The sequence below is a fragment of the Corallincola platygyrae genome, from assembly GCF_039544265.1.
GTDB lineage: Bacteria > Pseudomonadota > Gammaproteobacteria > Enterobacterales > Neiellaceae > Corallincola > Corallincola platygyrae.
This window is the reverse complement of record NZ_BAABLI010000017.1, coordinates 172,560-230,230: the sequence shown is the minus strand read 5'-3', so window position 1 is coordinate 230,230 and position 57,671 is coordinate 172,560. Positions and strand designations below refer to the sequence as shown.

Sequence of the window (57,671 nt, the reverse complement as noted above, 5' to 3'; positions counted from 1 at the left end):
GCCATCTCAGGAGGCGGCCAGGCGCGAACAGGTCGAACGGATAGCCGAACTGGAAGAGCAAAGACGTGCAGCGGGAAATCCCGAAATACAGGATGCGCTCGAAGAGCCGCAGGCCACACAAGCGTCTGATCAGTCCCGTTTGGAAGCTCAAGCCATCGAGCAAACTGAGTCAGTTGACAGGGCAGACCCGAGCGACATCACCGACAGTCGACGAGCAGCAGGCGCTGACTCGGAACAAGCGAATGTGGCGGCTCAGCCACGGATAGATGTCTTCGTCTAGCCTTGCCGTACCTACACCCCTTTAAATTGAAAGGCCACTTGTGTGGCCTTTCGCTCGTTTATGCCCACGACTTATCCTGAAACTAAAACTCGCCTGCCCCTTCTAATGCCAGCAAGAATCGTTTTCTGGGTAACCCGCCACCGTATCCGGTAAGCGAACCATCTGCGCCAATCACTCGGTGGCAAGGCACCACTATCGCCAGCATATTATCGCCATTTGCCTTAGCGACTGCGCGGGTGGCGGTGGGCTGGCCGATGGCTGCAGCCTGTTCACTGTAACTGCGAGTGGTGCCACTGGGTATGGTCATTAATTGTTGCCAAACCCGTTGTTGAAAAGGAGTGCCATTCATTACCAGTGGCAGTTCGAAGGTTTTTCTATCACCTGCAAAGTATTGGTCCAGCTGCAGTTTTAGTTGGTCAAAGTGAGGATGTTGGCCGGGCGCAAACAGCGCATTCATTCGTTTGGTCAGACGTTTGAGTTGGGTTGCCAGCATCCAGCGGTCAATAAACTCCAGTAAGCAGATCCCCTGATCACAGGCGCCAGCCAGGAGTGGTCCTATCGGTGTTGAGATGCGGGTTAAGGTGATCAGTGTTTTTTCACCACTTTTGGTCGGTGGCAAGTCGAACTGCTGTTTGAATGCATGCTGAAAACCGCTCAGAGATTCGTACCCCAGAGAGAACGCTGTGTCGATGACAGAAGCGGCTTTGTTGTCATCATAATTCAGCTGTCCCAGCGCCTGGCCCATCTTGGTTGCCCGTTGATACGCCTGAAAGCTCATCTGGTGATGTTTTTGAAACCAGCGGCGCACACGCTCAGGCGCTAGCCCCATCTCTCGCAGATCCTGATCTTTAATCCGCTCACCAGGCTCTCGCTCTAATCTGGTTAACAGCGGTTGGATCCAATTCGGTGGTGTATCAGACGGCACTAAAGGCTGGCAGATCTTACAGGGGCGAAACCCACTTTTTGCAGCAGTGGCTGCGTCAGGAAAGAAAGAGATGTTTTCCTTTTTTGGTGTTTTAGCCCGGCAGCCGGGGCGACAGAAGATACCCGTGGTTTTTACGCCGATAATGAACTGGCCTTCATAGCGAGTATCGCGATCGCAGATCGCTTGGTACATCTCCTGTTCCGACAGGTTGAGCGAGGGTAAGGCGTCCATTGTTGATTCTCTTGCCGGGTAGCTTTGAAGGCACTCTAGTGTAATGGGAAGTGATCCGATACCGAAAACTGAACAACTAATTTTCGCCTCTGTTTAATTCAGTGTAAAACCAGCTGATTAATCGGAAGTTCAACTGACAGAAACCCTATGCAGGCAAAAACCAAAGCTTTTATTCGCAGACTCCATAAATGGTTGGGCCTTGCTGTCGGCGTGCAGGTGATGCTTTGGATGCTGAGCGGCGTGTATATGAGCCTGGTGCCTATCGAAACGGTCAGGGGGAGAGATATGGCGTCGGCTGGTGTACCCCACTTATCAGAGTTGCCTAATACTTTGTTTCATGTGGAACAATTGTTGAAAAAGCATGCGCTTTCAACACCAAATAAAGTCGAGTTGGTGAAGTGGCAACATAGTTGGGTGTATCGCTGGTTTGGCGATGACCAGGCGCTGATGTTTGATGCACAAAACGGCGAGCTGCTTTCGCCGCTTACCTCGGAATCAATTAAGGCGATTGCGTTGGCTGACTACGCGGGTGAGGGGCAATTGATACATACCGTGTTGTTAACCGAGTTACCATGGGAGGTGGCTAGTCGAGCAAAGCCGTTATGGCAGGCGACCTTCGATGATCTGCGTGGTACGCGCCTCTATATCGACCCTGACTTGGGTACCGTGGTTGCAAGGCGAAATACCCAATGGCGTATCTTTGATCTGCTGTGGCGGCTCCATATCATGGATTACACCGAGGGAGAGGATTTCAATAACCCTCTACTTATCAGTTTTGCACTCACCTCATTGTTGTTCGCCTTCAGTGGATTAATGCTGGTGGTGATCAGCTTCCATCGCCGAAATTTTGGTTTGAAACCCCGTGTTCGTTGAGTTCGGCGTCTGGTTCGAGAAAATCTCAGAAATGCTGGGTTTATTAATACAGACCAAGTTACTCAGGTACTACACTGGGAGTGTATTAGACATTCATGGGGAGTCGAGTGTCTGAAAATGACGCCCGCTTGGCGACGGAAAAAGTACGTCAGCTTTACACCTATTATCGTTACTCTATCCCGGTCAATGTCGCCATTGGCATTGCCTGGGTAATAGTCTTGTATGGCTATATTCCGCTGGAGCAACTGATCAGCTGGTTTTTACTGGTGGTCGGTGTGGTTGTTGCGCGTGTTCTCCACGGCCGTCGGCGTTTTTTGCAGGAGTTTCGGCTTTCCTCACAGCGATTGGAATATGAGTTTTCAGTTGGCGCCTGTGCGATGGGCATTCTCTGGGGGGTGGCTGGTTACCTGTTTGTGCCTGCCGTGCCCGAGTTTTATCAGGCGTTTTTAGTCGTGACAGCCTTCGGTTTGGTCAGTGGTGGATTTGTTTCCATGATCACCTCCCGCCTGGCCTACTACTGTTTTGGCTTCCCCCTCGTTATCCCCCCTTTAGTCGCGTTGGGAGCCGGACGACCAGAGATGGTCACACCCGCCGTTGCATTGGCTACGTTTGTCTGTTTCTTTATGTTTTCCACCTATCCTAGACTGGCACGTAATGTTGAAGATGGCATTCGCAGCAATATTCAGAATGAATTGCTTGTTGAAGAGTTAAGCCGCGCCAACGAACAGATTATCGCCCTCTCCTTGCTCGATCCGCTGACCAATATTGGCAATCGCCGGGCTTTTGATAATCACCTGGATGAACAGTGGCGTATCGCCGCTCGCCATCAGGATCTGCTGGGTATGGTGATTATCGATATCGATTTCTTTAAGGACTATAACGATAACCTTGGCCATCCCCAGGGTGACACTTGCTTGCAGAAGGTCGCTGGTGGCATCGCGCGTTTCAGCCGTCGCCCAGCAGATCTGGCTGCACGCTATGGTGGTGAAGAGTTTGCGTTGCTTTTGCCGGATACATCGATGGAAGGTGCAGCATTGGTCGCGGAAGAGTTACGACAACATATCGAGTCGATGGCTGAGCCTCATCCAACATCTAAAATCGTCACGGTCAGTGTGGGGGTTGCTGTCGCCAAGGTGAATAATCAGCTTGCACCAGAGAAATTGATTCAAGCTGCTGACGATGCGCTATATCGGGCAAAAGCCAATGGCAGAAATAGGGTAGAATCTGCATCAACACTCGTTGAATTGGATAATCAAGATGAACGATCACCGCATCAGTGAACTGCTGGAACTACTTGAACCCTATTGGAAGAAACAGGGCAATCTGAATCTGACAGAGTTGCTGGCACAGATTGGTGAAGCTTCGGGTCATCAGGGTGGGTTGGAAACGCTGACCGATGACGTTGTCTTCTACCACCTGAAGATGAAAGCCTCGGGTGAACGCGAAATGATTCCTGGCATTGCCAAAGACTGTGAAGATGACTTCAAAACTGCCCTGCTCAAGGCGCGCGGTATCATCAAAGACTAACCGCTAAGCTCTTCACTTAAGTCAGCCTCTGAGTGCACTTTTGTCCAGGGGCTGTCATCTGACATTACCCGATTTCTTCCCAAGGTTTTTGCTTGATATAACGCAGTATCGGCACGTCGATATAGCTCGGTCTCAGGCATGCCGTGTTGGTAAGCAGTGACACCAATACTGACTGTGACCTGAGGCTCATCCATCATATGCGCGATTGCCTGACGCAGTCGCTCACTGACGGTAATGGCTGCCGACAGATCGGTATGCGGCATTAATATTGCGAACTCTTCGCCACCCAAGCGCGCCAACATATCGGTTTCTCTAAGTAGTGGAGTCACTGCTTTGGTAAAGCTTTGCAGTACCCGATCACCGACGTCATGGCCATAGCGGTCGTTAATGGCTTTGAAGTGATCCAGGTCGGCGATAGCCAGGCAGAATCCTCCTTCATGATAACGACCAGCGATCTTGGTGAGTCGATTTAACTCCTCATCGAAGCGGCGGCGATTACTAATGCCTGTCAGGGGATCTGTGCTTGATAGGCGGAGCAGCTCCTTTTCCATCTTTTTGCGTTCGGTTATGTCGATAAAGTTGGCGACATAAAAGTCGACGTTGTTTTTATTCTTGCGACAGACTGAGCTGACTTCCATCCACACACTCAAGGTCTGGCCATTTAGGCTGAGGCATTGCATTTCGCCCTGCCACTGCCCGTATAGCTGTACGCTTTCCTTAATCTTTTGTTCTACCTGTTCGATAGGCTGATCTTTCGCACTGAAAAAGTCGACCTTGCGACCAGTCAGACGGTTGCCCTGATAGCCGGTCAGTCGTTCGAACGCACGATTAACACCCACTATCTTGCCCTTGTTATCTGTCAGCACCACCGCTGACATACGGCTAACCGCCGACAGCATTAGTTTTTGTAGCTGAAACTGCGCCAGCCAGCGTTGTAATACCAGGCCAATCAGTATGCTGATAAGCAGGATCAGTGCGGCCCTAACCTGCCATGCCATTTCGAGGGAGCGCATCTGTTCCTGGGTCGCTGAAAGTATCTCATCGTTATTGATATGGGTGATCACCAACAGGTGATCCGTTTCTTTATTCAGCACCCGTGTTGGGCTATCCAGCTTTATCCAGCGGTAACTGACCACACCGTGGTCGCGATTCACCACGCCTTCACTTTTATCTATGGTCGTAGCCCAAAGCCCGGGCTGAAGCACTTTGAGGGTTTTGGATTCTCTGTGACTGAGTACATGGCCAAAATTCAGGTTGGGGTCGTTGGCACGAATGTAATGACCCATATGTGTGGTCAGTTCAATAGAGAAGTGATTGAGTTGCTCCTGCTGATCAATCAGCGACATAATTTCGGCCATATCCAGATTAAACAGTACGTAGCCCTGACGCTCTCCGCCAACGACCACTGGCGTAAGTACGCGACCTGCCAATGTCAGCGGCTCGATCAGTTCACCATGCTCCTGCTCCAGGTCAAATGCGATGACCGCGACCTCATGATCAGCCGTGGTTTTTGCCAGCTTCATATAGGAACGATGCCCTTTAAACTGGAGCTGTTCTGCGGTGCTGGCTTGTTTGGTTCGGGTCGAGTAGTTAACGCGGATCTGCTCATGCCCCTCGAGATCGATAAAACGGATCTGTGTATACAGGCCGGAGTTCTCAGCCAATAGCGACCACTGGTGTTCAACGATATGCCGGCTGCGTGGATCCCGAGCCATCGCATATTGAACCAGAGGGTCGCTCTCTGCGAGCAGGCGAATACTGTCTTCAATATGTTGAAATTTTTGTTGCAGGATCTTTTCCAGTAACAGCTGCCCCTTAAGGGCTGTCTGAGTCATGATTTGGGTGCGGTGTTCCAGAATACGGTCGCGTTGGGCGTGGTAGTTATAAAGAGAGATGCATGACAATACGCCCAGAATGACCAATACCAAGGGCCATAGATAGGGGGCAAAGGCTTTGCTTTGCGTGGTTAACCAGGGGTTTTTGTTCTTGCGCATCTTCTCGCCAGCAGCAATAAAAAGGGTATTTTGGATACAGATTTTAGTGGCTGGTAGTTGGTCGCAAAATAGCCATTACTGAATGTGTTTATTCAATAATTGAATGACTAAGGGTGAGTTACTTTAAAGTGTTTTACGATCGCCTCAATAAAAACGCGCTCTTTTTGCGGTTGATATTGGCGGCCGCGGTAGATGATATAGAGCGTTTGATGTGGTGCAAAATCCTGTTCAAACAGGCGTACAAGCTTGCCAGACTCTATCTCCTCAACAACTTGCGTCTCCCCAAGCCATATTGCGCCCAGACCGTTAATGCCACCCAAAATCGCCAGATACCCCATATCGACCGTAATGGCGCCAGCAACTTCCAGTGGAAAGGTCTGGTCCCCCTCAACAAAAAACCAGGACTCAGGCTGACCTTGCGCAAAGGCGAGTTGAATACAGGGAACACCCAGCAGGTCGCGAGGGTGATTGAATGGGCCATATTGTTGAACAAACTCAGGGGAAGCAAAAAAGTTTCTGGCGATCTGACATAGCGGTCTTGCCACCAGGCTCTCATCCTTGGGTAGCGACAGATGGATGCGCACATCTGCCGTCAGCTCTTTATCCCCCTCGCTGGGCCTAATGGTATTAATACCCAGCGATATTTCCGGGTACTTGGCTGAAAACTCGGTTTCAAATTTCGACAGAACTGTTGAGGCAATGCCAGGTAAGGTTTCCAATTGAAGATGACCGCTGGGTTTGCTTCGGCTGCCTTCTGCAAACAGCATCGCATTCTGGTGAGCGGCTTGAATACGTTTGGCGTGATCAAGAAAGGAGTGGCCGAACTCCGTCAGTTTTACCTGCCTTTGTTTTCTATCCAGCAGACGTAACCCCAGCTCGTCTTCCAGCAGTTTAATCTGTCGGCTGACGGTGGGCTGTGGTCTCTCGAGCTTGTCTGCCACGGCAGTGAAACTGCCCATTTCCGAAAGTGCGAGAAACAACTCAATCTGTTCTATGCGAATTGGCATAACTTATTGGATATACGACCAATTTGTTAAGCCTAGTTTATTCCTACAACATATCCATTTTTTGAATGGAAAATAAAAGCTCGGGGGTTACCCGAGCCTAATACTTACTCCGTTTATGGTTCAGGCAAAAGCTAGTTCAGAGGATGACGTCTTGTACAGCGCATCTATCCACTGGTCAGTGACAACCTGATTGCGGCCGAGAGCTTTGGCATGGTAAAGAGCTCTGTCTGCTCGATCGAAAAGTGTTTTGGTTGAGTCCTTTAACTGGTGACAGGCAAGACCGACACTCACTGTAATTTTTGGATCCAGTGTCATCGATTTGGTAGAGGAACGTATTCGATCACAGACGATTTCTGCCTCATCAATCGAAGTGAACGGCATGATCAGGGCAAACTCTTCTCCGCCGATACGGGCAAACAGATCTTGCTCCCTTAGTTGAGATGAAACCAATTTAGCGAAATTCTTTAGTATGTTATCGCCAGTTGCATGGCCATAAACATCATTCACCTGCTTGAAGTAATCCAAATCTAACAGTGCCAGGCAGAACGAAGCGCTCGGGTAGCGGCTGGCTGTCTTGTTCAACTCGCAAAGCGTGTTATCAAATGTTCTGCGATTATCGATGCCTGTTAATGGATCCTTAGTAGCCAACAATTTCAGGCCCTCCTCGCGTTCAATACGTTCTGTCATATCAATAAAACTGGCAACAAAGTAATTGGCCTGCCGGTTTGACGTTTCGATGGCGCTTATTTCCATCCACAGGGTCAGGTTGGTTTCATCGGCGATTTGGCACTTAACTTCCCCTTGCCAGGCTCCTGCGCTTTCCAGCATATCCGTTACCTTTTTCTTCCAAGCTGCCCGGCTCATGTTTTCTTGCATCAGCATTCGAGGTTTTTGTCCGCAGATATCGTCAGCACTGAATCCTGATAAGCTTTCAAATGCACGGTTGATTCCTATCACTGTGCCTTTTTCGTCCAGGATCATGACTGCCGACATTTGACACATGGCCGTTAACATAAGGTTTTGCACTTTTAGTCTGGTGATGACATATCTGGCGAGTAGCGCCAATCCGAGGCTGAGCAAAAGGATGAATGTGGCACGGGCTATCCAGGCCCTGTTCATGGCCTCTATTTGTGGTTTTGTGGCCTGTGCGACGATCTCTTCAGGCAGATGAGATAATAGTAGAACCCTTTGAGATGCTGGGGTCATCATCTCAACGCTGGCACCTAGCTCTATCCAGCGAAAAGCAAATAGATCTCCATCCAGCAGCATCGTGCCCTGATTATGGTTGCTAACCTCTTGCCAGAGCTGGGGGCTGAGTTCAGCCAGGTTGTACTGTTGACGATCTGCAAAGATGTGGCCATAACGGTAATCAGGATTCTCAGAGCGAATAAAGTGGCCGCTGCTGGTCAGCAGTTTCAAAGGTAACCGCTGAGAGTCCAGTTGACTGCTGAATAATTGGTTTAACTTGTCCATTTGCAGGCTCAGTACCGCAAAGCCTTTTTGAGTACCCTTTTGGTAGACTGGCGCCAGGGTTGTGCCGGCAAGTTTGTATGGCGACTTTAGCTGTCCTTCTTTACGCTCAAGATCAAAAATAGTTATCGGACTATCGCTTTTTGCTACTCGCTTAACCGCTGAGTCTGTCACGGCGGGGAGTGAGTTCTCGGCAATATCGGCGACCGACGCTATGCCTTTGTGGCTGTCGTAATCTATTTTTATGATTTCCAGCCCGTTGAGATCGAGAAGCTGCAGCCTTTTGTAATGGCCAGAGGCTTTTGCCAGTTGTGCCCACTCCCGGCCTAGTTCAAATCGATTAAGGCTATCGGGAGCTTCCAGATAGTCAGTGAGTTGTTCGCTTTTAACCAGAAGCTCGGCACTTTCCTCGATATTCTGAAGCGCCTTGAGAAGTTCAAGCTCGGTATGACGCAGACTTTTTGCTATGGAATCCGCGAACGCATCAATCCTTTGCTCCGTTATTTGGGTTCGCTGTGAAAAATAGTTGTAGGCAGATGCACTGGAAAAGACCACAAGAACAACCAGTAAGATAGGCCAAAAATAGGGAGCCAAAATCTTTCGTAGCGTTGGCTGTAAAGGATCTTTTTTGAAGGGCATCGACAACTCTCTTGTACCGAACTGTATAAAGTTTGCGCAATTATATGAGGGATTATGTGGGCGAAAAACGCGCAACATTGAATGTCGGTATTCAGAAAATGAATTGGCGAAACAGAAAGTGGTGACTAGTCGAGAAAGGAGTTTTGGATAGTGAAGGCACGGGATGAACTTCCCGAACCTTCTTATTTGTTTTGGTTATCAGGAGTGAGAAAATTCTGTATCTGGTAACCTTGAACTAGCCATAATCTTCTCTTCGCTAACAACCCTGTTTCGGCCAAGAGCCTTCGCTTGATACAAAGCTTTGTCCGCGCGGTCGTAAAGATCCTGATGTGTTTCAATCACGCAGTAACATGCCACGCCAATACTCACAGTAATTTTGGGGTCTAACGTCAATTGTTGTGTTGATGAACGTAACCTGTGACATACCAAATTAGCCTCTTCCAGAGAGGTAAATGGCATAATCAATGCGAACTCATCCCCCCCAAGGCGAGCAAATAGATCTTGTTCTCTGAGTTGAGATAAAACCAGCTTTGAGAAACTTTGTAGAATTCGGTCGCCGGTTGTGTGGCCATATATGTCATTGACCTGTTTAAAGTAATCTAAGTCAAACAGTGCCAGGCAGAAAGAAGCCCTTGGATAGCGTCGAGCGGCTTTTTCGAGCTGATTCATCGTATGATCAAACTGTCTGCGGTTGTTGATACCGGTGAGTGGATCTTTTGTTGTTAAAGACTCCAACTCCTCTTCTCGTTTAATACGCTCTGTAATATCCACAAAGCTAGCAACGAAGCACTTGGGGTGGTTGCTTCTTGACTGGATCGCGTTTACTTCCATCCATAGTGTCAAATTCGACTTGTCAGGTAGCTCGCATTTCACTTCACCATGCCAGTTACCGTTTGACTCTAATGCGCGGTACATTTTTGCTTCCCAATTGGGATGATTTTTATCGCCTTTAAGCATGCGCGGTTTTTGGCCTGCCAGCTCAGTGGCGTTGTAACCAGACAGCGATTCAAATGCCCGGTTGATACCGATTATCCTGCCTTTGTCATTTAAAAGCATTACAGCTGACATTTCGCTCATAGCCGTCAGCATTAGTTGCTGAACTTTTAGTTTGGTCAGTATGTAACGAGTCACCAGCGCCAGCCCCATGCTCAGCAGCAGTATTAACAGTGCGCGAGTTGCCCACGATTTTTTCATCGAGCTAATCTGTGGTTGGGTTGCTTCTGTTATCACTGCTTTGGGCACATGAGATAAGAGCAATATCTTTTCAGAAGCTGGTGTCATCAACCTGACGTTTGTACCCAGCTTTATCCATTTATATACATAAAGGTCACCACCAATGCGTATAGCTCCTTGATTGTGACTGGTGACTTCGCGCCACAGTGCAGGATTTAGATTGGCCAGATTGTAGTTAGCACGTTCAGCTACTTCGTGGCCATAGAGATGATCTGGATTCTCAGAGCGGATAAAGTGACCCCCCGCTGTTAGCACCTGCATGGGTATTTTCAGGGCGCTTATCTTGTTGTCGAAAACTTGGGTCAGAGCCTCCATCTCTAATTCCATTACGGTATATCCCCGCTTGGATCCAAGATGGGAAACCGCCGCAATGGTTTTCCCCGACAGTTGATAGGGAACTGAAATCTGATCTTTTTGAGCTTCTAAATTGAAGATAATCAGTGCTGTCTCATCGCTATCCAATTTGCTTGCTAATGACATTGCCTCAGCATCATTGCTTCTACCCAGGGTATCTGTCGCAGCGGACAAATCTTTGCTTGGATCATATTCAATACCAATTTGCTTCTGCCCGTGGATATCAACAAACCCCAGGTGGGTGTACTTACCTGAGGCTTGAGCGAGCAGCGACCACTCTTGTTCCAGCGCGTATTTGTTGATTTGGTCTGGTTGTTCGATGTACGAGAATAGTTTTTTACTCTTTACTAAGAGGCGTGTCGTGTCTTCTATATGCTGCAGTGTTCCCAATAACCCTTGTTCGACATAAGTCAGGTTTTTCTCCATCGTGTCAGCAAAGGCGTCAGTTCGCTGTTCCCTGATGCTGTCGCGGTGAGAAAAGTAGTTGTATGTAGAGATGCTGGAAAAGATTACCAATATGATCACAAGGATTGGCCAAAAGTAGGGCGCTAATATCCGCTGTAACTCTGGCTGTAATGGGTCTTTTCGAAGTGGCATTAATCAGTCTCCCATGAAACGTCGGCTAATTTGTGTGCTGATTATAGGGAGCTGAAATTGTACGAAAAATATCCAAAAGCGAATGCTTACATTCAAAAGTTGGACTATTTGGAGCGAGTTAACCCCTCAAACATAGATATGAGTGAATCAATAAACACTCTTTCTTTTGGGGGGCGATAATCCTTTTTTTTATATATCAGGTAGATGGGATGACTGTGCTGAAACTTTGCGTCAAACAATGGGATAAGTTCTCCAGATGATAACTCCTTCTCTATGACTGTTTGGCTGAGCCAAACAACGCCTCGATGATTCAGTGCCGCAGATAACGCCAGGTAGCCCATATCTAAAACCAGAACTGGGGATATATCCAAAAACTGTGTTTTGCCATGCTGGCGGTAAATCCAGGGTCTATCTCCCTCAACCTGTATGCAGGGGACTTTTTCGAGGTCGGATGGATGCAAAAAGGGGCCGTATTGTTCGACAAAGTTTGGGCTGGCAAAAAAGTCACGCTCAAAGCTTATGAAAGACCTTGCAATCAAATTTTCATTTTCAGGTAAACTGGCTTGCAGCCTGATATCTCCAAGAAAAGGTTGTTCAACCTCCCCGCCTTTTAGTGTTTTAAAGGTTAATGTGATATCGGGATAGTCTTTAGAAAATCTGTGCTCGAAGTGAGTAATGAGTAGCTGAGTAATCACAGGTAAAGATTCGATCACCAGATTTCCGCTGGGTTTGGCTCGACAGCCTTCTGCGAACTGCTGAATGCTGGTTGAGGCTTCAACCAGCTTTCTTGCATATAGCGTAAATTCTTGCCCGAACTCATTCAAAGTTACTTTGCGCCGTGAGCGGTCAAACAATGGTTGGCCAAGGGTTTCTTCAAGTTGTTTAATGTGTCTGCTGACGGTGGGATGAGGTAGGTTCAGTCGGTCACCTGCAGCAGCAAAGCTGCCAAGCTCTACAGTGGCAAGAAACAGTTCGATCTGTTCAATTCGAAACGACATAACTAAGCCGGGACTTGGCTGATATTCGACTGATATCAGAAGCTTAGTTCAGATAAAGGACTTATCCATTTTTTGAATTTTGGATAAAAAAAAGCTCGGGGATCACCCGAGCTTATTAAAAAGGCTTTTGGCCCATCTCCAGGGTGGTTACTTTGATGAAGCATCCACAATCTGTTTCATGTCGGTCATATAACCGCGCAGTTCCTGACCAATCCACTCCACTGGGTGGTTCTGGATCTCGTCGTTGATTTCGTTCAGGCGTACGTTGTCGACACTGGTTGAGCTCAGGTCGAGGCCGCGGCCAATCACGTCAGTACCGATGTTTGGCATGAACTTCTCGCGCAGCAGAGGTACGGCAACGTGAGAGAACAGGTAGCAACCATATTCAGCGGTATCTGAGATAACCACGTTCATTTCGTACAGACGCTTACGGGCGATGGTGTTCGCGATCAGCGGTGTTTCGTGCAGAGACTCGTAGTAAGCAGACTCTTCGATGATGCCTGCCGCAGTCATCGCTTCAAACGCCAGTTCTACGCCTGCTTTCACCATGGCTACCAGCATGATGCCGTGGTCGAAGTATTCCTGCTCGTCGATCTGAACGTCGCTAACAGGTGCGTTTTCGAAGCCGGTTTCACCGGTTTCTGCACGCCACTTCAGCAAGTTAGCATCGTCGTTGGCCCAATCTTCCATCATGGTGCGAGAGAACTCGCCAGTGATGATATCGTCCATATGTTTTTCGAACAGTGGACGCAGCAGAACTTTCAGCTCTTCAGACAGATCGTAAGCTTTCAGTTTAGCCGGGTTGCTCAGGCGGTCCATCATCAGGGTGATACCACCGATCTTGAGCGCTTCAGTCACGGTTTCCCAACCGTACTGGATCAACTTGGCGGCGTAGCCTTCGTCGATACCGTCGGCAATCATCTTCTCATAACCCAGGATGGCGCCAGTCTGCAGCATGCCGCAAAGAATGGTCTGCTCGCCCATCAGGTCAGATTTAACTTCTGCAACGAATGAAGATTCCAGAACACCGGCACGGTCACCGCCAGTCGCTGACGCCCATGCTTTAGCAATTGCTTCACCTTCACCGTTTGGATCGTTTTCTGGGTGAACCGCCATCAGTGTAGGAACACCGAAACCACGCTTGTACTCTTCACGTACTTCAGAGCCTGGGCACTTAGGTGCAACCATCACAACGGTCAGGTCTTTACGAACTTCCATGCCCTCTTCAACAATGTTGAAGCCGTGGCTGTAGCCCAAGGTCGCGCCAGCTTTCATCAGTGGCATAACCGTGTTTACCACGTTACTGTGCTGCTTGTCCGGGGTCAGGTTACAAACCAGATCCGCTGTTGGGATCAGGTCTTCGTAGGTACCTACGTTGAAGCCGTTGTCGGTGGCGTTTTTCCAAGACTGACGCTTCTCTGTAATTGCTGCTTCACGCAGTGCGTAGCTAACATCCAGACCAGAGTCACGCATGTTAAGGCCCTGGTTCAAACCTTGTGCACCACAGCCGACGATGACGATCTTCTTGCCTTTCAGATATTCACAACCGTCCGCGAATTCTGAACGGTCCATGAAACGACATTTGCCCAGTTGGGCCAGCTGCTGACGCAGGTTCAGGGTGTTAAAATAGTTAGCCATCTTTTTGAATCCTGTATTTCTCGGGTCACTGTCGTAACCGATTTTGACGGTCACATATTAAGCGACGATTTCTATTTCTTAAAATGATATATTTGCAATTAAGTATTTCATATTGTGAAATGTTATGGATATCCGCTCACTTAAGCTCTTCAGCCATCTCGCCCGCTCTCTTCACTTTGGTCGCACCAGCGAGGCGATGCACGTCAGTGCACCTACGTTAAGTCGCGTAATTCAGCGCCTGGAAGAGGAAGTGGGGGAGCCTTTATTGGTGCGGGATAACCGTTCAGTAGGCCTGACCGCCGCCGGGGAAAGTTATCTGAGATTTGCTGAACGAGTACTGGATGACTGGCAACAGTTGTCTCAGGAGCTGAGTGTTGATAGTTCGCAACTCAGTGGCCGGATCTCTCTCTACTGTACTGTCACTGCCGCATACAGCTATCTCCGCCAATTGCTGGTGCCGTTTCGCCAGCGCTATCCGCTAATCGATATCGATCTGCAGACCGGGGATGCCGCCTTTGCGGTTGAGAAAGTACGGGAGGGAGAAGCTGACCTTGCGATCACAGGTATACCCGACAAACTCCCCCCCCATGTGATCGTACATATGCTGGCGGATGCACCACTCGTGCTGATCGCGCCAACCTTAAGCTGCCCGGTGCGCAGCGCCGTATTGCAGGACCCGATAGATTGGCAGCAACTGCCGATTATTCTTGCCGAGCGTGGACTCAGTCGTGAGCGCTTGTTGAGCTGGCTGAAGCGAAAACAGGTGAAACCCAATATCCATTCTGAGGTGTCTGGTCACGAAGCGATTGTCTCCATGGTCGCGCTGGGTTTCGGTGTGGGTGTGGTACCCGCGCCGGTACTTGCCCACAGCCCGCTGCGGGAAGAGGTGGTGGAGTTGCCGGTAACCCCCACGTTTGAACCTTTCCGTGTTGGCTTGTGCGCTGATAACCGCCGTTTGAAAGATCCTCGTCTGGCAGCGTTTTGGCGGTTAGCCGTTGGCTAATAAACAAAGGCAAAATCAGTACTCAATATACCTGTTTGCTGGCTCCTTTCTGTAAAGATTAAAACTTCCCCACCTCTAACTTACTGATCAAAAAACCGTCTTCTGTTGATCTAAATCATATTGCGATTGAAAACTATTCTTGTTTACATTTGTTTAAATATGGTGATAATGGCGCCCATAAAGATTACAAATTTGTTAAAGGGATCACGTCATGAAACTACGCGCACTTTCTCTGGCCGTTGCTCTCGCAGCATCGGGTCAGGCATTCGCCAACGAAACCGACACCAAAGCGCAGCTGGATGCGTTAAGCAAACAGCTCGAAGCGCTGCAAGCCAAAATCAAAGAACTGGAAACCAAAAACGAAGAGCAGGAAGAGGCCATTGAAGCCACTGCTGAAGCGGTAGAAAAAACCAGTGGTTTGGCTGAAGTGGTCAACAAGGTTCATATCGGCGGTTACGGTGAACTGCACTACAACAACCTCAATGGTAGTGGCGGCGCATCTGATAAAGATGAAATCGACTTCCACCGCTTTGTATTGATGTTTGGTTACGACTTCACTGACAGCATTCGCTTCTTCTCTGAGCTGGAGCTGGAACACGCGCTGTCTGGTGACGATAAGCCGGGTGAAGTAGAGCTGGAGCAGGCGTATGTTGATTTCGATATCAACGAGTCGCTGACCGCTCGTGGTGGTTTGTTCCTGTTGCCAATCGGCATCCTGAATGAAACACACGAACCTGCGACCTTCTATGGTGTTGAGCGTAACCCGGTAGAGAAGAACATTATCCCAACCACATGGTGGGAATCAGGTGGTGGTATCTACGGTGAAGTGGCTGAAGGCGTTCGTTACGACCTCTATATGCACTCTGGCCTGAAAACCAATGCTGGCAAAAACTACAACATCCGTAGCGGTCGCCAAAAGAGCGCCAACGCAGATGCCGATGATTTTGCATACACTGCATCACTGCGTTACACCGCTATTCCAGGCTTAGAGCTGGGTGGTTCATTCCAATACCAGGGCGATATGACCCAGAGCGAAGATCCTGCTGCTGGCAGCGCATACATGGTTGAAGCCCATGCTGCATATCAGAAAGGACAATTTGGTCTGCGTGCCTTAGGTGCATTCTGGGACCTGGACGGTGACGGCCCGGCCGATGTAGGTGCCGATGAGCAGTTTGGTTTCTACGTTGAACCGAGCTGGCGCTTCAACGAAGAGTTCGGTGTTTTCGCTCGCTACAACTTCTGGGATAACCAGGCGGGTGACAGCAGCATCGAGAGCGAGAAGAAGCAGTACGATCTGGGTGTGAACTACTGGCCACACGCACAGGTGGTGCTGAAAGCGGACTACCAGATCCAGGATAATGAAAATGGCAAAGACCAGGATGGTTTCAACCTAGGCATTGGTTACCATTTCTAATTTAGCGCGTTAAGCGTTTATAGTAAGGCGACCTGTTCAACGAACATGTCGCCTTTCGCCGTTTTATCAGGTGGTTATGAAAACACTACGATTCTCTCTTACTGTGCTGCTATTTGCTTTTGCGTCACTTGCTTCGCCAGTGATGGCGAAAGAGGAGATCTATAAAACAGCGGACCAGTTTTTGGCAGAAGCCTTTGATGGTGACGTGCCCAAGACCAAAGTGCTTTGGTTGAAAAGTGATGTCAAAGCACTGACCAAAGAGATCCTGGACCACGCCTACCCTGCACTGCGCATTCGTTATTGGATGCGTGATGACCAGTCCGCCTGGATTTTGGAAGAGATCGGCAAAGAGCGTCCTATCACCATGGGCATGGTGGTGAAGGGCAACCAGATCCGATATAGCGAGATCCTCGCTTACCGGGAAAGCCGGGGTTGGGAGGTGCGCTACCCGCAGTTTATGGTGCAGTATGCCGGCGCCACACTCACCGAAGACAAAAAACTCGACCGCCTGATTGATGGCATTACTGGTGCCACCCTCTCTGTGCAAGCGGTTACCCGTATCGCGAGATTAGCACTGGCACTGCATCAGCATGTGATGCCGGATGAAGTGGTGGCAAAGTCAGCCACGAGATCTGCCGATAATGGCTAGGCTGATGCGCGCCTTGCATTGGTGGCATCGCAAGCTGGGGTTGGCGGCGGCCATCTTCATCTTTGTATTAAGTCTGACCGGCATCGCGCTTAATCATACTGACGGTTTGAGATTAAGTGAGCGCACACTAACTTGGGGTTGGCTACTTAACTGGTATGGCATTGAAACTCCTCAGGTGGATGCGTTTGCTGTTGGTCCTGATTGGTTACTTTCCCGTGACCAGCAGCTTTATCTGAATACCCAGCGGGTGACGTCCTTTGATGGCGACGTTGTCGGTGCCGTTGTTTGGCAGCAGATGTTGGTGGTGGCGACCTCGAAACAGTTACTTCTTGTTACTGAAGAGGGGGAACTGGCTGAAAAGGTTAACCATGAGTTAGGCTGGCCTCGTGGTGTTAATGCCATTGGTGTTACTCCCTCTGAGGCGCTGATGGTTAAGCATGATGATCAGTGGTTACAGGCTGATGAAGCACTGCTTACCTGGTCTGCACCTGTATCGCTTGTACCAGCGAATTCGCTGACATGGAGTGTTGCTGGCGAGGCACCCGCTGCCTTGGTTGCTCAACTACCATCAGAACAACATATCGACTTGGAGCGCGTAGTCCTGGATCTGCACAGCGGGCGCTTGTTTGGTATCGCAGGTGTATGGATGATGGATCTTGCTGCCATCGCCATGATGCTGTTGGCTGCCAGTGGCATATGGATGTGGGCAAAACGTCGCCGAGGCAATCGAGCTATCAGAACCAAACGTAGTTGAGCATTTATATTAAAGGTTGTCCCTAAGTTGTCCTGTTTTTCTCGTTTCTATTCACCCATATTATTTTAGGTAAAGCTTCTACACTTAATTAATCAGTACGTTAAGTGGCCCGCCTTGATGGCATCGTCGACCGTTTCCAGCTTCACACATCGAACCCTCAACCTGATCTCTAAAGTGCATCGAGATGAACACCCAGTGTTGCTCTGGTTCAGTGTCAAAGCCTTTGTGTTGTTATTTGCTTACTACCATCTCAAACCACTGCGCGAAGCGTTGATGTTGAGTGAACATGACGCTGAGATCCGCAGTTATGCTACCGCGATACAAGCACTGATTTTGCTACTGGCGATGCCGGTTTATGGCTATATCGTCCGACATTTCGGCACTACACGCATGTTTACGCGTATCTTGTGGACCACGCTGCTTTGCCTGTTTGGTTTCTGGCTAGGCTACCGCACTGGTTGGTCTGTGGCGGGGGCTTTTTATGTTTGGCTCGGCATTTTTAACGTGCTGCTGGTGGCGCAATTCTGGGCAGAGTGCGCTGCTTTCTACCAACCCGAGTCTGGCAAACGATTGTTTCCGGTGATCGCTGCAGGGGCTACTTTGGGCGGATTGTTGGGGGCGCTTGTCAGTCGCCAACTGTTTGTTTTGGGTGGCGCAGATGCGGCATTCATTGTAGCCATACTCGGCTACCTGTTTCTAATCCTGGCGCCAAATCCTCAGGTAACAACTTCTGAGCAAAAAGCAGATGAAGACAAACCAAAATCCAGAATGCATTGGTTTCGCGGCTTTAATCAAATGCTGAAGTCGCACTACCTGATTGCCATTGCCCTGTTTGTTGTGTTGCTTAATCTTGGCAACAGCGTAGGTGAGTTTATTCTCGCAAAGTGGGTATATCTCGAGCTCGAAGGGGCATCGGCCATCGGGGCTTTTTATGGTTCATTTTTTAGTTGGGTGAATTTAGCAACGGTGCTTTGTCAGTTGTTTCTGGTTTCACGTCTGATCCGTTGGTTAGGAGTTTCCGGTGCACTGTTGATCGTCCCCATGCTTATGTTTTTTGGTTACCTGGCGCTGTTTGTTCTGCCGTTTTTCTGGCTCACCTATGCCTACAAGGTGGCGGAAAACAGCCTGGACTACTCACTACAAAACACGCTACGGCATGCGTTGTTTCTGCCTTTGTCAGGGGTGCAGCTGTATGAAGGAAAAGCCGTGATCGATACCCTCTGTTGGCGACTGGGGGACCTGCTACAACTGGCTATTGTATTGGCAGGCACCCACTGGTTGATGTTGGAGATTCGGGGGTACCTGGTGGTTAATATAGTGCTCGCGCTGCTCTGGATCGCTGCTTGTCTTTGGTTAGGTAAAATGGCTCGCAGCCGCTGCTAGCGTCTGTTTTCCCATTGCTTCAATAGGTATTCACGTCGTTTGTTGATACCTCGCAGCTGATCACTGTCCAGCCAGCGCCCGACAGCCCTTTGAATATCCTGCCTGTTCAGAGATTTCAGGCGTTGATGCAGTATTGGAGAGTAAAGTAGTTTTGCTTGTGCCAAATACTCTGGGGGACGGCTAAAGGTGCGAAATGTTCGGGATTGGTCTATCCACCACAGGTTCCAGCTTTTCTGTTGGTAGAGAATATTAGCGCGTGTACGGTCATCATTATGGATCAGAATATCAAACAGGTTCATCAGGCTGTGTTGATAACTCAGGATGCAGTTTTCCGCGGGATAAAGCCCTTCTTTGAGGCGACGGCTTTCGTTAAATGTGTCTTTAATCCATAGCTGTAATGAACCATCACGCCCGTTGACCTTTCGCTCTACCGTGGGCGGGATCTGAGTCAGATCCAGCGCGCGAGCCAAGGCATAGGCTGCAATTTCAAAACGGTAACTGTCACTAAGCTGGTGATGATGATTGCGACGGCGGGGCCGAGTATCTTCGTGTTTGAAGATGGCGTAAAACTCGCCCTGTTTATCTTTCAGAGTGACTTTCAGCGGTTTGGTTACCCCCTCACCTACCTCTTCTGTTGAAACGACTTCTGCTTTGTTTAAGCGCTGCTCCCACTGATCATAGGTTGTGCTTTCAATGGTGGGTGCAGGCGTCGTTGGTTGCCATGCCTGCCACTCGCCTTCTGAGTAAACACGGTAGTCATCAGATTGGATTTCCAGCAGTGCAGGTTTGCCGCCGTAATATTCGACATTCATACCGGTATCGATATCGATCACCCGGCCACCCAGATAGGCTGTGATCTCACGTTCAGGTGTTGGGGTATGCCCGACTACCAGTTGTCTGATGTTGTAGTTTTCAAGTCGTCGCTGCAGCATGGGCTGTTCATACAGTGCCAGACACATGACGTTGCCGCGGTACCAAAGAGGCCCCTCGCTATTTAGCATTTTGTCGCTGCCAGCACTATAAAGCGTGGATGCACTTTCTCGTACAGCAGCGTCAGTTGCTGATTCAGCCAATTGCTTGGCCAACTCCAGACGTTCAAACCAGCCGTGGCGGCTCAGGTCATGGCCCTGTTCAATCAGGGTTTGCTGAGACTGCATAAACTGGCGGATCTTGTGTTGGGTGCGTTCATTGATGCCGTTTGTCGACAGGCCGGCAACGGCGCTGGATAATCCTCCATGGACAAACCCGATATCACCGATCACCAAAAAAGCGGGACGTTGCAGTAGCCACTCGCCGTAACGACCCTGCTCTGAATAGGCAAGGCGATGGCCCAGATAACCGGTGGGGTAGGCTTTTTCAAACTGCACCATCAGGCTGTCGCTACTTTCTGGATCGCTATGATGTTCAACGAAGTGTTGATAGGTTTTCCCTCTCAGTTCGCCCGTTTCGAGATCCTGGTAGCTGGCAAACTCGCCCGGGGTGACATAGTGCAGTTCACCCATCAGGTTCATCTGTTCATGGTTGCCCATCAACACATGGACCTGTCCTCCTGCGGCTGCCGCCTCCTGCTCCAGGCGCATCAACAAGTCGATCACTTTGCGTGAGTCGTTGCCGCGATCGAGTAAGTCGCCGACACTGACCAAATGGCTGTTTCCACCGCGCCACTTCAGTTGTGAATCGATTAGCTCTGCACCTTGTAGCAGTGTTACCAGCTCGTTGTAGGCACCGTGAACATCACCCAGCGCATAAAGCTTGCTGGGCATATCAAAGCGATAGTCATCTGCGGCTGATTGAGGAGAGGAAAACAGCAGACAGGTAAGGATGGCGAGCAATCTGAGTGGCATAACCCTGTGTCCTTCCTTGGGATTTACCACTCAGTGTAGACAATATTAGCGAAACCCTAATTATCGGATACCTAATTTTTCCCGTGCGTAATCACACATTTTCTCCTGCTTATCAGGATTTAGTTTAGGATGAGCCTGTGGATTTTCGCTGTTGCAGTATTGGTATAGATAATCCTGTTTAGCACGCTCAGACTGATCCAGCTTGCGACGAAAGTTGGCCAGCTCGGTATCGACTTTCATACCGTCGGCCATGCGCTGCTTGAGTTTGTCTGGGTGGTAGTCGCCCAGCAGCATGTTGATCTTTTCAAGCAGTGGTTCAGGTCCTTCGGTGATCGCCTCCCTGACATACTGAGAACGAGCCGCCACCAGGGCGATCACTATCAGTAGCATCGTCAGTAAAATTTTTTTCACGGGTCGATCTCTCCTTGACTTTGATGCTGTTAGCTAACTGTTTCGGTTTGTAAACTGTTTATTGATACAATGCAATTCTACCCGGTATTTCCTCTGCACATATCACTAAATAAAAGCAGGTAGGATAAAAATGAGCGATAAAATAGACGTGCGCGAAGTCAGACCTACCCCGCGCCGCCCTGCAGCAAAAACCAAAATGGGTGACCAACCTGTCCACCCGAACAACAAGATCTACGTGCGTGCCATGAAGGGCGTATTCCAGCGTTTGCGACGATATGGTGGCTGGTTCCTGATGTCGCTGTTTATGCTCACGCCCTGGATCCCTTATCAGGGACGTCAGGCGATCCTGCTCGATATCGAATCCCAGCAATTCAACTTCTTCTCGGTCACCCTGTTTCCGCAGGACCTGATCCTGCTGGCCTTCCTGTTTATGATCGCGGCCTTTGCTCTATTCTTCTTCACTACCTTTCTTGGTCGGGTTTGGTGCGGTTATACCTGCCCGCAAACCGTGTGGACCTTTATCTTTATCTGGTTTGAAGAAAAGTTAGAGGGCGCCCGTAACAAGCGGGTGAAAATGGACAAGAGCGGCTGGAGTAAAGACAAACTCTGGCGTAAAACCGCCAAACATCTTTGTTGGTTAGCGGTTTCTCTAGTGACCGGCATGACCATGGTGGCTTATTTTGTACCCGCCCCTGACGTAGTGTTTGGTTTCTTTACCGGTGAACTGGGCTTTGCATCCACCTTTGCCGTGGTGTTCTTTACCCTGGCGACCTACGGCAATGCAGGCTGGATGCGCACCATTGTTTGTACCCATATGTGCCCCTATGCCCGTTTCCAGTCAGCCATGTTCGATAAAGACACCTTTATTGTCGGTTATGACGTTGAACGCGGCGAAGCCCGTGGCCCACGTCGCCGCAAAGAAGATCCGAAAGAGCTCGGCCTGGGCGACTGTGTGGACTGTAACCTGTGTGTTGAAGTCTGCCCTTCCGGTATCGATATCCGTAACGGCTTGCAGTATGAGTGCATCAACTGTGGTGCCTGTATCGACGCCTGTGACCAGACCATGGACAAGATGGGTTATGAGCGTGGGCTGATCAGCTATACCACCGAGCATCGCCTCGAAGGTGGTCATACCGACATGGTAAGACCCAAGCTCATTGGCTATGGCCTGGTGCTGTTGGTCATGATCTCGGCGTTTTTTGTCACCCTGAATATGCGGGTGAACTTCGAAGTGGATGTGCTTCGGGACCGCAACCAGATGTACCGCGAAACGGTGGAAGGGTTGATCGAAAACACCTACACCTTGGTGCTGGTAAATAAAACCCAGCAAACATCGGTATTCCAGCTGAAAGCGGAAGGTCTGCCGGAACATGAGTGGGTTGGCCCGACCGAGGTGGAAGTGACGGCAGGTGATGTGGTGGATGTGCCCATCAGTCTTGCGGTTGATCCCTACGAGCTAGAGCGGGTGATGACGCAAATTGAGTTTGTGGTTACCACCAGTACCAGCGAAGATACGGTGACTATCGACAGCCGCTTCTTCAGTAAACGGTAACTAAACGATACGAAAGCAAACGATGAGTGAATTTCATTTTGCCCGGTTAACCCCGGAGCTGATCCTTGATGCCCTGGAGAGTCAGGGCATTCGTGTCGATTCAGGTTTGCTGCCATTAAACAGCTATGAGAACCGCGTCTATCAATTGATGGATGAAGATCGCAAACGTTACGTGGTGAAGTTTTACCGCCCAGAGCGCTGGAGTGATGAGGCGATCCTGGAAGAACACGCTTTTACTCAACAACTGCTGGATGCCGAAGTGCCTGTAGTAGCGCCACTCAGTTTTGATGGCCAAACCCTGCTTCATGCCGAAGGTTATCGTTTAGCCGTGTTCCCCAGTGTCGGCGGACGACATCTTGAAGTGGACAACCTGGACCAACTGGAATGGGTCGGCCGCTTTGTAGGCCGCCTGCATATGGTGTCACGCAAACAGGCGTTTGCGCATAGGCCCACATTGGATCTTGAAAGCTTCGGCGTGCAATCGGTGGCGTACCTGAAACAGGCACAGATGCTACCGGAAGGGTTATCTGAGCCTTTCTTTGCGGTACTTGACCACCTGCTGGCGGCCGTAGAGCAACAATGGCAGAGTGCTGCAGCGCCAGACTTGATCCGGCTGCATGGCGATTGCCACCCAGGCAATATTTTATGGCGCGAAGGCGACGGGCCGCAGTTCGTTGACCTGGATGATGCCCGCACCGGCCCGGCAGTACAGGATCTCTGGATGTTGTTATCCGGCGAGCGCAGTGAGCGCATCATGCAACTGGAGCTGATCCTTGAGGGTTATGAGCAATTTGTAACATTTGATAACAAGGAACTGGCGCTGATCGAGCCGCTACGTGCCCTGCGCCAGATCCACTATATGGCGTGGCTGGCCCGGCGCTGGCAAGACCCTGCCTTCCCTCAGGCGTTCCCTTGGTTCAACAGCAATAAGTACTGGGAAGGTCAGATCCTGGCCTGCAAAGAACAGTTAGCTAGCTTGCAAGAACCGCCATTAAGCTTGCAGCCTTGGCTGTAAATCCCTAGCATCGGACTTTCTGAATCGAACTCATTCTCAACTTTTTACTGAGGAAAACGACACAATGAAAAAAATCCTCTTATCCCTGCTGGTTCTGCTGCTGCCAATCACCGCTTGTGCAGAGCGCTTCGAAGAGGGTAAACACTACAAAGAGGTGCGCAGCATCGCCAGCAGCGAACCTCAGGTAACCGAATTTTTCTCAGTGCTGTGTGGCCATTGCTACAACTTCGAGCCTATCGTTCACCAGCTGAAAGAGAAGCTGCCGGCGGGCGTTAAATTCAAGCGCAACCACGTAGACTTCGTCGGCCGCAGCGTCGGCCCGGTTTACAGCCGTGCCTTTGCCACTGCGACCGTGTTGAAGGTTGATGACAAGATCCTGCCAGCCCTGTTCGACAGTGCACACCGCAAGAAAATCTATCAGCAAACCCCGGAAGCGATGCGCCAGTTCTTTATCGACAACGGCGTAGATGCTGGAAAGTATGACGGCGCGGTCAACAGCTTCGCTGTGAACGGCATGGTCAGCCAGATGCAGAAAGCCACCAAAGATTTCAAAATCATGGGTGTACCCAGCTTCTTTGTTAACGACAAGTACAAGGTAGAAACGGGTTCAATCAAGTCAGCGGACGAGTTTGTTGACCTGGTGCTGTTCCTGCTAGAGAAGAAGTAATCACTTTCTCTCAAATTCGTTAGTAGAAAGGCGCCATTTGGCGCCTTTTGCGTATCTGGAACAGCGGGGCAGACCCTTGGCAGATACCAATTCTAAGGCTGTTGTTGTGACGGATGCTCGCGGCTGCTACTGCCATAACACCTGAAATAGTCATCAGCATGAGACTCTCTGACGGTTATTGAATCTCGCTCAAGTTTTTGTCTGTTTCTCCTTACTCTTTCGGCGGTGCGCATCGCGATTTGCCAATATTAGGCTAAACTTTTTTGTCAGGATAATTTACATCTCATATGCATTAATTGCAGAACCAGTGATCCAAGGAGGGGCCTATGATTGCCAAGTTATCCCTGCGTAACCAGCTACTTCTGATTGTTCTTGTTCCCGTCATTGCTCTCTTTGTCTTTGCTGCGGTATTAATGGTTCAGGCGTCCAAAAGTGCCCATCAAGCGGATCTGCTCGAAGAGCTACTGCATGTTGCCGTTATCAATGACCATCTGGTGCATGAGCAGCAAAAAGAGCGGGGACTGTCAGCGGCCTATTTTGGCTCCGATGGCAGTCCTCAGTTTGCAGCCAAGTTGAATCGGCAGCGTCAGCAGACCGACGCCGAGTGGCGCCATGTACTGGAAGCATTCCAAACCCAGGCTGATGCGTTGGCTGAGGTAGGCTTGGCGCAGAAAGTGGATGCTATCGCCAAAACATACCAACGTTTCGGCACCATACGCGGCCAAATCGACCGTCGCCAGATAGCACTGGCAGATGCTATTGGCTTTTATACCCAGCTTAATGCAGAGTTGCTCTCCATCAATAAAGAGATCGCCCAGCAGGCAAAAGAGATAAAAATTAAGCGTGCTGCCCTTGCTTACTATTTCTTTGCTCAAGCTAAAGAGCGTGCCGGCATTGAACGCGCAGTATTAAGTAATACCTTTGCTGCCGATCGCTTTGGCGAGGGCATGTATGGCAAGTGGATCTCATTAAAAACGCTGCAGGAGAGTTACCTGCAGGAGTTTGATTCTCTGGCGCCGGAGTCCCTGCAAAAATCCTATCAGGCGATCGCCAATGACCCCGTATTTCGTAAAGTGAAACAGTATCGAGATATCGCCCAGAAAAAAGCGGCACAAGGAGGCTTTGGGATCAAAGCGGCTGATTGGTTCTCCGCCTCTACCGCGCGGATTGATGAGCTGAAGAGCCTAGAGGAGTTGATTGCGCAGCATCTTGAAGCGCAGGCGGCGACCAATGCGTCGGCCAGTCACCAGAAGTGGTGGAACACACTGCTGCTGACACTGTTTTCCTTTGCTGTTTGTTTATGGATGGCCTGGGCGGTGCTGAAACATATCAATCGCTCGGTCAAAGAGATCACTTCAAAACTCGACTACTGTGTTGAAAACAGCAACCTGTCTCAGCAGTTGGCTGTGTACGGCAATGACGAGTTTGCAAGGATCAGTCATGAGATTAACCTGCTGTTGAGTCACTTCCGCTCCACCATCTGCACGCTGAATGACGCGTCGACACAACTGGCATCGTCTGCCCACGAAACCTCAATCACCATTGAGCAAAGCAGTCATACCCTACGCCATCAGCAGGATCAGAGCCAGCAGGTCGCGACGGCGGTAGAAGAGCTCAGTGCCAGTATTCGTGAAGTGTCCCGTAGTACCCAGCAGGCAGCCGATGCTGCGGCAGATGCAGACTCGCTGGCGGAAAACAGTCAGTCGGTGATCCGCAATTCGGTGGCGCAGGTGTCGGAAGTCGCTAATCAGGTTCACCAAGTCGATGGGATCATTAAGCAGATCAGCGATAGCAGCTCAGATATTGCCAATATGCTCGATGTGATTAAAAGTGTGGCTGAACAGACTAACCTGCTGGCGCTTAATGCCGCGATTGAAGCGGCGCGAGCAGGTGAGCAGGGTCGTGGCTTTGCGGTTGTGGCCGATGAGGTTCGTGGCTTGGCGCAACGGACCCAGGAGTCTACGGCGCAGATTGAAGAGATCATCACCCGTTTTACCACCCAGATCAGCAGTGCGTTTGGCATCATCGAATCCGGAGAGGTGTCGGCCAAACAGAGCGTTGCACTTGCCGGAGATGCCGAGGCTGCGATTGGCGATATTATTCACGCCATTAGCCGCATCAAAGACATGAACCTGCAGATCGCGTCAGCGATTGAAGAGCAGAACGTGGTGACCTCGGAAGTGAGCCAGAATATCAACGCCATGAGTCAGGCGTCGATGGAGGCAGCCACCGGCGCAGTTCAGATCGCTGAAACCAGCCGATCTCAGGCAAAAATGGCGCAAACACTGAATGATGCTGCGGTGGTATTCCAGGTTTAACCGCACTGGCGAAATCTCTATCTTCCACGTATAACTGACAGCGGTATCGAGCTCGGTTATACGTGGAGACGTTTGTTGCAAAAGATATTGGTCAGTGCCTGTTTGCTGGGTGATAAGGTGCGTTATAACGCCGAAATCATGCTCTGTGACCATCCCCTGCTTAAGCTATGGAAGCAGCAGGGCCGATTGGTAAAAGTGTGTCCAGAGGTCGCCGGGGGATTGCCCGTGCCACGTCCCGCGGCAGAACAGCAGCCCGATGGTTCGATCCGAACCCATGCCAATATTGATGTGACAGAGGCTTTTGCACTCGGCGCCGCCTGTGCAGCTAAGTTAGCCGAATCTCACCATATCCGTTTTGCTTTGTTGAAAGCGCGCAGCCCAAGTTGTGGCAGTGGGCAGGTCTACGACGGTAGCTTTCAGGGGCGGTTAATCGCCGGTGATGGCATGACTGCGGCACGATTGCGCGATCTTGGGGTCCAACTGTTTGATGAAACTCAACTGGAACAGTTAGCTGAAGCCCTTAACACTAACGAGGGGTGATGCCAGCCCATAGCAATGAGATGCGGATTCATATTATTGGCTGCGATTGCCTTCGGTTTAACAGCCTGTGCCAGCGAGCCTTTGCCTGATGGTTTGGCTCTAGTGCCAGATGCGGAGGGCAGCTGGATATATGATAGGCCCTACAAAGCCCGCAATACACTTCGACGCCTTCAGTACAGCAAACATGTTATCTGTATGACGCCGATTGGCAGCTGCCCCATGCCTAAGACGCAAACTGGCGGCAGCCCTATCGATATCTACTGCCAGTGCCCCGTCTTTTATCAGGGGGATTCAGGTTCCTACTCGGAAAGCTATTTGCAGGGCGTTACCGAGTCTGTGTATGTGGCGCCTGAATTCCCGCCGTCAGAGCGCAAATCCGATAACTGATCATCTTTTTGCTGCCACCAGTGATTGAGCTGCTGCTGGAACTGCAGCCGAAACGCGTCATCATCAAAATAATCCCCGACCATTGCCTCGGTTACTGGGATCTCTTCAATCTTTAACACCACTTTTTTAAGTTCGCCACGGAGCACGGTTGGCATAATGTGGCCTTTCACTCCGGGGTAATGAAGTGTGGTATTAAGGATGGCGTCGAATCGGATCGCATTCAGTGCAAACGCTATCCCGCCCGCCTTAGGTGACAGTAGGTGCTTGTATGGTCCCTGCTGATAGTCATGTTTTTCTTGCGTGAAACGCGTGCCTTCAACAAAGTTAATCACCGTGGTTGGGGTGTGGCGAAACTTCTCACAGGCCTTGCGAGTTGCGTCGATATCTTTGCCTTTCAGGTGCGGGTGTTTTGCCAGAAACGCTTTTGAATAGCGCTTCATAAATGGCATATCCAGCCCCCAGGCGCCGATGCCCAGGAAAGGCACCCAGATTAGCTCTTGTTTTAGGAAGAACTTGGCCAGTGGAATGCGACCATGCAGTTGTGTGGTTAGCACCACGATGTCCAACCAGCTGAGGTGGTTGCTGATCAGCAGGTACCAGTGCTTTTCATCCAAAGAGGCTGGCAGGTCCAGCTCCCATTCGATCTTATTGGTCAGCGCCAGGCTGCCCATCATGCAGGTGCTCCAGGCGCGATAACAGCCATGCAGCAGCCAGTTCAGCAGCTTGCGCAAGGGTGGAATCGGCAGCAGTTTGATAATGCCACCGACAAAGATCAGGCCACCCCATATCCCCAGCCAGAGGCTGATCAAAAACAGGTTGATGATGACCAGTATGGGGCCCGGAAGAAAACTTAACATCGCGTGCCTTTACCCTTGTAATTAAACGCTATAAACCACTGCTATTGACCGGATTCCATCTTGGCCAATTGCAGATTTTTCTGTTCCCACATCTCGTTTACCCACTTCTGAAAGCGTTGCTGAAACGCTTTGTCGTTCTGGTAATCGCCGATTAGCTGTTCAGTGATCGGCAGTACACGTACGTGGACGTTAATCTGTTTTACCTTGCCGCTAACGAAGTCCCAGAACGTAGGGCGCAGTTTGGGGTAGTGAATAGTTACATCCACCAGTTTGTGCAACTGAGTGCCCATGGCGCTCAACACAAATGCGATGCCGCCTGCTTTTGGCTTTAACAGATGGGGATAGGGCGATTGCTGTTTGGCATGCTTGCCGTCGGTAAAGCGAGTGCCTTCAACAAAATTCATGATGCTGGTGGGTTTGAAGCGAAACTTTTCACACGCTTTACGCGTGGCTTCAATATCTTTGCCTTTCAGCTGTGGGTGTTTTTCCAGAAAGGCACGGCTGTAGCGGCGCATAAATGGGAATTCCAGTGCCCACCAGGCCAATCCCAGAAAAGGTACCCAGATTAGTTCACGTTTCAGGAAGAACTTCAGGAACGGAATACGGTGGTTGAAGATACGCTGCAGCACCAGAATATCGACCCAGCTCTGGTGATTCGCCATCACCAGATACCACTCTTTGCGTACCAGTTTGTCCAACCCTTCAACCGAAATTTGTGTGCCTGTCAGCAGGCGTTGATTGAAGTTGTTGACGCTGATCCAGGCCACTGCACAGGCGTCCAGCAGGTAGGTGCAGCCCTGACGCCAAAACGATATTGGGATGATGAATTTCAACACAGACAACAGCATGATCGGGGTAAACCAGCACAGGGTATTTATTGTGTACAACACCAGCCCGATCGGACCTTTAATAAAGCCAGGAAGAAAACTTAACATCCTTAATCCTCAAAATAGGTGTAGCCACTGACGCCCGCTTCCAGCTCGATCAGTAACTTATTCGCTTCAGCGCGATTGCCCACCTTGGCCAGCTGTCGGCGATAACTTTCAACCAGGCGGCGGGGCTCAAAGTGCACATAGTCGAGCACTTGTGCCGCAGTATCACCTTTCATCAGTCGACTCAGGCTGTAGCCATCTTCAGTCAGTTCAACATGCACTGAGTCGGTATCGCCGAACAGGTTGTGCAGGTCGCCCAGGATCTCCTGATAAGCGCCCACCATAAAGAAGCCTAACAGCTGCTCCTCGCCAGGCTTTGATGCAGGCATGGGTAATGACGCTTCTATGCCTGCGCCGTCGACGTACTGACGGATCTGACCGTCAGAATCGCAGGTGATGTCCTGAATAATGGCGCGTTCTGTCAGCTCTCGGTCCATGCCAATCATGGGTACTACGGGGAACAGCTGTTGAATGCCCCAGATGTCCGGCAGTGACTGGAACAGAGAGAAGTTACAGAACAGTTTGTCAGCCAGTTTTTCGTTCAGTTCATCTAAGACTTCGCGATGTGCACGGCTGGACAACGTCAGGTGTTTGCGCACCTCATGGCAGATAGCAAAGTAGATCTGCTCTGCCTGCGCCCACTGGGCCATATTCAGCATGCCGTGGCTGAACTGGCTTGCCGCCTCGCCAATGCAATAAAGTGCTTCGTGATAGGCTTCCAGCGCACTGTGTGGACTAATGCGCTGATAACACTGCCACAACTCGTAGATCATCAGGGGCGATGCTTCGTCTACTTCCGGCAGGTTTTCGCCTCGGGGCTGACGTTCAATATCGATGACATTGGCGATAAGCACTGCGTGGTGCGCAGTCATGGCGCGACCCGATTCACTGATGATATTGGGATGCGGCAGGTCGTGTTCGTAGCAGATCTCGTCGAGCTCATGCACCACACGGTTGGCGTAATCGAATGGCGTGTAGTTCACGCTGCAGCCCTGGCGACTGCGACTGCCCTCGTAATCCACACCGAGACCGCCACCGACATCGACGGTATCGATAGGCACGCCCAATTGGCGAAGCTCAGCATAATACCGAGCACATTCGTGCAACGCTTTCTGGATATCGCGGATATTGGCGACCTGACTGCCGACATGGAAATGGATCAGGCAGAGGTACTGCTCTTTACCCAGCGCTTTCAGGCGGTCGACTGCCTGTAAAACCTGGTGAGCGGCGAGGCCAAATTTACCTTTCTCACCGCCAGTATTTTGCCATTTGCCTTTGCCAGTCGCGTTCAGGCGAATGCGGATACCGATGCGAGGTTCAACTTCCAGATCCGCCGCTTCTTCTAGCACCTTGTCCAGCTCCGACAGCTTTTCGACCACGATATTGACCGTGTGACCCATCTTCTGACCGATCAGGGCCAGGCGGATAAACTCGCGATCTTTGTAGCCGTTACAGACGATGGTGATGGGCTTGTCTGAAACGCCAAGGATGGCCAACAGCTCTGGTTTTGAACCAGCTTCCAAACCGACTTTGCCACTGGTATGGCTGAGCAGCTTTTCGACCACACTGCGCTGCTGATTTACCTTCACAGGGTAAACTGCGGTGTAACCACCGGGATACTCGTGGTCTTTTTTCGCCTGCTGAAACGCGCGGATCAGCGTGTCGACACGATGGTAAAGAATATCGGTAAAGCGGATCAGCACAGGTAGAGACAACCCGTGGGCCCGGATATCTTCGATAAGTGCAGGAAATGGGATAGATGTGCCGGATGGATCGGCTGTGGGGCGAGCAATCAGCTCTCCCTGATCATCGACATCAAAGTAACCCTCGCTCCAGTGAGCGACATTGTAGGTACGGCGTGCGTTTTCGACGGCTGAATTGCTCAACGGCCTGATCTCTTAACTGGTTAAAAACTGGGCATATAAGTGGGCGCTATTCTAATCGCAGATCTAATCTGGGCATAGCTTTTTGATAGCGCCTTCTCGGACGGCCCGATAGCGGCGGTTAAGCCTCTGTTTTGCTCTTTAATAGAGCTTAGCGGATATCGTACTTTTCCAGTCGATAAAGAAAGGCTTTGTAAGGTAATTGAAGAAAAGCAGCCGCTTTGGTGCGATTACCACCGTGACGTTGCAGAGCTTGCTGCAAGCAATCCCGCTCAAACTGTTCCCAGTTGACGCCCTCATCGGGCAGAGAAAACAGAGAAGAGTGCGCACCTTGATCATGCAGCCCTTGCAACAGTTCCTGGATATCACCGAGCAGTACAAAACGCTCTACGCGGTTAGCCAGCTCACGCACATTGCCCGGCCAGGGAGCGTCCAATAATTGCTTTATTACCTGCGCCGGAAGTTCGGGTCGAGGCAACTTATAACGCTGGCAGTTGAGCTGAACAAAGTGTTCCAGCAACCGCCCGATATCTTCACGGCGCTCTCGCAGAGGTGGCATCTGAATGGGAACAATATTAAGCCGGTAAAACAGGTCTTCGCGGAAGTTGCTGTCGGCGACTTCCTGAGCCAGATCTCGGTTGGTCGCTGCGATCACCCGGACATTCACTGTTTTTGACAGACGGCTGCCGAGGCGGTTTATCACGCCCTCCTGCAGTGCGCGCAACAGCAGGGGCTGCATCGCCAATGGCAGTTCGCCTATCTCATCAAGAAACAGGGTGCCGCCATCTGCTGCTTCAAACACACCGATCTTGACACTGTTCGCACCGGTGTAGGCGCCCTTTTCTGCGCCAAACAATTCCGCTTCTGCCAATGATTCAGGGATAGCACCACAGTTGATGGCGATAAAGGGTTGGTTGGCCCGTGGCGAGAGTTGGTGAAGGGCGCGGGCTGCCAGCTCTTTGCCCGTACCGCTGGGGCCGGTGACCAATACGGTGGCATCGGTACCAGATACACGCTCGATTCGTTGAAACACACGCTGCATACAGTCGGCATGACCGATCAGATCTACTAACTGATCCTGGCGACTGAGCGCCGCATTCAGGCGTCGGTTCTGTAGTTTGAGCTTGTGTTGTTTGGCTGCTTTTTCCAGTGCAATTAGCAGGGTCTGGCGCTGAAATGGCTTACTCAGGTAGTCATCGGCGCCGGCCTGGATCGCCTCCACTGCTGTTCCAATGGAGCCATAGGCCGTGGCCATCACAAAACCGATATCGGCATCACTGGCACGCACCTGTTTGAGCAGGGTTAGGCCATCATCTGGGCCCAGTTTCCAATCGCTGAGAATGATGTCAAAACGCTGCTGCTTTAGTAGCTGCTGGGCGCTGGGTAGGTCCAACGCAGGTGTCGCCTGGTAGCCTTCAGCATCCAACATCTGACAGATAAGCTGATTCTGATCTGGGTCGTCCTCTACCACCAATAGTTGCAGTGGTTGGCTTGTGTTTGCCTCAGTCATGCGTATTTCAGGCATTTGTTTCTTAGGCATTGGTCTCTCAGACATGACTACCTCTTGGGAAACTGAGAATGGCGATGCAGCCACCACTGGGTTTTTCCGTTAAAGTGAGGTCGCCTTGGTAATGCTGTCGCATCAGGCGACGTGCGATATACAGACCCATGCCTGCACCATCGGCTTTGCTACTGACGTGGGGCTGGAACAGTGTTTCTTTAACACCGGGATCTATACCCTCGCCTTCGTCCTCTACCAACACCTTCAAACCTTCGTCGCTCGACTTGGCTACGATATGCACCCTGGCCTTCTCCGGTGCGGCCTCGACTGCATTCACCAGCAGCGTATGCAAGATGCTGCGCAGCTCGGTTTCGTTCCCGTTAAGCTTAATCTCACTCATATCACCTTTCAGCACCACCGCTGGGTGTTTCGGGTGGGTAGCCAGCTCCAGCTGAATGTCCTGCAGTAGTTGCTGTAGCGGCACCGGCTGTGTTTCTCCCTGATTGGGGCTGAGTGCCATCAGGTTGCGAATGTGGCCATCCATACGAGCCATCTTCTGGCGGATCTGTTGCTGCAGCTTGGCAGCCTGCTCTGGGTCTTCGGTGTTTGCCAGCTGTTCGAGTGCCAGGCCAATCATATGCAGCGGATTACGCAGTGCGTGGGCGATACCCCGACTGACTTCGCCCAGCTCGGCCAGTTGTTGCAGATCCTGTTGTTTGCTTCGCAGTTGGGCCAGCTCATTCAGATCTGCTGCCATGCTGTTAAAGCCCTGAATAGTTTGGCGCAGCTCCTGGGTACCCTCTGGTGTGACGCTTACGCCCTGCTCGCCGGCCGCCAGGCGTTTATGGCCTTCGCTGAGTTTGGCCAAGGGTTGGCTGATATGGTGACTGAGCCAGTAGGTGGCTAACAGTGCGGACAGACAGATCAAAACAAAACTGATCCACACCGCCGAATGCAGGGTCACGCTGCGCTCCCAGTTTTCCAATTCGGGAATCTCCAGGTTTTCCAGTATCAGGGTGCGTTCGCCATCGTCACTCAGGTGCTGCACCATCAATTGGCCGGTTGTCTCAGATCGGCTGGTTTCCAGAGCTTGCAGCTGCAGCTGTACTTGTTGTTCAACCCGCTGCGCCAATTGGCGGCTTAAATGTTCACTGCGCCGTTCCAGTTGTCTCTGCTTCTGTGCCAGTGCACGCTGCTGCCTTTCATCCAGTGGATACTCTAGGTTTTCGTGCAGTTCTTCATAGGCATCACCAATCTCATCCATCTGGTCGGTGAGATGTTCAATCTCATGCTCAAGCTGTTCACGTTTTACTTCGTTGCTATGTGCACGCATGTCCTCCCTATGCACTCGCACGGGATCCGGGGGAGAGGGGATCTCCGGTATGACTATCGCTTGGAAATCCAGGTCCGCCTCCTGCAGCGCCAGCCTTATCAGCTCTTTGGAAAGATCCTGACTGCTGTCGATAACGGCGGTGTTCATGCGTTGTTGCAGCCACCAGAGCGATGTCAGCTGCAGGGCGGTCAATACCAGGATGACCGCGGAAAAGATTAAAAACAGGTAACGCTTCAGGCTCATACCTTCCTCGATGGTTTTGCAGCAAGCTTAACTTACTACATTTATTGCGCTTACCTGGGTCTAAACAAATACCGCACCAAGTTACAAAAACCAAGATAAAACATTGAGATACATACAATGTAGCGGTACAGGCTGGAAACCAACAGGAGAAATTTCCCCATATCAGGAAATCGGTTTCCTGATATCAGGATTTGTCATAGAGAGCCTTGCATTTTAAATCTGTAACCCTTTGTTTTATAAATGCTAAAAATATTGGCACAGCCCTTGTAACCGTAAGGTCAGGCTAATGCAGAAACCGCTGTTTCCGCATTGGCAAGGCATTCACTTTACGTTCAAGAGGGAAACATTATGAACCTATTTTCTATGGCGACTGCCGGTGTGCTGGGTACCACATTGGCAATGAATTCGGCACTGGCGGGAGGCGATGACCAGGGACTAAGACAGCTGCGCATCGATGTCATTCAAGGCAACATCTCGCTGTTTACTCAGGACAAACATGGCGCAAGGCAAAAGCACCAACTCACTTTGGCTGATGCTTGTGATGATGTGTCTCGTACTGCGGTCCTGGAAGGATACGACGAAGCGACCAAACGTCGGTTGGATAAACTGATCAAGTTACATAGCTGTGAACGTGACGACAGCTACCGTATTTCATTCCACGAGATAGACCACCCACGTGCCAGCAGGGACATGCAGCGCCATTATCTGCAGGTCGCCGAACGCATGGAGCATCTGTCTGAGCATCTGGAAGCGATGGGAGAGCGGATATCTGACCATATGGAGCAGTGGGCCGAAGGGTGGGAGATGGAGTTTGAAGCTATGCATGAACATGGCATTTTGTATGACGCTATGCCGATGCCTCCGCTACCCCCTGAGGCGCTTGAAGTCCCAGAGCTGGGCGAAGTTTATACCCAGGTGATTATTGATCTGTTGGCTGATGGCAGCCTCACCGAGGCACAGAAAGCCAAAATCGGTGAGGCGCTGGCGGCGGTAGAGCCCAAAGCAGAGCCTAAATAAGTGGCTAATTAGTCATAATTGTGGAATGCAGTAATTGATCAGAAAGCTTTGAACGAGTGCTGCATTCCCCAAACACATTTGAGTGAGCGGTGAACCATCTACAGAGGTTGTATTAGTCTGTCGAGTGCTGAATGTTTTTATCCGTTCTTGGTCGGCTGAGAAATAGTGTTAAAGCAACTGCGGCGCTGTTTACTAACATGGATAATACAACTTCGGCTGGAGTCAGTTGAGAGATAGCCCCTACTACTCGTGACAGTATTCCTAGGTGTGTTCCTGCCGCAAGTCCACCCATTAAGCAAAGAGTAATGCACTCGCGCACTTGTCTAAATTCGACTTTCATGCGGCGGGATACGAGAACTGTTGCTATTACCGTGACAGCGATATTTAGAGAATGTGGCGTAGATTCAACAAAAATCGTCGTAAACAGTGCAGCTATGGCTGTTAAAACAGTGTAGATAGCGAGGAAGCCAACAGCGGCTTTGAACAATTTCATTGGTTGGCTCCCGACAACAGCTTTCTTCTCTCCAGCTCAGATGAGTATCTTTGAGTTTCAGAATGTGAGAACTCGTGGATACCTATAAGTGCCAAAGAGGCAATTAGCGTAATCATATTACCTTTTCCTGCGCCCTGTTTAACAATACTCCAGACTGAGGCTCCTACTCCGTATGCACCTGGATTCGCCCCAATTACGCTGGACCAACGGTTCAATGAGTTGTGAAAGGCCAGAACTTCTTCCAACTCTTAATTTGTCATGGACCATTCTGCCCATTGGTGCTGCACCATAGGGTCTGTGCACCTTGTTACAAGTTGACCGATCAAAGGGCGATAACTCAATGATTGAATACTTTGCATTACAGATATGCGGTCTAGTCTGGATAACTGCCGATACATAATCGTACCTGCTAGCGCGACTGCGATTCTTGAGTCTTCTCCGCGAAGGAAGTGTTTCGGTAAGTCCAGAGCATTGGCAAGCTTTGAAATGGCTTCTTTATTTCCAAAAGGTTGGTGATAGCGTTTCAGTGCTAAGTTTAGGGTGTAACTCATTAGAATATCCTTATTCTTTAAATTCAGTGTGTTAAATTTCCATCAGGGCTAATGCTGGCACCGGCAAGGTTAAAAAACAACCATCCAATTGAAAGCAATCTAAAAAAGATTTTAACCGCATCAAGCCGCATTAAGCCGAGCAAGAAACCGGTCAAACGCTCGGAAGCCTAAGGCCTCTGCAAGGTGTTGCTCTTGGATCTGAGCGGCTTGTTCCAGGTCGGCAATGGTCCTGGCGACTCTGAGTACGCGATGATAGGCGCGGGCCGACAGGCCCAGCTTATCGATGGCATCCCCCAGAAAGCGATTTCCCTCAGCGGTGAGTTTGCAGTGTTGATCTAGGGCTTTTCCGCCCAGTTGCGCGTTTGCCACGCCCTGTCGACTCATCGCCTGTTGATGGGCCGTGGCCACGCTGCTGGCTATCGTGGCTGAGTTGTGTCCATCGTCCGGCAGTGCCGCCAGTTCTTTGGGGGATACCCGCGGCACATCCACGGTGAGGTCAAAGCGGTCAATAAAGGGCCCGGAGAGCTTGTTGAGATAGCGTTTTACCTGATCGGGTGTTGAGCGGCTCTGTACGCTGGGATCTCCCCAAGTGCCGCAGGGGCTGGGATTCATTGCGGCGATTAACTGAAATCGTGCCGGAAATTCTGACTGATTCGCAGCGCGTGAAATAGTCACGTGGCCATTCTCCAGTGGCTCCCTGAGCATCTCCAATACGCGCCTGTCGTACTCGGTCAATTCGTCGAGAAACAGTACACCATGGTGCGCCAGACTTATCTCGCCGGGTTTCGGATGACTGCCGCCCCCCACCAGAGCAATGGCGGAACAGCTATGATGAGGGGCTCGGAACGGGCGTTTGCGCCAGTGAGAGGGGTCAAAACCCTGATGGCTTACCGAATAGACGGCACTGGATTCCAGCGCTTGTTGTTGATCCATGGGCGGGAGTATGCCCGGCAAGCGGCTGGCCAACATACTTTTACCTGTGCCCGGCGGTCCAAAAAACAGTAGATGGTGATTGCCTGCTGCGGCGATAGTGAGTGCGCGTTTGGCCAGATACTGGCCTTTAACATCGTGCATATCCGGGTAATCCAGCTCTGGTGTGTATGCTGCTTCTGTTGGCGGGGCGGTCAAAGGCTGTGCGCCACGCAGATGTGCTGCAACGGCCAGCAGATGATTGGCCGCCAGCACCTTGCAGCCTTCAACACGCTGCGCCTCCAGAGCGCTTTGTTCCGGCAGAATCAGGGTGCGACCCGCTTCCGCAGCGGCAATGGCCAGAGGTATGGCACCGTCTATTTTCCTCAGGCTACCGTCCAGCGCTAATTCGCCAGCAAATTCATACTTATCGAGCTGTTCTGGTGGGAGTTGCCCTGAAGCACACAGGATCCCCAATGCGATGGGCAGATCAAAACGACCACCACCTTTGGGCAGGTCGGCAGGTGCCAGATTGACCGTGATCCGCCTGGCGGGGAACTCATACTGGCTGGTCAACAGCGCACTGCGTACGCGTTCTCTTGACTCTCTGACCGACGCTTCGGGCAGGCCAACAATGGTAAATGCAGGGAGACCTGCGCCGAGATGGGCTTCAATATCTACTTGGGGGGCGGCTACACCGACGGAAGCGCGGCTGTGAACAATCGCCAGGGTCATATAAGCAACTCCTTTCGCTTTGATTCATCCATGAAAATACAGGCGAATATGGTCGCCCGAGCTTAATAATGATGCTTGTGAGGGAGCACCTTTTCCAGTAATGCGTGCACTTGGGTATAGTCCAGTGGTGCAATAAATCCAAGGATATTGGCACGCCGCGCCGCGATGTTATCAGCCGTTAGTTGCAACAGCATGGTTTGTAACTTCTGCTGTTGTTGCTTGGACAACCGATTGCTGACGGTCACCCCCCAGTGAGGGTAAAGAGGCGTTGTCGCCGCGGTACAGGCGTAGTCCTGTCTCATCAACATGCGAAACTTGCTTGCTTCAAAATCTTCTGTTTCATCCAGTATGTTATTGCGGACAAAACCTGCATCAATCTGACCTTTTTCCAGTCGCTCCAATATGGCGTATTGATTGTGCAGGGATACCAGCTCGACATATTCATTTAACGGAGACCATCCCAACTGTATCAGCTCGTAAGCCTGGAAGACAAAGCCTCCGGCAGAGCTCTGCTGGTTAACCACACCTATCACGCGACCCTTTAGCTGCTCCAGGGTACGGATCTCACTCTCCTCACTGACCAGAATATTACCGCCAAATCGCGGTCCCTGGCTGGGACTATTGAGCGTAGCGATAACTCGGTAGTCGGGTAATTGCGCAGAGATCTCACTGGTCACTATGGGGTTTGAGATGATGATGTGACTTTCTGACGCGAGCTTAACCTGCTGTTTATGGCGCAGTGCTGACAAATCGACCCTGACGCCCAGGGTGTTTTCGATCTTTTTGGCGAGCGGAAGCCAGCGCTGTAAGGCCTCTTCTTCGCCACGGAAATCAAGCACGCTGATGGTTATCTGGTTGGGTTCAGGCATGTCGCTGAAGCACGGCCAAGCAACTAGCCAAAGCAATCCACAGATCAAACCCTTACAGAACTTCATTGGTGCATCCAGCAGCCTTACTTAGGGATACTATCTAAAAAACTTAGCTCAAAAAAATTGTTATCTGTCAAAAGCTGTGATATTAATTTGCCCAACTGACGTGTAATTATAATTTTACGCATAGCAAAGAATCATGAACATGTTGTCTTCAAGCCTACTTATTATTGTCCGTGTCGTGGTGGTGATTATCCAACCGCGCGGGGTTTTATTTAGGTAGACAGCACTGAATATCTAACCCCCGCGCCGAAAGGTCCGGGGGTTTTTTTTTATATACCTCGCAGTTTTCTAACCAAGCGAGTGTATTCAAAACGATTGTGGGATTTTTGATGAACGGAGCACAGCTGGTAATAAAGGCACTGGCGCAACAAGGGGTAACCACCTGCTTTGGTTATCCGGGTGGCGCAATCATGCCGATCTATGACGCCTTCTATGAGAGCGACATTCAGCATGTGCTGGTCCGCAATGAGCAGGGTGCAGCACTCGCCGCAGTTGGATATGCCCGTGCCAGTGGCGATGTCGGTGTATGCCTGGCGACATCAGGCCCTGGCGCGACCAACCTGATCACAGGGTTGGCGGACGCTTATCTGGATTCGATCCCCGTTGTTGCTATCACTGGACAGGTTGCCAGCCCGCTGATCGGTACTGATGCATTCCAGGAAGTGGATGTATTAGGTTTATCCCTGCCCATCACCAAACACAGCTTCCTGGTAGAAGATGTCTCTGAGCTGGGTGACATCCTGCAGCAAGCATTTGAACTCGCTCGCAGTGGCCGCCCAGGTCCTGTACTGGTTGATATACCCAAAGATATTCAGCTGGCTGAGGCCGAACTTCCGCCTTTATTGTTAGAGGAAGAAGCGACACCTGCACCAGCGGATGACCATATGGCACTGGCCCGCAGCCTGTTGTCAGCTGCCGAGAGACCTGTGCTGTATGTCGGTGGTGGTGTTGCGCTCGCAGGCGCTGTTGATGAACTGCGTGCTTTTCTCGACAACACCCATATCCCTGCGGTGACCACCCTGAAAGGGATCGGCACCTTGCCCCCTCATCACCCACGCTTTTTGGGCATGCTGGGGATGCATGGCAATCAGGCGGCTAATTTGGCAGTGCAAAGCAGTGACCTGCTGATAGCGGTAGGTGCACGTTTTGATGACCGGGTGACAGGCAAGCTGGATACCTTTGCCCCAGACGCAAAGATCATTCACTTCGATATTGACGAAGTGGAGTTTGGCAAACTGCGCCGCCCCCATGCGTTGCTTCATGGCGATATGAAACCGGCACTGGCCAAGCTTGAGATGCCGCTTGAGATCGACGAGTGGCGCGAGCAGTGCGATGCGATGAAACAGAAGTACAAATGGCGTTACGATGCGCCGGGCAAAGGCATATATGCTCCCAGCATGTTGCGCCAGCTGTCGGATCAACTGCCGGAGAACTCGGTAGTGAGTTGCGATGTTGGTCAGCACCAGATGTGGGTTGCCCAGCATATGCAGTTCGACTCGCCTCACAATCACCTGTCCAGTGGTGGTTTGGGCACCATGGGTTTTGGCATGCCAGCAGCGATTGGCGCTCAGTTTGCCCGCCCCGATGCCACCGTGGTGAACGTGACTGGCGACGGCTCCATTATGATGAATATTCAGGAGCTGGGTACCATCAAGCGCTTTAACCTGCCGGTGAAGATCCTGCTGATCGACAACGAACGCCTTGGCATGGTGCGCCAGTGGCAGGAGCTGTTCTTCGATAAGCGCTACAGCGAAACAAATTTGTCCGACAACCCCGAATTTCTCACCCTGGCCAGCGCGTTTGATATCCCTGGTCAGCTGATCACTTCGCCAGAGCAGGTGCCTGCGGCCCTGGATGCCATGCTCAATGCGAAAGGCCCTTACCTGCTGCATGTGGCCATCGACGCCGAAGAAAACGTTTGGCCGTTGGTGCCGCCGGGTGCTGCTAACCAAGATATGATGGAGAAACAGTCATGATGCATACCATGCAGATAGAAGCGAAGGATCGACCTGCAACGCTGGAGCGTCTACTTAGAGTGACACGTCACCGTGGATTTGCCGTTCGCGAAATGCAGATGAACGCCTCAGCAGAGCGGGATAGTGTTACTATTAGCGTCACTGTGGCCAGTGACCGTCCTATCAGTCTGTTACAGGGCCAATTGAGTAAATTAGTAGACGTTGCTTCGGTTACCCTCGACGCCGAATCGCAACCACTCTCGATCACCGCATAAGGAAATAGTTAATGGCTGCGCAAGCTGAATTTATCTGGTTTAACGGCGAGTTGATGCCTTGGGCTGACGCCAAGGTTCACGTTCTGAGTCATGCGATCCACTACGGTTCGTCGGTATTTGAAGGGGTGCGCGCATACAACACGCCAAAAGGCCCTGCCATCTTCCGCCATCAGGAGCATACGCAGCGCCTGTTTGATTCTGCCAAGATCTACCGTATGAACGTCGACGTGACGGCTGAGCAGATCATGGAAGCGACCAAAGAAGTTATCCGCGCCAACAAACTGAACAACGCTTACATCCGTCCGGTGATCTTCTACGGAGATATCGGTCTGGGCTTGCGCGTGAAAGACGACGCTAAAACTGACGTGTCTATTGCTGCCTTTGAATGGGGTACCTACCTGGGTGAAGAAGCACTGGAACAGGGTGTTGATGTGGGTGTTTCCAGCTGGAACCGTTTGGCCGCTAACACCATGCCTACGGGCGCCAAGGCCGGTGGTAACTACCTTTCGAGCCAGCTGATTGCCGGTGAAGCCAAGCGTCATGGCTATCAGGAAGGTCTGGCCCTGGATATCAATGGCTACATCAGTGAAGGTGCGGGTGAGAACCTGTTCCTGGTGAAAGATGGCAAGATCACCACACCACCCACAACCTGTGCGATCCTGCCGGGTATTACCCGTAACACCATCATGTACCTGGCCAAAGAGCGTGGCCTGGAAGTGGTTGAGCAATCTATCCCACGTGAAGCTCTGTACCTGGCGGACGAGATCTTCCTGACCGGTACGGCGGCAGAAGTGACACCCGTTCGCAGCGTTGATGGTATCCAGGTTGGCCAAGGTAGCCGTGGTCCAGTGACTACCCAATTGCAGAAAGACTATTTTGACCTTGTGAAAGGGGTCAGCGAAGACAAAAACGGATGGTTGGATTACGTCGATTAATCAACCTGAATCACTAGCACCGAGCCGCATTTTTATGCGGCTCAGTTTTCTGAGCCTTCAGACAGTTTCAGTAAAGAGAGTTTAAGTTATGCCACGTAAATTGCGTTCAGCGACGACTACTCAGGGTCGTAATATGGCGGGTGCCCGCGCCCTTTGGCGAGCCACGGGTATGAAAGATGGTGACTTCGGCAAACCGATTATTGCCGTGGTTAACTCTTTTACCCAGTTTGTACCGGGTCACGTCCATCTTAAGGACTTGGGTCAGCTGGTGGCTGGCGCAATTGAAGAGGCTGGCGGCGTCGCTAAAGAGTTCAATACCATCGCGGTAGATGATGGTATCGCCATGGGGCATGGCGGCATGCTCTATAGCCTGCCCTCTCGTGAGCTGATTGCTGACTCTGTGGAGTACATGGTTAACGCCCACTGTGCTGATGCCATGGTGTGTATCTCCAACTGCGACAAGATCACGCCGGGCATGCTGATGGCATCGCTGCGCTTGAATATCCCTGTGATCTTCGTTTCTGGTGGCCCGATGGAAGCCGGTAAAACCAAGCTTTCTGACCAGATTATCAAGCTCGACTTGGTTGATGCCATGGTGCAAGCGGCAGACCCTAATATCTCTGACGAACAGACCGAGCAGGTTGAGCGCAGTGCTTGCCCTACCTGTGGTTCGTGCTCAGGTATGTTTACCGCTAACTCAATGAACTGTCTGACTGAAGCACTGGGTCTGTCTCAACCGGGCAATGGCTCGCTGCTGGCGACTCACGCGGATCGCGAACAGCTGTTCCTGAAAGCCGGTGAGCGTATCGTTGAGCTGTGTAAGCGTTATTACCAGCAGGATGATGAGTCGGTATTGCCACGCAACATCGCTTCTTATCAGGCATTTGAAAATGCGATGGCGTTGGATATCGCCATGGGCGGTTCAACCAATACCGTGTTACACCTGTTGGCGGCCGCGCAGGAAGCAGAAGTTGATTTCACCATGGCGGATATGGACCGTCTATCCCGCAAAGTACCTAACTTGTGTAAGGTGGCTCCGGCGACCAGCAAGTACCACATGGAAGACGTTCACCGTGCCGGTGGCGTGATCGGTATTCTTGGCGAATTGGCCCGTGCCGGTCTGCTCAATACTGAAGTCCCCAATGTGTTGGGCCAAACCATGGCAGACACCCTTGCGCAGTACGATATCAAGGTGACTGCGGATGATGCGGTTAAGAGCATGTATCGCGCGGGCCCTGCCGGTATCCGTACCACCCAGGCATTCAGTCAGGACTGCCGTTGGGAAACGTTGGATGATGACCGTGAAAACGGTTGTATCCGCAGCAAAGAGAATGCTTACAGCCAAGACGGCGGTCTAGCTGTACTGTTTGGTAACCTGGCTGAAAATGGCTGTATCGTTAAAACCGCCGGTGTTGAGGAAGAAAACCTGACTCACCGTGGCCCTGCTCGCATCTATGAAAGTCAGGACGACGCCGTTGCTGGCATTCTGGGTGGCGAAGTTCAGGCGGGCGAAGTGGTACTGATCCGCTACGAAGGTCCAAAAGGTGGACCGGGTATGCAGGAGATGCTCTACCCGACCAGTTACCTAAAATCTATGGGGCTGGGTAAGCAGTGCGCCCTGATCACCGACGGTCGTTTCTCTGGTGGTACCTCGGGTCTGTCGATTGGTCACGTATCTCCGGAAGCAGCCAGCGGCGGTAATATCGGCCTGGTACAGCAGGGCGATATCATTGATATCGATATCCCTAACCGCAAAGTGCACCTTGAAGTGTCAGACGAAGAGTTGGCCCATCGCCGTGAGATTATGGAAGCCAAGGGCGATGCAGCCTGGCAGCCGGAAGGTCGCGAGCGTCAAGTCAGCTTCGCGCTGAAAGCTTACGCGGCGTTGGCTACCAGTGCTGATATGGGCGCGGTGCGCGATAAGAGCAAACTGGGCTGATTCAGCCCGTTTGGGATGTAAGATTTTAAGTCGGAAACATGAATGAATAACCTGTTGCCCCACCTGAGTAAGCAGCAGCCGAGTGCGGCGGAGTATCTTCGCCGTATCTTGCTGGCGCCAGTTTACGATGTTGCTGTGGTGTCTGATCTGACACCAATGAAAAAGCTTTCCGCCCGCCTGGGCTGTGAGGTTTTGCTAAAGCGTGAAGATCAGCAGCCGGTGCACTCCTTTAAAATTCGCGGTGCGTACAACAAGATCGCCAATTTGAGTGCGGAACAGCAGGCCAAAGGTGTGGTAGCAGCTTCTGCGGGTAACCATGCACAAGGGGTTGCCTTGTCTGGCCACAAGCTGGGTATCAAGGCAACCATCGTGATGCCAAACAACACACCGGACATCAAAGTGGATTCGGTACGTCGTTTGGGTGGCAATGTGGTGATTCACGGCGAAAACTTTGATGCGGCGTCGGCGGAGTCTCGGCGCTTAGCGGAAGAGGAAGGTTATACCTTGGCTGCGCCGTTTGATGACCCTGATGTGATTGCTGGTCAGGGCACCATCGGTGTTGAACTGCTGCAACAGGCTCGGGACATGGATTATGTCTTTTTGCCCGTGGGTGGTGGTGGTTTAGCTGCTGGGGTCGCGCTTTACCTTAAGACATTGAAACCCTCGATTAAGGTGATCGGGGTGGAAGCCGAAGACTCCGCCTGTTTGCTGGCAGCATTGGAAGCTGGCGACCGTATCTCTCTGGATCAGGTTGGCCTGTTTGCCGATGGAGTCGCTGTCAGGCTTATCGGTGAAGAAACCTTCCGCGTATGCAGTGCCTTTATTGATGAAGTTATCACCGTCTCCACTGATGAGATTTGTGCGGCCATCAAGGATATCTTTGATGATACCCGTGCCGTTTCTGAGCCGGCGGGTGCGCTGGCTCTGGCTGGATTGAAGAAGTTTCAGGCCAAACATAAGCTGGAAAACAAGAAATTAACGACCGTGTTGTCGGGTGCCAATGTTAACTTCCATACCCTGCGTTATGTCTCTGAGCGCACTGAGTTAGGTGAAGGCCGCGAAGGTGTATTGGCAGTGACTATCCCTGAGCAGAAAGGCAGTTTCCGCCGTTTCTGTGAATTGCTCGGTGGCCACGGTATTACTGAATTTAATTATCGCTTTGCCGATCCGGAAAAAGCCAATATCTATGTCGGTGTTCGTCTGTCAGACCGAAAAGATCTAGCGGGTCTGATCGATACGTTGGCAAACAACGGCTACGAAGTGCATGACCTGACAGATAACGAGCTGGCTAAGCTACATGTTCGTTATATGGTCGGTGGTCGCCCGATGCAGCCGCTGGTTGAGCGCCTTTACGGCTTTGAATTCCCCGAGTCTCAGGGCGCTTTGATGCGCTTCCTGAACGGATTGGGTGAACGCTGGAATATTACCCTGTTTCATTATCGAAACCATGGTGCGGCTTACGGTCGAGTGCTCGCTGGATTTGCAGTTTCAGATCAAGAGAAAGCTGAATTTGAGGCGTCTTTGGACCAGGTCGGCTATGAGTGGCGTGACGAAACCGCAAACCCGGTATATGATTATTTCCTATCACATCGTGAATAAGCGATGGTATTTATGCCCACAGCGGATTGTGGGCATCCATATAACAAGGAGGTTGGCCATGCGCCCCATATCTTCACTCGCGTTATCTCTATCGCTCGTTGCAGCACCTTCAATTGCCGTTGACTCTGTACCTAAAGAGATGCTGCAACGGATGATGACCAAATCGATGGCTGAACAGTGTGCCAATGAGGTTTACACAGGCTGTTTGGGTATCTCTGCCAACGACTGTCATCAGTTCACCAAGTCTTATCTCAGCCAATGCATCTCCAAGCTACCTGACGTTATTCATATGAACCCAGCAACAGAAGCCGAGATGGTCGCCTGTGGTACTCAGATTGCCGCTAAGTATGGTTTTGATGCTGAGAAGTCGGAAATCTGTGATGAGCAGATGGAAGCCTATGAAGATGCAAATCCTGATTGGGCGGAAGGCATAGACCCCAATGACCATGAAGCATTGATGGCCGCTGAGATGGAAAACCGACAGCAGGAGATGGATGAGTTTGTCGATTCGATGCGGGAAGCTAGTGGTGGTGATAGCCGTATCGGTGAGGTGACTCTGCCAATCTACGAACCCTATGAGTTGGGTATTCATCTGGCTGACGGCATGCAGATGGAGGGCATTAAGGGGCTGCCTGTGGTCACCTTCAAAGCCGCCGGCAGTGTAGAGAAAGTGTTGGCCTTCTATAAACAGAAGTTACCTCATTTTAAATCTGCACCTGATGAACCTAATCTGCTGGTCGAGAAACTGCTTCCTGGCGATGCCTCTATGTATAAATACATCAATGTGCCCCATGTTTCTGTCTATGGTGCAGATGGCGAAACCTACGTGCAGCTGGTTTATCGTCGTTAGCTCTTTCGGTTACACACTCCTCAGTTCCATCATGCGTTATTTGTATTGAGATAGCGCATGATGTCTATTTTATGATCCGTTAAAATCGCCCGCTGATTCAGTTGCTGCGTTTTTTTATGCTCTCATCTCAGACGATCTTGTTATCGCTTAGCCTGGTGTTTTTGGCGGAAATTGGCGATAAGAGCCAGTTGGTTTGTATGGCATTGGCTGCGAAACATCGTGCCTGGCCAGTGTTTATTGGTGCCAGCCTGGCGTTTCTTGTTTTGAATTTGCTGGCCGTCTTGTTTGGGGCTGCCCTTGCTGCCTGGATCCCTGAAACCTGGCTCGCTATTGGCGTCGCAGTGCTATTTACCTGGTTTGGTATCCAATCGTTGTTAGATGCTGGTGATGACGAGCAAGGTTGTGTTGAGCGCTCCACCAAGCACCTTATCGTTACTACCTTTATGATGATTTTTGTGGCCGAGTTTGGCGACAAAACGCAGCTGGCAGTGGCGGGATTGGCAGTGCAGCAGCCCGCGCTTTCGGTTTGGCTGGGTGGATCTGTGGCGTTGCTCGCAACGTCAGCCATCGGTGTATTTGCCGGTAGGCGTTGGTTATCCAGAATGCCGGTGCATTATCTGCATCGAGGAAGTGGCGTGTTGTTTTTGTTGATGGCCGGGGTGAGTTTGGCGAGTATTTGGGTGAATTGATGGCTTCTGGGGTGTTTACTCTACTTGGTAGCCACCTTCTAGCCTGATAGCACGGGCTCCGCAGTAGATATTTATCTCTGGGAATATTTCGGGCGCGTAGCGTACGTTTTCTTTTTTATAGAAGGGTATCTGCGCCCAAGTCAGGGAGTGAATAAGCCTTCACTCCCTGAGCCGTTCTCTACATCACCAAAACTTATAACTGACACCCACAAACACACTGGTTTCCTTGTCGTCGTCGATCAGTGGGCTGTCTTCGATATCTGAATCCAGCATGGTGTAACTGGCGCCGCCGGTCAGGCTCCATTCGTCGTTGATCTTGTAGTTGGCTGCGATGCCTACCCCGTATTTCATTGCAGATCCAGTGTCGTAAGCATCGAAGCTGGTACGGGCCGCCTCTTTGTCTGAGATGCCGTAGTAGTAGTTAGCATAATCAGAATCCATATAGGTCAGACTGATATTGGGGATCAGCATCAGATCTTCATTGATGGGGAATGGATAGCCATAGCCCAGATCCACTGTGACGCCGTTATGGTCATCGCTGATATCCGTCATGACACTTGCTGAGAACTGGCCGTATTGGCGATCCTGGAACTGGTAGCTTAAGCCAGCATCAATACTACGGTGGCGGTTATCTAACTCGCGGAAACGGCTGGTATTGCCCGAGTCCCATTCGTCCTTTCCGACGCCGACAATGACACCGATGCGGTGTTGTTTATTGTCGAACAGCTTGTATCCGAGCCCACCTTTGTCTGCAAAAAAGTGCTCATTTTCAAACTTGATAATTGGGACGAAACGGTTGTCGTCGTCGTAATCCGCATACGCGCTGTTTTGCAGCACAAATCCTGCACCCACTGAAAGGGTTTCTCCGTCCTGTGCCATCGCAATGGATGGCAGTAACAAACTGGCCAGTGCTAAGGAGTACTTCATTATTCATCCTTTGATTTGATTTATAGTCGGTTATCAGAACGTAATTAATGAAGAAAAGTTCATTGGTTCAGTAAGTTAGTTGTGTTTCAGGATATAAATGGTAGGTGTTTTTTTGAGCACGAATGGGCTGAAATAAAAAAGGCAGACCTTAGTGGTCTGCCCTTAATGGAATGGCTACATATTCCGCTTACCAGAACTTATAGGCCGCACCTAAGATGAAGCTGGTTTCTTTGTCATCATCTAACAGAGGGCTGTCTTCCAGATCACTGTCGAGCATGGTGTAGTTTGCGCCTGCATACATGGCCCATTGCTTGGTGAATGCGTAGCGAGTCATCACGCCCAACGTGATTTTGGATGCACTGCCTGTGTCATAGGCTTCTACACCCGCCGTTGTTGCCGCATCTCTGGCACTGATACCGTAGTAATAGTTGGCGTAGTCCTCATCCAGATACTTGTATTTGATGGATGGGATAACCATGAACTTGTTGGAAACTTTCCAGGGGTAGGCGTAGCTGATTGCACCGCCATTACCTTCATGTTCATCACTGACATCGGTGAAATACTTCGCCTTCACCACACCCCATTTAGCTTTGTATCGGTAGCTGGCACCGACATGGAATGCGCGATCTTTATCGTCAAAAGCTTTGAAGTCGTCACTGTCGCCAGCATCCCATTCCTCTTCACTGATGGTGACGAAGATGCCAATACGGTGTGGACCCTTGTCCAAGGCTTTCACACCAATTTCAGCGCCGTCAGCGTAGAACCAGGTGGTGTCAAACGAGAGTAGTGGAATAGCGCGAGCGGAATCGTCATAGCCTGCATAGGCGGTGCTTCGGAATTGAGCGCCAAGACCCACTTCCAGAGAATCTTTCGCAATCACGGGTGAGCTAGCTGCGGCGAGGAGGCCCGCCACAATCAGAGTTTTGGTCTGCATGCTTCCATCCTTATTCAAAGTTGACCTACTCTCTTGCAGGAGTAGTGCTTTGATAAGGATAGTTCACTCTGCTGAATCCGCTATCACGGAAAAATTATTCTTTTTCAGCAGGTTCAGAAGATTTTGATTCGTTGTTTGCTTCTAACTCGGTTAAACGCTGTTCTAATGCGGTTAGTTTTTCACGGGTACGGAGCAGCACCTGAGTCTGTACATCGAACTCTTCTCGCGTGACCAGATCCAATTTGCTTAGCTGAGCCTGAAGCACCTGCTTGGTTTTGGCTTCGAACTCATCAGCAAAAGCCTTTACGCCAGGAGGCAGGGCGCCGCTAATCTGTTTGGCGATCTCTTCCAGTTTGCTTGGATTAATCATCTTAAACCTTATACGTGGGCCTGAATGTCGCGGGGGCCTTGTTCAGACCCCCGCGGATAGGCCATTGTAGCCAGCCTTGCTGGTTGAAACCAGTTTTGGACTTAACCTGCTTTTGGTTCTTCCAGCAAACTGGCAACGTCAGGCAAAGGCGTATGTTTGGCTGCCAGATAGGTATAAATCACTGGCAGTACAAATAGGGTAAACAAGGTACCAATACCAAGCCCCGCGCAAATTACCAAACCAATACTGAAGCGGCTGACGGCACCTGCACCACTGGCCATCAACAGTGGGATCAGACCTGCAATCATCGACACTGTGGTCATCAGGATGGCGCGCAAACGCACATGGGCGGCTTCAATCACTGCCTCGGTGCGATCCAGTCCTTTCTCCAACTGCATCTCTTTGGCAACCTCACAGATCAGGATCCCGTGTTTACTGATCAAACCAATCAGAGTAACCAAGCCTACCTGAGCATAGATATTCATAGTTGAGAGTCCCCACGCCATGGCGATCAGGGCACCGCAGATTGCCAGAGGTACAGAGACCATAATTACCAGGGGATCACGTACACTTTCGAACTGGCTGGCCAGTACCAGGAAGATCACCGCCAATGCCAGCAGGAAGGTTTCGAACAATGCCGAGCCTTCGGTGACATACTGACGCGCTTCGCCCAGATAGTCGTACTGGTAACCTTTTGGCAGCAAGCGGCTTGCCAGATCATCAAACACGTCAATGGCGCTACCCATGCTTACCCCAGGTGCTGCAACCGCGCCAATTGTGGCAGAGTTGAGCTGGTTGAAGTGCGGCAATGTACGGGGCTGTCCTTCAATGCTGATACTCACCAGATTCGATAGCGGCACAGGGTCGCCATTAACAGATCTTACGTAGTAGTTATTCAGCGATTCTGGATTCAGGCGCCACTTACGTTTGACCTGAGGGATCACCTCATAGCTGCGGCCATCAAGGTCGATTCTGTTAACGTAGCCATCGCTGAACATGGCACTGATGGTAGTGCCAATATCCTGCATGGTGATGCCATAAGCACCGGCTTTATCCCTGTCTATCTGTACCTTCATGGTGGCGGAGTCGTAGTTCAGATCCAGGTCCAGATAGACAAAGTTTGGATTGGTTCTCAGCTCTTCAAGAAAGCTGCTGGCGACGGCAAACAGGCTTTCAAAGTTGTTAGGTGTGGTGATCACAAACTGAATAGGCAAACCACTCGACGCCCCTGGCAGCTCTGGGAACGGGAAAGCTGTCATTGCGACCGCGGGTACATCAGCAATCAAAGGGTTAGTTGATTGAATGATCTCCTGCTGACCCTTATCGCGCTCGCTCCAGGTTTTCAGGTTGACGATACCCAGCCCTTGGTTACCACTGGGAATACCGGCAAACACCAGGGTTGAACGAACTTCTGGCAGGGTATCCACTTTGTGTAGCCCTTCAACCATGGCGTTTTCAATGTAATCCAGGTTGGCATTGGAAGGTGCCTTACCAAACAGCATGTAACCGCCCTTGTCCTCACTGGGGGCCAGTTCGCTGGGGATGAACTTGGCCAGAATAGGCAGACTGGCAAAGGCAAAGATAGCAAACACCACCACCACCGGACGGTGGGCCATGACGCCACGCAGCGCCTTATCGTAACCGCGACTGAGGGCGCCCAAATAGGCCTCGACAAATCGCTCGAAGCGGCTGGGCTTGTCGTGGGGTTTGAGCATTTTTGAGCACATCATGGGCGACAGTGTCAGTGCTACCACTCCAGAGACGAACACTGCGCCAGCCAGCGTCAGGGCAAACTCTTTAAATAGCGAGCCGGTAATACCCCCCATCAATCCGATTGGCGCGTATACCGCAGCCAGAGTGAGCGTCATTGAGATAACGGGGACAGTGATCTCTCGGGTACCAATAATGGCTGCCTGGAACGGTGTCTTGCCCATTTTGACGTGGCGGTCGACGTTCTCTACCACCACGATGGCGTCATCTACTACCAGACCAATGGCCAACACCATCGCCAGCAGGGTCATCAGGTTGAGTGAGAAACCAAACATCGACATCACCATGGCGACACCGATCAGTGACAGCGGAATGGTCACAACCGGGATTACTACGGCTCGGAACGAACCCATAAACAGGGTGATCGCGATGAGTACGATGATGCCCGCTTCGATAATGGTGGAGACCACTTCGTTAATCGATTCTTCGATGGCGATAGTGGAGTCATACAAGACATTCATCTTGATGGTGCTAGGAATATTTCGTTCAAACTCAGGCAGCATGTCCCGGATCGCAGCAGTCACCTCCAGCGGATTCGCCGTGGGGGTCGGATCCACGGCCACGACCACGGCACTTTGCCCATCTGCTACTGCTCGGTAGGTATCGTGGCTTTTTTCCAAAGAGACATTGGCGATATCGTCAACACGTATCACCGAGCCGTCTCGGCTGGCCACGACCATTCGTTTTAGTTCATCAACAGTTTTGACCTGAGTGTTGGCTTCAGAGTTGTAAAGCACGTAAGCCCCAGTGGCCTGTCCCGGTGCTGACTGGAAGTTGTTGGCCTGCAGAACCTGCATCACCTCTGTCGCCGTCAGATCGAAGGCTGCCATACGCTGAGGATCGAGCCAAACTCGCATTGCATACTTCACGCCGCCATACAGATTAACTTTGGCGACCCCATTGATAGTAAATAGTTGCGGCTGGATAACCCGCTCCAGGTAGTCGTTAATCTGGCTGGAATTGAGGCTTTCACTGGTAAATGAGATGTAGATTAGTGACGTAGTTGAGCCCGTCGACGATGAAACTGACGGATCTTCTGACTCGCTCGGCAGTTGTGAACGCACCGAGTTTACTTTGGCAAGAATGTCCGCCAAGGCGGCATTGGGGTCGGTATTCAGTTGCATATGCACACTGATCACGCTGGCACCCATGCTACTTTGTGAGGTCATAAAATCGACGTTGTCAGCTTGTGCTATCGCTTGTTCCAATGGCTGGGTGATAAAGCCCTGTATAAGATCGGCGTTGGCACCGTAGTAACTGGTGTTTACCGTGACAACCGTATTGGTCATCTCGGGGTATTCCCGGATCTGCATCCCTTTCAGTGCTTGCAGCCCCAGCAGGACAATCAGCATGCTGATAGAGATCGCCAGTACCGGGCGGCGGATGAAGGTATCAGTAAAACGCATCAGATTGCTCCTTCACCAGCGCTAAAGCGCAGGGATCTCCGCCGGGGTATTGAGGGCATCACTCTCTACTACACGGATCTGACTACCATTAGAGAGTCTAACCTGGCCCGAGGTCACGATAGTCTCCCCTGGCTGCAGTCCGGTGATGCGTGCCACATCGCTGCGACGTTCTTCGACATGAATTGTGCGCTGCTCTGCGATCAGCTGATCACTCCCCTCTTTCTTGGTTGCCACATAGATGGTTTCGCCGTACAGAGTGAAGTTGATGGCGGTTTGAGGCACCACTAACTGCTGTTTCAGTGTCGGCAGGATCACGTTAACGCGAGCGAACATACCTGAGCGCAATACACCGTTTTCATTTGGTACATCGGCCTGGATCTGCACCACGCCGCTTTGGAAATTAACCGCCGGCTCAATGGTGGTGATTTTGCCGCGGAATGTTGTCTGTGGATAAGCATCCACTGAGACTTCGATGGTTTGATTCACATGCACCTGGCTTAACTGATTCTGAGGGATCGTAAAGCGAATACGCATGGTGGAGGTGTCTTCGAGCCTAACCACGTCGCTACCCGCTTCCAGATACTGACCAAGAAACACTTGGCGAATACCTATTTGGCCATCAAACGGGGCGCGGATCTCGCGGCGAGCAATGGTCGCCTTGAGTGAAGCAACATCAGCGATCTGAGCTTCATAGTGCGCCACGGCTTCATCGCGCTGCCCCTCGGATGCACTGCCACTCTTGTAGAGGGTTTGCATTCGCCTGGCCTGGGCTTTTAGCGCGGGCAACTGGGCTTCAGAGCGTTTCAGGTTGGCACGTTCAACATCGGTATCCAGAGACATCAATAATGTCCCTTCTGTTACCTTGGCCCCTGAGTCGACCAAAATACTGTCAATCACCCCGGCGCTCTCATTCTTGATGGTGACGCCTCGATAGGGTTCGATGAAACCAATGGATTCAATCGATGGGATCCAATCTGAAGGCATCACTTGAGCCGTGGTCACGGGGAAAGTTGGTGCGGGCTGATTCGCCATGTATTCGCTGATCATTTTCTGCTTAAACAGGTTAAATCCAATAACACTGCCAAATACAAGAACCACAACCACCAGCATGAGTAGGGAGACGACAATTCGTTTCGTACGCTGTTTCACTTTTATTCTCTCAGGTTAACTTGCGATAGCTTGCCAACTTGCCTCTGAGGCGATGGCAATCATCTTTTCATCCAATAGGAACTGGCCGTCAATATGGCGGCGTACCAGTGCGGCACAACTCTCTAATCCAATAGCCGCCAGCAGCTCCATCGGAATAGGCTTCAACTGACCAGAGTTGAGGCCCGTCTCAAAGAGTTCACGGATCGGCATGAACAGTGTCTGCTTTTTTTGTTGCAACTGATGTAGCCGAGCCTTATCCGTGACATGACGTGACAATTCCCAGCCGTGCAACATTTGTGGATGTTCGATCAGAAACGCCGCCAAGGCGGTCCAGATTTGCACAAATTGCTGGTGTGGGGATTGGCTAGGATCATGAGATTGGAAGCAGGCGTGTGCTATCTGCTCCAGATTATCGGCCAGGGTTTGTTCAAGCAGTGTGTCTTTGTCTTCGAAGTAGAGGTACAAAGTGCCGGCGGCAACACCTGCCTGGCGTGATATATCGCTCATGGTCGTGCCATGGAACCCCTTGATGGCCAAGGTAGTTCTGGCAGCGTCTAAGATCTTCTGGCGTTTATCAGTCATAGCCTATCTAGTGTAACTGAATGAACGTTCATTCATATGTTCTATTTGTAACAACCAGTGACAGAGTGGAAATTCTCTGAACTTTGCTTCTGGTTACAGTAAAATTGCCGCGTTGTATGCCCTTTAGCCTAGTTCGGATCTGATGAAACTAAACCCTGCACAAGACAGCGCTGTTAAACATATCTCTGGCCCATGCCTGGTGCTGGCGGGTGCTGGCTCGGGTAAAACTCGCGTAATCACCTTGAAAATTGCCCACTTGGTTCGGGAGTGTGATTACAAAGCGCGTCATATTGCGGCGGTGACATTTACCAACAAAGCGGCGCGTGAGATGAAAGAGCGTGTGGGTCAGACCTTGGGTCGCAAAGAAGCTCGAGGGTTGATTGTTTCCACATTCCATACGCTTGGATTGACCATCCTTAAACGTGAAGTGGAAACTCTTGGCATGAAAGCGGGTTTTACCCTGTTTGATGATCAGGATAGCCGCGCGCTGATCGGTGAGTTGACCGACAAAGAGTTTCAGGGTGATAAAGATATGATCAACCTGCTGCTCAATCAGATATCCCGTTGGAAGAACGACTTGATCATGCCTGCTCAAGCGATACAAATAGCGCAAAGTGGTGGTGAGCAGCAGCTGGCGATGTTGTATGAGCGTTATCAACGTCATTTGACGGCTTACAACGCACTCGATTTTGATGACCTGATCTTGTTGCCGACCCTGTTATTGAAGCAGAACGAAGAGGTACGCCAGCGCTGGCAGAACCGCATCCGTTATCTGCTGGTGGATGAGTATCAGGATACCAACACCAGCCAGTATGAGCTGGTGAAGCTGTTGGTGGGAGAGCGTGCCAGATTCACTGTGGTGGGTGATGATGACCAGTCGATCTACTCCTGGCGTGGTGCGCAGCCCAAGAACCTGGCCCTGTTGCAGCAGGACTTCCCTACCCTCAAAGTGATCAAACTGGAGCAAAACTATCGTTCTACTGGCTGTATTCTAAATGCCGCCAACATTTTGATCGCCAACAATGACCATATCTTCGACAAACGCCTGTTCAGTGAATTGGGCTATGGCGAACGCTTGAAAGTGCTCTATGCCAAGGATGAAGAGCATGAAGCAGAGCGCACCGTGGCAGAGCTGCTCAGTCATAAGTTTATGAACCGCACCAACTACAAGGATTACTCCATCCTGTATCGCGGTAACCACCAGTCCCGTTTAATTGAGCGGTCGCTGATGACCAACCGCATTCCTTACAAGATATCCGGGGGCACTAGCTTTTTCTCCCGGGCAGAGATTAAGGACATCATGAGTTACCTGCGTTTGTTGGTGAACCATGATGATGACAATGCGTTTCTGCGTATCGTCAATGTGCCAAAGCGGGAGATCGGTCCGGCCACGTTGGAGAAGCTGGGTAACTACGCCAATATGCGCGGTATCAGCCTGTTTGCTGCCAGTTTTGAATTGGGCCTGGAGCAGCATCTGACCGGTCGAGGGTTGGCGGCTTTGCAGCGCTTTACCCGTTGGATGGTAGAGCTGGCGGATTTTGCTCAGCGCGGTGAGACCATTGAAGCGGTGCGTCAGTTGGTACGGGATATTAACTACGAAGAGTGGTTGTACGATACCTCGCCCAGTCCTAAAGCCGCTGAGATGCGGATGAAAAACGTTTCAGAGCTGTATCGCTGGATCACTGGCATGCTTGAGGGTGATGATCTGGATGAACCGATGACACTGCCTGAAGTCGTCACGCGTTTGACTCTGCGCGATATGATGGAGCGCAACGAAGGGGAAGATGACGCTGACCAGGTCCAGCTGATGACATTGCACTCGTCTAAAGGTCTCGAGTTCCCTTACGTCTACATGATTGGTATGGAAGAGGGCCTGCTACCTCACCAGAGCAGTATCGATGAAGATAATGTCGATGAAGAGCGTCGTTTGGCTTATGTGGGGATCACCCGCGCTCAGCAGGAGCTGGTGTTTATTGTTTGCCGAGAGCGCCGCCAGTTTGGTGAAACTTATCGCCCCGAGCCCAGCCGCTTCCTGCACGAATTGCCGCAGGATGACCTGATCTGGGAAGGTGCCACGCCTAAATCTAAAGAGGAGCAGCAGAAAACCGGGCTGGCTCACCTGGCAGCGATGAAGGCGATGCTGAACAAGTCTTAATATTTGCCTGAAAACGTCTTGGTCACTTTGAGTGCGCAACGTTATCAACAGCAAACATCTTAGCCAGATGGGCTTCAGGCTTAGCCAGCCAGAAGCCCTGGCCATAACGACAACCCATGGCGGTCAGTTGCTTTTGCTGCTGGGCATCTTCAATACCCTCTGCAACCAATTCACATCCCATCTGCTGGCTAAGATCCAGCAGCGCTCTAAACAGCGCCTGTTGGCGTTTGCCTTCTGACAGCTGGCTGACAAACTGCTGATCCAACTTGATAAAGTCCACCGGACACTGCTGCAGTAACTGCAGAGATGCCTGACCACTACCAAACTGATCGATGGCCAGGTGCACGCCTGCCTGTTTTAGCGTTGCCAAACTGTCGATAGCGGTTTGTTTCATCTGCACACAGTCTGCTTCGGCAAACTCCAGCAGCAACTTGCTCTTCTCTACGCCACTGTTATCAATAATACTCAACAGCGATTGCACATGTGCGGGATGAAGCAGGTGTCTATGGCTGAGGTTAACCGCCATCATCGGTGCTTGCTCTGGGGGCAGTGCTGCCAGTTGATAACACACCTCGGTGAGCATCATGCGGTCAATCGCAACAATCAGTCCGCTGTCTGTCGCTGTGACCAAAAACGCCTTGGGATGTTTGATCCCTTCACTTGGGTGGTGCCAGCGTAGCAGCGCTTCAAGCCCAACAATCTTATTGCTTTTCAGATCGATGATTGGTTGAAAATGGGGAATGAACTGGCCGTGTTTCAAGCCCTGTCGGATAGCTTGCTCCATGGCGAAGGCTTGGTCATGCGCCTGGCGCATGCTGGCATCAAAAGTGATGTAGCACTCCCGGCCAGCCGTTTTTGCCTGGTACATCGCGGTATCGGCGTCACGCAATAGCTCTTCTGGGTGGTGGTAGCCACTATGACAATAGGCTAATCCGATGCTGCAGCCAATTTGAAAACTGCATCCCTCAACATTGAAAGGTTCGCTTATCGCCTGTAGCGTGCGCTGCGCGATCTCTTCTGCCGCCTGCTTGTGATTCAACGTGTCCA

Annotated in this window: 48 protein-coding genes (2 of these 48 cut by a window edge); 23 read left to right on the top strand and 25 right to left on the bottom strand. The window is 51.0% G+C overall.

Annotated elements, in window-relative coordinates; all coding sequences use genetic code 11:
- On the top strand, positions 1–280 hold the 3' portion of the coding sequence (locus ABEA14_RS15685; RefSeq protein ID WP_345341187.1) for a hypothetical protein. 92 nt of this gene lie to the left of the window's left edge; the window shows 280 of its 372 coding nt (coding positions 93–372); its start codon lies off the left edge, out of view; its stop codon occupies positions 278–280.
- An 82-nt stretch (positions 281–362) separates the two neighbouring features.
- Here ABEA14_RS15685 and ABEA14_RS15680 read toward each other — a convergent pair whose 3' ends face one another.
- The gene (locus ABEA14_RS15680) at positions 363–1,436 is read right to left on the bottom strand and encodes a bifunctional transcriptional activator/DNA repair enzyme AdaA (RefSeq protein ID WP_345341185.1); all 1,074 of its coding nucleotides are present in this window, start codon (positions 1,434–1,436) and stop codon (positions 363–365) included.
- Positions 1,437–1,583: 147 nt separating this feature from the next.
- Here ABEA14_RS15680 and ABEA14_RS15675 point away from each other — a divergent pair, with 147 nt between their 5' ends.
- The 3 genes from ABEA14_RS15675 to ABEA14_RS15665 all read left to right on the top strand — a co-directional run bounded on the left by ABEA14_RS15675 (position 1,584) and on the right by ABEA14_RS15665 (position 3,836).
- Complete coding sequence (locus ABEA14_RS15675) at positions 1,584–2,309, top strand: hypothetical protein (protein WP_345341183.1); 726 nt, start codon at positions 1,584–1,586, stop codon at positions 2,307–2,309.
- A gap of 107 nt (positions 2,310–2,416) precedes the next feature.
- Positions 2,417–3,589: a GGDEF domain-containing protein gene (locus tag ABEA14_RS15670; protein WP_345341181.1), complete on the top strand. Its 1,173-nt coding sequence runs from the start codon at positions 2,417–2,419 to the stop codon at positions 3,587–3,589.
- Positions 3,567–3,836 carry a YihD family protein gene (locus ABEA14_RS15665; protein WP_345341179.1) on the top strand — a complete coding sequence of 90 codons (270 nt, stop codon included), beginning with the start codon at positions 3,567–3,569 and terminating at the stop codon, positions 3,834–3,836. The genes ABEA14_RS15670 and ABEA14_RS15665 overlap by 23 nt, the downstream gene beginning before the upstream one ends.
- Here ABEA14_RS15665 and ABEA14_RS15660 read toward each other — a convergent pair.
- The 6 genes from ABEA14_RS15660 to ilvC all read right to left on the bottom strand — a co-directional run bounded on the left by ABEA14_RS15660 (position 3,833) and on the right by ilvC (position 13,766).
- Positions 3,833–5,830 (bottom strand): sensor domain-containing diguanylate cyclase, encoded by a 1,998-nt coding sequence (locus ABEA14_RS15660; protein WP_345341177.1) that lies wholly within the window; start codon positions 5,828–5,830, stop codon positions 3,833–3,835. The genes ABEA14_RS15665 and ABEA14_RS15660 overlap by 4 nt on opposite strands.
- A 107-nt stretch (positions 5,831–5,937) precedes the next feature.
- The gene (locus ABEA14_RS15655) at positions 5,938–6,837 is read right to left on the bottom strand and encodes a LysR family transcriptional regulator (protein ID WP_345341175.1); all 900 of its coding nucleotides are present in this window, start codon (positions 6,835–6,837) and stop codon (positions 5,938–5,940) included.
- A 120-nt stretch (positions 6,838–6,957) separates the two neighbouring features.
- On the bottom strand, positions 6,958–8,946 hold the full coding sequence (locus ABEA14_RS15650) for a sensor domain-containing diguanylate cyclase (RefSeq protein WP_345341173.1): 1,989 nt from the start codon (positions 8,944–8,946) through the stop codon (positions 6,958–6,960).
- 198 nt (positions 8,947–9,144) lie between these two features.
- A complete protein-coding gene (locus ABEA14_RS15645; RefSeq protein WP_345341171.1) occupies positions 9,145–11,130 on the bottom strand; it encodes a sensor domain-containing diguanylate cyclase in 1,986 nt (661 codons plus the stop codon).
- A 104-nt stretch (positions 11,131–11,234) separates the two neighbouring features.
- Complete coding sequence (locus tag ABEA14_RS15640; RefSeq protein WP_345341169.1) at positions 11,235–12,128, bottom strand: LysR family transcriptional regulator; 894 nt, start codon at positions 12,126–12,128, stop codon at positions 11,235–11,237.
- Between the two features lie 147 nt (positions 12,129–12,275).
- Complete coding sequence (gene ilvC / locus ABEA14_RS15635; protein ID WP_345341167.1) at positions 12,276–13,766, bottom strand: ketol-acid reductoisomerase; 1,491 nt, start codon at positions 13,764–13,766, stop codon at positions 12,276–12,278.
- Between the two features lie 124 nt (positions 13,767–13,890).
- On the opposite strand from ilvC, the gene ilvY reads away from it, so the two are divergent.
- The 5 genes from ilvY to ABEA14_RS15610 all read left to right on the top strand — a co-directional run bounded on the left by ilvY (position 13,891) and on the right by ABEA14_RS15610 (position 18,969).
- Positions 13,891–14,769 (top strand): HTH-type transcriptional activator IlvY, encoded by an 879-nt coding sequence (gene ilvY, locus ABEA14_RS15630; RefSeq protein WP_345341165.1) that lies wholly within the window; start codon positions 13,891–13,893, stop codon positions 14,767–14,769.
- A gap of 211 nt (positions 14,770–14,980) precedes the next feature.
- Positions 14,981–16,183, top strand: a complete 1,203-nt coding sequence (locus tag ABEA14_RS15625; RefSeq protein WP_345341163.1) for a porin — start codon at positions 14,981–14,983, stop codon at positions 16,181–16,183.
- A 76-nt stretch (positions 16,184–16,259) separates the two neighbouring features.
- Positions 16,260–16,832 carry an FMN-binding protein gene (locus ABEA14_RS15620; RefSeq protein ID WP_345341161.1) on the top strand — a complete coding sequence of 191 codons (573 nt, stop codon included), beginning with the start codon at positions 16,260–16,262 and terminating at the stop codon, positions 16,830–16,832.
- Positions 16,786–17,586, top strand: a complete 801-nt coding sequence (locus ABEA14_RS15615) for a PepSY domain-containing protein (protein ID WP_345341159.1) — start codon at positions 16,786–16,788, stop codon at positions 17,584–17,586. The genes ABEA14_RS15620 and ABEA14_RS15615 overlap by 47 nt, the downstream gene beginning before the upstream one ends.
- Positions 17,587–17,703: 117 nt before the next feature.
- A complete protein-coding gene (locus tag ABEA14_RS15610; protein WP_345341157.1) occupies positions 17,704–18,969 on the top strand; it encodes an NTP/NDP exchange transporter in 1,266 nt (421 codons plus the stop codon).
- Here the strand turns inward: ABEA14_RS15610 and ABEA14_RS15605 are convergent.
- Together ABEA14_RS15605 and ABEA14_RS15600 are read right to left on the bottom strand one after the other, a co-directional pair.
- Positions 18,966–20,813: a metallophosphoesterase gene (locus ABEA14_RS15605; protein WP_345341155.1), complete on the bottom strand. Its 1,848-nt coding sequence runs from the start codon at positions 20,811–20,813 to the stop codon at positions 18,966–18,968. The genes ABEA14_RS15610 and ABEA14_RS15605 overlap by 4 nt on opposite strands.
- A 60-nt stretch (positions 20,814–20,873) precedes the next feature.
- The gene (locus ABEA14_RS15600; protein WP_345341153.1) at positions 20,874–21,224 is read right to left on the bottom strand and encodes a hypothetical protein; all 351 of its coding nucleotides are present in this window, start codon (positions 21,222–21,224) and stop codon (positions 20,874–20,876) included.
- A 196-nt stretch (positions 21,225–21,420) separates the two neighbouring features.
- Between ABEA14_RS15600 and ccoG the strand changes: the two genes are divergently transcribed.
- The 5 genes from ccoG (at position 21,421) to ABEA14_RS15575 (ending at position 27,316) form a co-directional block, all read left to right on the top strand.
- Positions 21,421–22,776, top strand: coding sequence for a cytochrome c oxidase accessory protein CcoG (gene ccoG, locus ABEA14_RS15595; RefSeq protein ID WP_345341344.1), 1,356 nt, complete (start codon positions 21,421–21,423; stop codon positions 22,774–22,776).
- A 22-nt stretch (positions 22,777–22,798) separates the two neighbouring features.
- Complete coding sequence (locus ABEA14_RS15590; protein ID WP_345341151.1) at positions 22,799–23,791, top strand: serine/threonine protein kinase; 993 nt, start codon at positions 22,799–22,801, stop codon at positions 23,789–23,791.
- A gap of 64 nt (positions 23,792–23,855) precedes the next feature.
- Complete coding sequence (locus ABEA14_RS15585) at positions 23,856–24,458, top strand: thiol:disulfide interchange protein DsbA/DsbL (protein WP_345341149.1); 603 nt, start codon at positions 23,856–23,858, stop codon at positions 24,456–24,458.
- Positions 24,459–24,784: 326 nt separating this feature from the next.
- Positions 24,785–26,776, top strand: a complete 1,992-nt coding sequence (locus ABEA14_RS15580; RefSeq protein ID WP_345341147.1) for a methyl-accepting chemotaxis protein — start codon at positions 24,785–24,787, stop codon at positions 26,774–26,776.
- A 75-nt stretch (positions 26,777–26,851) separates the two neighbouring features.
- Positions 26,852–27,316: a 2-thiouracil desulfurase family protein gene (locus tag ABEA14_RS15575; protein WP_345341145.1), complete on the top strand. Its 465-nt coding sequence runs from the start codon at positions 26,852–26,854 to the stop codon at positions 27,314–27,316.
- A 311-nt stretch (positions 27,317–27,627) separates the two neighbouring features.
- On the opposite strand, the gene ABEA14_RS15570 is transcribed toward ABEA14_RS15575, so the two are convergent.
- The 5 genes from ABEA14_RS15570 to ABEA14_RS15550 all read right to left on the bottom strand — a co-directional run bounded on the left by ABEA14_RS15570 (position 27,628) and on the right by ABEA14_RS15550 (position 34,452).
- Positions 27,628–28,560 (bottom strand): 1-acylglycerol-3-phosphate O-acyltransferase, YihG family, encoded by a 933-nt coding sequence (locus ABEA14_RS15570; protein ID WP_345341143.1) that lies wholly within the window; start codon positions 28,558–28,560, stop codon positions 27,628–27,630.
- A gap of 41 nt (positions 28,561–28,601) precedes the next feature.
- The gene (locus tag ABEA14_RS15565) at positions 28,602–29,495 is read right to left on the bottom strand and encodes a 1-acylglycerol-3-phosphate O-acyltransferase, YihG family (RefSeq protein WP_345341141.1); all 894 of its coding nucleotides are present in this window, start codon (positions 29,493–29,495) and stop codon (positions 28,602–28,604) included.
- Positions 29,496–29,497: 2 nt separating this feature from the next.
- On the bottom strand, positions 29,498–31,378 hold the full coding sequence (speA, locus tag ABEA14_RS15560; protein WP_345341139.1) for a biosynthetic arginine decarboxylase: 1,881 nt from the start codon (positions 31,376–31,378) through the stop codon (positions 29,498–29,500).
- Between the two features lie 148 nt (positions 31,379–31,526).
- On the bottom strand, positions 31,527–32,885 hold the full coding sequence (locus ABEA14_RS15555) for a sigma-54-dependent transcriptional regulator (protein ID WP_345341342.1): 1,359 nt from the start codon (positions 32,883–32,885) through the stop codon (positions 31,527–31,529).
- Between the two features lie 37 nt (positions 32,886–32,922).
- A complete protein-coding gene (locus ABEA14_RS15550; RefSeq protein WP_345341137.1) occupies positions 32,923–34,452 on the bottom strand; it encodes an ATP-binding protein in 1,530 nt (509 codons plus the stop codon).
- A gap of 348 nt (positions 34,453–34,800) precedes the next feature.
- On the opposite strand from ABEA14_RS15550, the gene ABEA14_RS15545 reads away from it, so the two are divergent.
- Entirely contained in the window at positions 34,801–35,469 is a 669-nt protein-coding gene (locus tag ABEA14_RS15545) for a hypothetical protein (RefSeq protein WP_345341135.1), read from the top strand.
- Positions 35,470–35,581: 112 nt separating this feature from the next.
- Here ABEA14_RS15545 and ABEA14_RS15540 read toward each other — a convergent pair whose 3' ends face one another.
- The 4 genes from ABEA14_RS15540 to ABEA14_RS15525 form a co-directional block, all read right to left on the bottom strand.
- Positions 35,582–35,962, bottom strand: a complete 381-nt coding sequence (locus ABEA14_RS15540) for a hypothetical protein (protein ID WP_345341133.1) — start codon at positions 35,960–35,962, stop codon at positions 35,582–35,584.
- Between the two features lie 248 nt (positions 35,963–36,210).
- Positions 36,211–36,513 carry a hypothetical protein gene (locus tag ABEA14_RS15535; protein ID WP_345341131.1) on the bottom strand — a complete coding sequence of 101 codons (303 nt, stop codon included), beginning with the start codon at positions 36,511–36,513 and terminating at the stop codon, positions 36,211–36,213.
- Positions 36,514–36,633: 120 nt separating this feature from the next.
- Entirely contained in the window at positions 36,634–38,157 is a 1,524-nt protein-coding gene (locus ABEA14_RS15530) for a YifB family Mg chelatase-like AAA ATPase (protein WP_345341129.1), read from the bottom strand.
- Between the two features lie 62 nt (positions 38,158–38,219).
- Entirely contained in the window at positions 38,220–39,092 is an 873-nt protein-coding gene (locus tag ABEA14_RS15525; RefSeq protein ID WP_345341127.1) for a phosphate/phosphite/phosphonate ABC transporter substrate-binding protein, read from the bottom strand.
- Positions 39,093–39,418: 326 nt separating this feature from the next.
- Between ABEA14_RS15525 and ilvG the strand changes: the two genes are divergently transcribed.
- The 7 genes from ilvG to ABEA14_RS15490 all read left to right on the top strand — a co-directional run bounded on the left by ilvG (position 39,419) and on the right by ABEA14_RS15490 (position 47,331).
- Positions 39,419–41,065 (top strand): acetolactate synthase 2 catalytic subunit, encoded by a 1,647-nt coding sequence (gene ilvG, locus ABEA14_RS15520; RefSeq protein ID WP_345341125.1) that lies wholly within the window; start codon positions 39,419–39,421, stop codon positions 41,063–41,065.
- The gene (gene ilvM / locus ABEA14_RS15515; protein WP_345341123.1) at positions 41,062–41,319 is read left to right on the top strand and encodes an acetolactate synthase 2 small subunit; all 258 of its coding nucleotides are present in this window, start codon (positions 41,062–41,064) and stop codon (positions 41,317–41,319) included. Before ilvG ends, ilvM begins: the two co-directional genes overlap by 4 nt.
- Before the next feature lie 11 nt (positions 41,320–41,330).
- Positions 41,331–42,254: a branched-chain amino acid transaminase gene (locus ABEA14_RS15510; RefSeq protein WP_345341121.1), complete on the top strand. Its 924-nt coding sequence runs from the start codon at positions 41,331–41,333 to the stop codon at positions 42,252–42,254.
- A gap of 88 nt (positions 42,255–42,342) precedes the next feature.
- On the top strand, positions 42,343–44,193 hold the full coding sequence (gene ilvD, locus ABEA14_RS15505; protein ID WP_345341119.1) for a dihydroxy-acid dehydratase: 1,851 nt from the start codon (positions 42,343–42,345) through the stop codon (positions 44,191–44,193).
- Positions 44,194–44,235: 42 nt separating this feature from the next.
- The gene (gene ilvA / locus ABEA14_RS15500) at positions 44,236–45,792 is read left to right on the top strand and encodes a threonine ammonia-lyase, biosynthetic (RefSeq protein WP_345341117.1); all 1,557 of its coding nucleotides are present in this window, start codon (positions 44,236–44,238) and stop codon (positions 45,790–45,792) included.
- A 58-nt stretch (positions 45,793–45,850) separates the two neighbouring features.
- Positions 45,851–46,642, top strand: a complete 792-nt coding sequence (locus tag ABEA14_RS15495; RefSeq protein ID WP_345341115.1) for a hypothetical protein — start codon at positions 45,851–45,853, stop codon at positions 46,640–46,642.
- Positions 46,643–46,758: 116 nt separating this feature from the next.
- Positions 46,759–47,331, top strand: coding sequence for a TMEM165/GDT1 family protein (locus ABEA14_RS15490; RefSeq protein ID WP_345341113.1), 573 nt, complete (start codon positions 46,759–46,761; stop codon positions 47,329–47,331).
- Positions 47,332–47,514: 183 nt separating this feature from the next.
- On the opposite strand, the gene ABEA14_RS15485 is transcribed toward ABEA14_RS15490, so the two are convergent.
- The 6 genes from ABEA14_RS15485 to ABEA14_RS15460 all read right to left on the bottom strand — a co-directional run bounded on the left by ABEA14_RS15485 (position 47,515) and on the right by ABEA14_RS15460 (position 54,469).
- Positions 47,515–48,258, bottom strand: coding sequence for a MipA/OmpV family protein (locus tag ABEA14_RS15485; protein WP_345341111.1), 744 nt, complete (start codon positions 48,256–48,258; stop codon positions 47,515–47,517).
- A gap of 187 nt (positions 48,259–48,445) precedes the next feature.
- Positions 48,446–49,192: a MipA/OmpV family protein gene (locus ABEA14_RS15480; protein ID WP_345341109.1), complete on the bottom strand. Its 747-nt coding sequence runs from the start codon at positions 49,190–49,192 to the stop codon at positions 48,446–48,448.
- Between the two features lie 94 nt (positions 49,193–49,286).
- Entirely contained in the window at positions 49,287–49,562 is a 276-nt protein-coding gene (gene ubiK / locus ABEA14_RS15475) for a ubiquinone biosynthesis accessory factor UbiK (protein ID WP_345341107.1), read from the bottom strand.
- Between the two features lie 101 nt (positions 49,563–49,663).
- Positions 49,664–52,738, bottom strand: a complete 3,075-nt coding sequence (locus ABEA14_RS15470) for a multidrug efflux RND transporter permease subunit (RefSeq protein ID WP_345341105.1) — start codon at positions 52,736–52,738, stop codon at positions 49,664–49,666.
- Positions 52,739–52,759: 21 nt separating this feature from the next.
- On the bottom strand, positions 52,760–53,848 hold the full coding sequence (locus ABEA14_RS15465; protein ID WP_345341340.1) for an efflux RND transporter periplasmic adaptor subunit: 1,089 nt from the start codon (positions 53,846–53,848) through the stop codon (positions 52,760–52,762).
- 54 nt (positions 53,849–53,902) lie between these two features.
- Positions 53,903–54,469, bottom strand: coding sequence for a TetR/AcrR family transcriptional regulator (locus ABEA14_RS15460; RefSeq protein WP_345341103.1), 567 nt, complete (start codon positions 54,467–54,469; stop codon positions 53,903–53,905).
- Positions 54,470–54,611: 142 nt separating this feature from the next.
- Between ABEA14_RS15460 and rep the strand changes: the two genes are divergently transcribed.
- A complete protein-coding gene (gene rep / locus ABEA14_RS15455; protein ID WP_345341101.1) occupies positions 54,612–56,624 on the top strand; it encodes a DNA helicase Rep in 2,013 nt (670 codons plus the stop codon).
- Between the two features lie 22 nt (positions 56,625–56,646).
- Here rep and ABEA14_RS15450 read toward each other — a convergent pair whose 3' ends face one another.
- Positions 56,647–57,671 carry the 3' portion of a bifunctional diguanylate cyclase/phosphodiesterase gene (locus ABEA14_RS15450; protein ID WP_345341099.1) on the bottom strand. 877 nt of this gene lie beyond the right edge of the window, so the window shows 1,025 of its 1,902 coding nt (coding positions 878–1,902); the start codon falls outside the window, past its right edge; its stop codon occupies positions 56,647–56,649.

What these genes read in the sequence shown, in the direction of transcription:
- ABEA14_RS15680 (WP_345341185.1), bottom strand. Translation starts at nt 1,436, where the DNA reads ATGGACGCCTTACCCTCGCTCAACCTGTCGGAACAGGAGATGTACCAA.
- ABEA14_RS15675 (WP_345341183.1), top strand. Translation starts at nt 1,584, where the DNA reads ATGCAGGCAAAAACCAAAGCTTTTATTCGCAGACTCCATAAATGGTTG.
- ABEA14_RS15665 (WP_345341179.1), top strand. Translation starts at nt 3,567, where the DNA reads ATGAACGATCACCGCATCAGTGAACTGCTGGAACTACTTGAACCCTAT.
- ABEA14_RS15660 (WP_345341177.1), bottom strand. Translation starts at nt 5,830, where the DNA reads ATGCGCAAGAACAAAAACCCCTGGTTAACCACGCAAAGCAAAGCCTTT.
- ABEA14_RS15655 (WP_345341175.1), bottom strand. Translation starts at nt 6,837, where the DNA reads ATGCCAATTCGCATAGAACAGATTGAGTTGTTTCTCGCACTTTCGGAA.
- ABEA14_RS15650 (WP_345341173.1), bottom strand. Translation starts at nt 8,946, where the DNA reads ATGCCCTTCAAAAAAGATCCTTTACAGCCAACGCTACGAAAGATTTTG.
- ABEA14_RS15645 (WP_345341171.1), bottom strand. Translation starts at nt 11,130, where the DNA reads ATGCCACTTCGAAAAGACCCATTACAGCCAGAGTTACAGCGGATATTA.
- ABEA14_RS15640 (WP_345341169.1), bottom strand. Translation starts at nt 12,128, where the DNA reads ATGTCGTTTCGAATTGAACAGATCGAACTGTTTCTTGCCACTGTAGAG.
- ilvC (WP_345341167.1), bottom strand. Translation starts at nt 13,766, where the DNA reads ATGGCTAACTATTTTAACACCCTGAACCTGCGTCAGCAGCTGGCCCAA.
- ilvY (WP_345341165.1), top strand. Translation starts at nt 13,891, where the DNA reads ATGGATATCCGCTCACTTAAGCTCTTCAGCCATCTCGCCCGCTCTCTT.
- ABEA14_RS15625 (WP_345341163.1), top strand. Translation starts at nt 14,981, where the DNA reads ATGAAACTACGCGCACTTTCTCTGGCCGTTGCTCTCGCAGCATCGGGT.
- ABEA14_RS15620 (WP_345341161.1), top strand. Translation starts at nt 16,260, where the DNA reads ATGAAAACACTACGATTCTCTCTTACTGTGCTGCTATTTGCTTTTGCG.
- ABEA14_RS15615 (WP_345341159.1), top strand. Translation starts at nt 16,786, where the DNA reads ATGAAGTGGTGGCAAAGTCAGCCACGAGATCTGCCGATAATGGCTAGG.
- ABEA14_RS15610 (WP_345341157.1), top strand. Translation starts at nt 17,704, where the DNA reads ATGGCATCGTCGACCGTTTCCAGCTTCACACATCGAACCCTCAACCTG.
- ABEA14_RS15605 (WP_345341155.1), bottom strand. Translation starts at nt 20,813, where the DNA reads ATGCCACTCAGATTGCTCGCCATCCTTACCTGTCTGCTGTTTTCCTCT.
- ccoG (WP_345341344.1), top strand. Translation starts at nt 21,421, where the DNA reads ATGGGTGACCAACCTGTCCACCCGAACAACAAGATCTACGTGCGTGCC.
- ABEA14_RS15590 (WP_345341151.1), top strand. Translation starts at nt 22,799, where the DNA reads ATGAGTGAATTTCATTTTGCCCGGTTAACCCCGGAGCTGATCCTTGAT.
- ABEA14_RS15585 (WP_345341149.1), top strand. Translation starts at nt 23,856, where the DNA reads ATGAAAAAAATCCTCTTATCCCTGCTGGTTCTGCTGCTGCCAATCACC.
- ABEA14_RS15580 (WP_345341147.1), top strand. Translation starts at nt 24,785, where the DNA reads ATGATTGCCAAGTTATCCCTGCGTAACCAGCTACTTCTGATTGTTCTT.
- ABEA14_RS15570 (WP_345341143.1), bottom strand. Translation starts at nt 28,560, where the DNA reads ATGTTAAGTTTTCTTCCGGGCCCCATACTGGTCATCATCAACCTGTTT.
- ABEA14_RS15565 (WP_345341141.1), bottom strand. Translation starts at nt 29,495, where the DNA reads ATGTTAAGTTTTCTTCCTGGCTTTATTAAAGGTCCGATCGGGCTGGTG.
- ABEA14_RS15555 (WP_345341342.1), bottom strand. Translation starts at nt 32,885, where the DNA reads ATGACTGAGGCAAACACAAGCCAACCACTGCAACTATTGGTGGTAGAG.
- ABEA14_RS15550 (WP_345341137.1), bottom strand. Translation starts at nt 34,452, where the DNA reads ATGAGCCTGAAGCGTTACCTGTTTTTAATCTTTTCCGCGGTCATCCTG.
- ABEA14_RS15545 (WP_345341135.1), top strand. Translation starts at nt 34,801, where the DNA reads ATGAACCTATTTTCTATGGCGACTGCCGGTGTGCTGGGTACCACATTG.
- ABEA14_RS15540 (WP_345341133.1), bottom strand. Translation starts at nt 35,962, where the DNA reads ATGAAATTGTTCAAAGCCGCTGTTGGCTTCCTCGCTATCTACACTGTT.
- ABEA14_RS15535 (WP_345341131.1), bottom strand. Translation starts at nt 36,513, where the DNA reads ATGAGTTACACCCTAAACTTAGCACTGAAACGCTATCACCAACCTTTT.
- ABEA14_RS15530 (WP_345341129.1), bottom strand. Translation starts at nt 38,157, where the DNA reads ATGACCCTGGCGATTGTTCACAGCCGCGCTTCCGTCGGTGTAGCCGCC.
- ABEA14_RS15525 (WP_345341127.1), bottom strand. Translation starts at nt 39,092, where the DNA reads ATGAAGTTCTGTAAGGGTTTGATCTGTGGATTGCTTTGGCTAGTTGCT.
- ilvG (WP_345341125.1), top strand. Translation starts at nt 39,419, where the DNA reads ATGAACGGAGCACAGCTGGTAATAAAGGCACTGGCGCAACAAGGGGTA.
- ilvM (WP_345341123.1), top strand. Translation starts at nt 41,062, where the DNA reads ATGATGCATACCATGCAGATAGAAGCGAAGGATCGACCTGCAACGCTG.
- ABEA14_RS15510 (WP_345341121.1), top strand. Translation starts at nt 41,331, where the DNA reads ATGGCTGCGCAAGCTGAATTTATCTGGTTTAACGGCGAGTTGATGCCT.
- ilvD (WP_345341119.1), top strand. Translation starts at nt 42,343, where the DNA reads ATGCCACGTAAATTGCGTTCAGCGACGACTACTCAGGGTCGTAATATG.
- ilvA (WP_345341117.1), top strand. Translation starts at nt 44,236, where the DNA reads ATGAATAACCTGTTGCCCCACCTGAGTAAGCAGCAGCCGAGTGCGGCG.
- ABEA14_RS15495 (WP_345341115.1), top strand. Translation starts at nt 45,851, where the DNA reads ATGCGCCCCATATCTTCACTCGCGTTATCTCTATCGCTCGTTGCAGCA.
- ABEA14_RS15490 (WP_345341113.1), top strand. Translation starts at nt 46,759, where the DNA reads ATGCTCTCATCTCAGACGATCTTGTTATCGCTTAGCCTGGTGTTTTTG.
- ABEA14_RS15485 (WP_345341111.1), bottom strand. Translation starts at nt 48,258, where the DNA reads ATGAAGTACTCCTTAGCACTGGCCAGTTTGTTACTGCCATCCATTGCG.
- ABEA14_RS15480 (WP_345341109.1), bottom strand. Translation starts at nt 49,192, where the DNA reads ATGCAGACCAAAACTCTGATTGTGGCGGGCCTCCTCGCCGCAGCTAGC.
- ubiK (WP_345341107.1), bottom strand. Translation starts at nt 49,562, where the DNA reads ATGATTAATCCAAGCAAACTGGAAGAGATCGCCAAACAGATTAGCGGC.
- ABEA14_RS15470 (WP_345341105.1), bottom strand. Translation starts at nt 52,738, where the DNA reads ATGCGTTTTACTGATACCTTCATCCGCCGCCCGGTACTGGCGATCTCT.
- ABEA14_RS15465 (WP_345341340.1), bottom strand. Translation starts at nt 53,848, where the DNA reads ATGCTGGTGGTTGTGGTTCTTGTATTTGGCAGTGTTATTGGATTTAAC.
- ABEA14_RS15460 (WP_345341103.1), bottom strand. Translation starts at nt 54,469, where the DNA reads ATGACTGATAAACGCCAGAAGATCTTAGACGCTGCCAGAACTACCTTG.
- rep (WP_345341101.1), top strand. Translation starts at nt 54,612, where the DNA reads ATGAAACTAAACCCTGCACAAGACAGCGCTGTTAAACATATCTCTGGC.